General features: G+C 62.4%; 56 protein-coding genes and 1 pseudogene (1 of these 57 cut by a window edge). 37 read left to right on the top strand and 20 right to left on the bottom strand.

The features are described from left to right. Positions 1-170 precede the first annotated feature (170 nt). Entirely contained in the window at positions 171-617 is a 447-nt protein-coding gene (locus NKH93_RS19775) for an Lrp/AsnC family transcriptional regulator (RefSeq protein WP_352971510.1), read from the bottom strand. Positions 618-736: 119 nt separating this feature from the next. On the opposite strand from NKH93_RS19775, the gene rocF reads away from it, so the two are divergent. Both rocF and ocd read left to right on the top strand, forming a co-directional pair. Then, positions 737-1,657: an arginase gene (gene rocF / locus NKH93_RS19780; protein ID WP_352473047.1), complete on the top strand. Its 921-nt coding sequence runs from the start codon at positions 737-739 to the stop codon at positions 1,655-1,657. Between the two features lie 3 nt (positions 1,658-1,660). Next, positions 1,661-2,728, top strand: coding sequence for an ornithine cyclodeaminase (gene ocd / locus NKH93_RS19785; RefSeq protein ID WP_352971512.1), 1,068 nt, complete (start codon positions 1,661-1,663; stop codon positions 2,726-2,728). Between the two features lie 16 nt (positions 2,729-2,744). Here ocd and NKH93_RS19790 read toward each other — a convergent pair whose 3' ends face one another. Further along, a complete protein-coding gene (locus NKH93_RS19790) occupies positions 2,745-2,906 on the bottom strand; it encodes a hypothetical protein (RefSeq protein ID WP_292655465.1) in 162 nt (53 codons plus the stop codon). A 270-nt stretch (positions 2,907-3,176) separates the two neighbouring features. On the opposite strand from NKH93_RS19790, the gene NKH93_RS19795 reads away from it, so the two are divergent. The 4 genes from NKH93_RS19795 to NKH93_RS19810 all read left to right on the top strand — a co-directional run bounded on the left by NKH93_RS19795 (position 3,177) and on the right by NKH93_RS19810 (position 8,600). Next, positions 3,177-5,126, top strand: coding sequence for a PrkA family serine protein kinase (locus NKH93_RS19795; RefSeq protein ID WP_352449545.1), 1,950 nt, complete (start codon positions 3,177-3,179; stop codon positions 5,124-5,126). 19 nt (positions 5,127-5,145) lie between these two features. Beyond that, complete coding sequence (locus tag NKH93_RS19800) at positions 5,146-6,468, top strand: YeaH/YhbH family protein (RefSeq protein ID WP_352971514.1); 1,323 nt, start codon at positions 5,146-5,148, stop codon at positions 6,466-6,468. After that, a complete protein-coding gene (locus NKH93_RS19805) occupies positions 6,468-8,006 on the top strand; it encodes a SpoVR family protein (RefSeq protein WP_352971516.1) in 1,539 nt (512 codons plus the stop codon). Before NKH93_RS19800 ends, NKH93_RS19805 begins: the two co-directional genes overlap by 1 nt. Positions 8,007-8,108: 102 nt before the next feature. Continuing rightward, positions 8,109-8,600 carry a DUF1772 domain-containing protein gene (locus NKH93_RS19810; protein WP_352971518.1) on the top strand — a complete coding sequence of 164 codons (492 nt, stop codon included), beginning with the start codon at positions 8,109-8,111 and terminating at the stop codon, positions 8,598-8,600. A 117-nt stretch (positions 8,601-8,717) separates the two neighbouring features. On the opposite strand, the gene NKH93_RS19815 is transcribed toward NKH93_RS19810, so the two are convergent. After that, positions 8,718-8,963 carry a hypothetical protein gene (locus NKH93_RS19815; RefSeq protein WP_023720508.1) on the bottom strand — a complete coding sequence of 82 codons (246 nt, stop codon included), beginning with the start codon at positions 8,961-8,963 and terminating at the stop codon, positions 8,718-8,720. Between the two features lie 48 nt (positions 8,964-9,011). Further along, positions 9,012-11,012: a protein-L-isoaspartate(D-aspartate) O-methyltransferase gene (locus tag NKH93_RS19820; protein ID WP_352971520.1), complete on the bottom strand. Its 2,001-nt coding sequence runs from the start codon at positions 11,010-11,012 to the stop codon at positions 9,012-9,014. Positions 11,013-11,313: 301 nt separating this feature from the next. On the opposite strand from NKH93_RS19820, the gene NKH93_RS19825 reads away from it, so the two are divergent. Then, complete coding sequence (locus tag NKH93_RS19825) at positions 11,314-13,725, top strand: phosphoketolase family protein (protein ID WP_352539871.1); 2,412 nt, start codon at positions 11,314-11,316, stop codon at positions 13,723-13,725. Then, positions 13,725-14,906 carry an acetate/propionate family kinase gene (locus NKH93_RS19830; protein WP_352971523.1) on the top strand — a complete coding sequence of 394 codons (1,182 nt, stop codon included), beginning with the start codon at positions 13,725-13,727 and terminating at the stop codon, positions 14,904-14,906. Before NKH93_RS19825 ends, NKH93_RS19830 begins: the two co-directional genes overlap by 1 nt. A gap of 16 nt (positions 14,907-14,922) precedes the next feature. Here the strand turns inward: NKH93_RS19830 and NKH93_RS19835 are convergent, their stop codons facing one another. Beyond that, positions 14,923-15,138 carry a KTSC domain-containing protein gene (locus NKH93_RS19835; RefSeq protein ID WP_352473055.1) on the bottom strand — a complete coding sequence of 72 codons (216 nt, stop codon included), beginning with the start codon at positions 15,136-15,138 and terminating at the stop codon, positions 14,923-14,925. A gap of 111 nt (positions 15,139-15,249) precedes the next feature. Here NKH93_RS19835 and NKH93_RS19840 point away from each other — a divergent pair, with 111 nt between their 5' ends. Beyond that, complete coding sequence (locus NKH93_RS19840) at positions 15,250-15,852, top strand: alpha-ketoglutarate-dependent dioxygenase AlkB (protein ID WP_352971526.1); 603 nt, start codon at positions 15,250-15,252, stop codon at positions 15,850-15,852. Positions 15,853-15,906: 54 nt separating this feature from the next. On the opposite strand, the gene NKH93_RS19845 is transcribed toward NKH93_RS19840, so the two are convergent. Continuing rightward, entirely contained in the window at positions 15,907-16,371 is a 465-nt protein-coding gene (locus NKH93_RS19845; RefSeq protein ID WP_352971528.1) for an NUDIX hydrolase, read from the bottom strand. 119 nt (positions 16,372-16,490) lie between these two features. Here NKH93_RS19845 and ku point away from each other — a divergent pair, with 119 nt between their 5' ends. The 4 genes from ku (at position 16,491) to NKH93_RS19865 (ending at position 19,810) form a co-directional block, all read left to right on the top strand. Beyond that, complete coding sequence (gene ku / locus NKH93_RS19850; RefSeq protein ID WP_352971530.1) at positions 16,491-17,324, top strand: non-homologous end joining protein Ku; 834 nt, start codon at positions 16,491-16,493, stop codon at positions 17,322-17,324. Between the two features lie 150 nt (positions 17,325-17,474). Continuing rightward, the gene (locus NKH93_RS19855) at positions 17,475-18,818 is read left to right on the top strand and encodes a PAS domain-containing HWE histidine kinase family protein (RefSeq protein WP_352971707.1); all 1,344 of its coding nucleotides are present in this window, start codon (positions 17,475-17,477) and stop codon (positions 18,816-18,818) included. A 75-nt stretch (positions 18,819-18,893) separates the two neighbouring features. Beyond that, the gene (locus tag NKH93_RS19860) at positions 18,894-19,265 is read left to right on the top strand and encodes an avidin/streptavidin family protein (protein ID WP_352684395.1); all 372 of its coding nucleotides are present in this window, start codon (positions 18,894-18,896) and stop codon (positions 19,263-19,265) included. 128 nt (positions 19,266-19,393) lie between these two features. Next, positions 19,394-19,810, top strand: a complete 417-nt coding sequence (locus tag NKH93_RS19865; protein ID WP_352971531.1) for an HD domain-containing protein — start codon at positions 19,394-19,396, stop codon at positions 19,808-19,810. Positions 19,811-19,841: 31 nt separating this feature from the next. Here NKH93_RS19865 and NKH93_RS19870 read toward each other — a convergent pair whose 3' ends face one another. Continuing rightward, the gene (locus NKH93_RS19870; protein ID WP_352997830.1) at positions 19,842-20,252 is read right to left on the bottom strand and encodes a DUF427 domain-containing protein; all 411 of its coding nucleotides are present in this window, start codon (positions 20,250-20,252) and stop codon (positions 19,842-19,844) included. A gap of 182 nt (positions 20,253-20,434) precedes the next feature. Here NKH93_RS19870 and NKH93_RS19875 point away from each other — a divergent pair, with 182 nt between their 5' ends. The 3 genes from NKH93_RS19875 (at position 20,435) to NKH93_RS19885 (ending at position 23,469) form a co-directional block, all read left to right on the top strand. Then, positions 20,435-21,250, top strand: coding sequence for an endonuclease/exonuclease/phosphatase family protein (locus NKH93_RS19875; RefSeq protein ID WP_302893445.1), 816 nt, complete (start codon positions 20,435-20,437; stop codon positions 21,248-21,250). Between the two features lie 63 nt (positions 21,251-21,313). Next, on the top strand, positions 21,314-22,714 hold the full coding sequence (locus tag NKH93_RS19880) for a phospholipase D family protein (protein ID WP_352971535.1): 1,401 nt from the start codon (positions 21,314-21,316) through the stop codon (positions 22,712-22,714). Positions 22,715-23,181: 467 nt separating this feature from the next. Next, entirely contained in the window at positions 23,182-23,469 is a 288-nt protein-coding gene (locus NKH93_RS19885) for a hypothetical protein (RefSeq protein ID WP_352449563.1), read from the top strand. A 59-nt stretch (positions 23,470-23,528) separates the two neighbouring features. Here NKH93_RS19885 and NKH93_RS19890 read toward each other — a convergent pair. After that, positions 23,529-23,978: pseudogene (locus NKH93_RS19890) on the bottom strand (cytochrome c3 family protein); the annotation flags it as partial. Positions 23,979-24,180: 202 nt separating this feature from the next. Between NKH93_RS19890 and NKH93_RS19895 the strand changes: the two are divergent. The 6 genes from NKH93_RS19895 (at position 24,181) to NKH93_RS19920 (ending at position 29,095) form a co-directional block, all read left to right on the top strand. Continuing rightward, positions 24,181-24,522 (top strand): hypothetical protein, encoded by a 342-nt coding sequence (locus NKH93_RS19895; RefSeq protein ID WP_352971538.1) that lies wholly within the window; start codon positions 24,181-24,183, stop codon positions 24,520-24,522. Further along, complete coding sequence (locus tag NKH93_RS19900; protein WP_352473073.1) at positions 24,519-25,616, top strand: FAD-dependent oxidoreductase; 1,098 nt, start codon at positions 24,519-24,521, stop codon at positions 25,614-25,616. The genes NKH93_RS19895 and NKH93_RS19900 overlap by 4 nt, the downstream gene beginning before the upstream one ends. A 62-nt stretch (positions 25,617-25,678) precedes the next feature. Continuing rightward, entirely contained in the window at positions 25,679-26,650 is a 972-nt protein-coding gene (locus tag NKH93_RS19905) for an SDR family oxidoreductase (RefSeq protein ID WP_352473074.1), read from the top strand. 4 nt (positions 26,651-26,654) lie between these two features. Beyond that, positions 26,655-28,370 carry an HAD family hydrolase gene (locus NKH93_RS19910; protein ID WP_352971541.1) on the top strand — a complete coding sequence of 572 codons (1,716 nt, stop codon included), beginning with the start codon at positions 26,655-26,657 and terminating at the stop codon, positions 28,368-28,370. Positions 28,371-28,475: 105 nt separating this feature from the next. Next, entirely contained in the window at positions 28,476-28,628 is a 153-nt protein-coding gene (locus tag NKH93_RS19915) for a peptide ABC transporter permease (RefSeq protein WP_352473077.1), read from the top strand. Between the two features lie 23 nt (positions 28,629-28,651). Next, entirely contained in the window at positions 28,652-29,095 is a 444-nt protein-coding gene (locus NKH93_RS19920) for a PPC domain-containing DNA-binding protein (RefSeq protein WP_023677099.1), read from the top strand. Positions 29,096-29,105: 10 nt separating this feature from the next. On the opposite strand, the gene NKH93_RS19925 is transcribed toward NKH93_RS19920, so the two are convergent. Beyond that, positions 29,106-30,368: a DUF763 domain-containing protein gene (locus NKH93_RS19925; RefSeq protein ID WP_352769225.1), complete on the bottom strand. Its 1,263-nt coding sequence runs from the start codon at positions 30,366-30,368 to the stop codon at positions 29,106-29,108. A gap of 201 nt (positions 30,369-30,569) precedes the next feature. Next, positions 30,570-31,274, bottom strand: coding sequence for an MgtC/SapB family protein (locus NKH93_RS19930; protein ID WP_352473102.1), 705 nt, complete (start codon positions 31,272-31,274; stop codon positions 30,570-30,572). A gap of 226 nt (positions 31,275-31,500) precedes the next feature. Here NKH93_RS19930 and NKH93_RS19935 point away from each other — a divergent pair, with 226 nt between their 5' ends. Both NKH93_RS19935 and NKH93_RS19940 read left to right on the top strand, forming a co-directional pair. Continuing rightward, positions 31,501-31,668 (top strand): hypothetical protein, encoded by a 168-nt coding sequence (locus NKH93_RS19935; protein WP_352614260.1) that lies wholly within the window; start codon positions 31,501-31,503, stop codon positions 31,666-31,668. 30 nt (positions 31,669-31,698) lie between these two features. Continuing rightward, entirely contained in the window at positions 31,699-32,691 is a 993-nt protein-coding gene (locus tag NKH93_RS19940) for an ATP-dependent DNA ligase (RefSeq protein WP_352971544.1), read from the top strand. Between the two features lie 131 nt (positions 32,692-32,822). Here the strand turns inward: NKH93_RS19940 and NKH93_RS19945 are convergent, their stop codons facing one another. After that, entirely contained in the window at positions 32,823-33,350 is a 528-nt protein-coding gene (locus tag NKH93_RS19945; protein WP_352614258.1) for a YciE/YciF ferroxidase family protein, read from the bottom strand. A gap of 169 nt (positions 33,351-33,519) precedes the next feature. Beyond that, entirely contained in the window at positions 33,520-34,251 is a 732-nt protein-coding gene (locus NKH93_RS19950; RefSeq protein ID WP_352473082.1) for a Crp/Fnr family transcriptional regulator, read from the bottom strand. Positions 34,252-34,752: 501 nt separating this feature from the next. Here NKH93_RS19950 and NKH93_RS19955 point away from each other — a divergent pair. Beyond that, a complete protein-coding gene (locus NKH93_RS19955; protein ID WP_352449586.1) occupies positions 34,753-34,950 on the top strand; it encodes a hypothetical protein in 198 nt (65 codons plus the stop codon). A 267-nt stretch (positions 34,951-35,217) separates the two neighbouring features. On the opposite strand, the gene NKH93_RS19960 is transcribed toward NKH93_RS19955, so the two are convergent. Continuing rightward, on the bottom strand, positions 35,218-35,382 hold the full coding sequence (locus tag NKH93_RS19960; protein WP_352539854.1) for a DUF3309 family protein: 165 nt from the start codon (positions 35,380-35,382) through the stop codon (positions 35,218-35,220). 183 nt (positions 35,383-35,565) lie between these two features. Here NKH93_RS19960 and NKH93_RS19965 point away from each other — a divergent pair, with 183 nt between their 5' ends. Then, positions 35,566-36,003 (top strand): hypothetical protein, encoded by a 438-nt coding sequence (locus NKH93_RS19965; protein ID WP_352971547.1) that lies wholly within the window; start codon positions 35,566-35,568, stop codon positions 36,001-36,003. Positions 36,004-36,081: 78 nt separating this feature from the next. Here the strand turns inward: NKH93_RS19965 and NKH93_RS19970 are convergent, their stop codons facing one another. Next, positions 36,082-36,312 (bottom strand): hypothetical protein, encoded by a 231-nt coding sequence (locus NKH93_RS19970; RefSeq protein ID WP_352473085.1) that lies wholly within the window; start codon positions 36,310-36,312, stop codon positions 36,082-36,084. Positions 36,313-36,548: 236 nt separating this feature from the next. On the opposite strand from NKH93_RS19970, the gene NKH93_RS19975 reads away from it, so the two are divergent. Next, positions 36,549-37,103: a DUF4142 domain-containing protein gene (locus NKH93_RS19975; RefSeq protein WP_352473087.1), complete on the top strand. Its 555-nt coding sequence runs from the start codon at positions 36,549-36,551 to the stop codon at positions 37,101-37,103. A gap of 247 nt (positions 37,104-37,350) precedes the next feature. Further along, on the top strand, positions 37,351-37,593 hold the full coding sequence (locus tag NKH93_RS19980; protein WP_352971549.1) for a polymerase: 243 nt from the start codon (positions 37,351-37,353) through the stop codon (positions 37,591-37,593). Between the two features lie 105 nt (positions 37,594-37,698). On the opposite strand, the gene NKH93_RS19985 is transcribed toward NKH93_RS19980, so the two are convergent. Continuing rightward, the gene (locus NKH93_RS19985; protein WP_352971551.1) at positions 37,699-38,484 is read right to left on the bottom strand and encodes a DUF1236 domain-containing protein; all 786 of its coding nucleotides are present in this window, start codon (positions 38,482-38,484) and stop codon (positions 37,699-37,701) included. Between the two features lie 204 nt (positions 38,485-38,688). Here NKH93_RS19985 and NKH93_RS19990 point away from each other — a divergent pair, with 204 nt between their 5' ends. The 4 genes from NKH93_RS19990 (at position 38,689) to NKH93_RS20005 (ending at position 41,991) form a co-directional block, all read left to right on the top strand. Next, positions 38,689-38,988: a DUF1236 domain-containing protein gene (locus tag NKH93_RS19990; protein ID WP_352473090.1), complete on the top strand. Its 300-nt coding sequence runs from the start codon at positions 38,689-38,691 to the stop codon at positions 38,986-38,988. Between the two features lie 319 nt (positions 38,989-39,307). Further along, the gene (locus NKH93_RS19995) at positions 39,308-40,156 is read left to right on the top strand and encodes a MetQ/NlpA family lipoprotein (RefSeq protein ID WP_352473092.1); all 849 of its coding nucleotides are present in this window, start codon (positions 39,308-39,310) and stop codon (positions 40,154-40,156) included. Positions 40,157-40,289: 133 nt separating this feature from the next. Continuing rightward, entirely contained in the window at positions 40,290-41,354 is a 1,065-nt protein-coding gene (locus NKH93_RS20000) for a methionine ABC transporter ATP-binding protein (RefSeq protein WP_352971710.1), read from the top strand. Then, positions 41,335-41,991, top strand: coding sequence for a methionine ABC transporter permease (locus NKH93_RS20005; RefSeq protein ID WP_352820853.1), 657 nt, complete (start codon positions 41,335-41,337; stop codon positions 41,989-41,991). Before NKH93_RS20000 ends, NKH93_RS20005 begins: the two co-directional genes overlap by 20 nt. 27 nt (positions 41,992-42,018) lie before the next feature. Here NKH93_RS20005 and NKH93_RS20010 read toward each other — a convergent pair whose 3' ends face one another. The 3 genes from NKH93_RS20010 to NKH93_RS20020 are packed head-to-tail and all read right to left on the bottom strand — an operon-like array spanning position 42,019 to position 46,535. Continuing rightward, positions 42,019-42,762, bottom strand: coding sequence for a hypothetical protein (locus NKH93_RS20010; RefSeq protein WP_352971554.1), 744 nt, complete (start codon positions 42,760-42,762; stop codon positions 42,019-42,021). After that, positions 42,734-44,449 (bottom strand): hydantoinase B/oxoprolinase family protein, encoded by a 1,716-nt coding sequence (locus tag NKH93_RS20015; RefSeq protein ID WP_352971556.1) that lies wholly within the window; start codon positions 44,447-44,449, stop codon positions 42,734-42,736. Before NKH93_RS20015 ends, NKH93_RS20010 begins: the two co-directional genes overlap by 29 nt. A gap of 1 nt (position 44,450) precedes the next feature. Then, positions 44,451-46,535: a hydantoinase/oxoprolinase family protein gene (locus NKH93_RS20020; RefSeq protein WP_352971558.1), complete on the bottom strand. Its 2,085-nt coding sequence runs from the start codon at positions 46,533-46,535 to the stop codon at positions 44,451-44,453. A 218-nt stretch (positions 46,536-46,753) separates the two neighbouring features. On the opposite strand from NKH93_RS20020, the gene NKH93_RS20025 reads away from it, so the two are divergent. From NKH93_RS20025 to NKH93_RS20045, 5 genes are all read left to right on the top strand, one after another. Then, positions 46,754-47,581, top strand: a complete 828-nt coding sequence (locus NKH93_RS20025; RefSeq protein ID WP_352971560.1) for a ferredoxin--NADP reductase — start codon at positions 46,754-46,756, stop codon at positions 47,579-47,581. A 162-nt stretch (positions 47,582-47,743) separates the two neighbouring features. After that, positions 47,744-48,793, top strand: a complete 1,050-nt coding sequence (deoC, locus tag NKH93_RS20030; protein WP_352473098.1) for a deoxyribose-phosphate aldolase — start codon at positions 47,744-47,746, stop codon at positions 48,791-48,793. A gap of 13 nt (positions 48,794-48,806) precedes the next feature. Next, the gene (locus NKH93_RS20035) at positions 48,807-51,179 is read left to right on the top strand and encodes an aldehyde dehydrogenase family protein (RefSeq protein ID WP_352971562.1); all 2,373 of its coding nucleotides are present in this window, start codon (positions 48,807-48,809) and stop codon (positions 51,177-51,179) included. A gap of 178 nt (positions 51,180-51,357) precedes the next feature. Then, entirely contained in the window at positions 51,358-52,089 is a 732-nt protein-coding gene (locus NKH93_RS20040) for an SDR family oxidoreductase (RefSeq protein WP_254815741.1), read from the top strand. A gap of 166 nt (positions 52,090-52,255) precedes the next feature. Next, positions 52,256-53,101: a fumarylacetoacetate hydrolase family protein gene (locus NKH93_RS20045; RefSeq protein ID WP_023677125.1), complete on the top strand. Its 846-nt coding sequence runs from the start codon at positions 52,256-52,258 to the stop codon at positions 53,099-53,101. Positions 53,102-53,312: 211 nt separating this feature from the next. Here the strand turns inward: NKH93_RS20045 and NKH93_RS20050 are convergent, their stop codons facing one another. Both NKH93_RS20050 and NKH93_RS20055 read right to left on the bottom strand, forming a co-directional pair. Next, entirely contained in the window at positions 53,313-54,311 is a 999-nt protein-coding gene (locus tag NKH93_RS20050) for an ABC transporter ATP-binding protein (RefSeq protein WP_352971564.1), read from the bottom strand. 15 nt (positions 54,312-54,326) lie between these two features. Next, positions 54,327-55,120: the 3' portion of a Gfo/Idh/MocA family protein gene (locus NKH93_RS20055; protein ID WP_352971567.1), read on the bottom strand. It continues 268 nt past the right edge of the window; 794 of the gene's 1,062 nt are visible here — the last part of the coding sequence; its start codon lies beyond the right edge, outside the window; it ends in the stop codon at positions 54,327-54,329.

Here is a 55,120-nt window from a genome sequence, read left to right on the forward strand (position 1 = left end):
GCCATCACAGCCATCATGCGAAAGCTCATCATCCTCGCAAACGCACTACTCAGGGACAATCGGACCTGGACACCATCTCTCCCTTGACCAACACGGATACTCTAACCGCGGCGGCAATTGAAGGTTCCCTGGCTTGGGATTTCATTGCCGCTGGAGGTCAAGGGCGAAGATCACAGCCGCGCCTTGGTGGTGCGCGGCGTTGCCAGGAGCAGGCTTGTTTCGCTGCCGGTAATTCCGGGAATCAGCCGGATACGTCTCAGCACCGCATCGAACTCGCTCAGCGTCTGGGTTCCGAGTTCTATCACCAGGTCCCACCGGCCATTGGTGGTGTGGATGGTCGAGACCTCGGAGAAGCCGCCCAGCGCCCGGATGACGCGATCGGCGGCATGGCCCTCGATCTCGATCATCATGATGCCACGCACCCGCTGATCGACCGCGTCGGCGCGTAGAATGACCGTGTAGCCGACGATGACGCCGTCTCTTTCAAGTCGCTCGATCCGGGACCTTACCGTTGCCCGGGAGACACCCAGGCTAACGGCAAGGTCGGAAATGCTGCGCCGGGCGTCGTGCCGCAAAGAGGTGATGATCTGCTCATCGAGACGGTCATGTTTGCTCACAACGGAAGTAGATGCTGCCGCTATGGTAAGGCACTTCGACAAATTTGCCAATTTGACATGTTCATTCTGCCAGCGATGCCGGCTTCAATAAAGCCATCGTAATTGGCGGGGTATGACAAATGCATTGCACGATCGTTGGGGCGCCGATCCAGGCCGGCTCAGGCCGCATGGGCTGCGAGATGGGGCCGAGCGCGCTTCGCACGGCAGGTCTGGCCGGCGCGCTGACCGAGCTTGGCCATACGCTGACCGACCTCGGAACGATTGTCCCTGCCGATATGCGCCCTGTCGTACACGGCAACGCGGCGGTGAAGGCGCTGCCGGAAATCGCCGCCTGGACGGCAGCGATCAGCGAAACTGCCTATGCCGCAAGCGCCGATGCGATGCCGATCTTTCTCGGCGGCGACCACAGCATTTCGGCCGGCACGCTCGCCGGCATAGCCCGCCGCGCGGCGAATGCCGGTCGGCCGCTCTTCGTGCTGTGGCTCGACGCCCACCCCGATTTTCATACGCTCGACACGACGACCAGCGGCAATCTGCATGGCGTGCCGCTGGCCTATGCCAGCGGGCAGCCCGGCTTCGAGGGCTATTTCCCCCGGCTTGCAGCACAGGTGGAGCCGGCTTGCATATGCGCGCTGGGGATCCGCAGCGTGGACCTGGCGGAACGGGATGCATTGCGCAGAGCCGGCGTGACGGTCCACGACATGCGTTCGATCGACGAGCACGGCATAGCGCAACTGCTTCGCGCCTTTCTCGAACGGGTGAGCGCCGCCAATGGCATGCTCCATGTCAGCCTCGACGTCGATTTTCTCGACCCGTCGATCGCCCCGGCGGTGGGCACCACCGTTCCCGGCGGCGCCACCTTCCGCGAGGCGCATCTGGCGATGGAAATGCTACATGACAGCGGCCTCGTCACCAGTCTCGACCTGGTCGAGCTCAACCCATTTCTTGACGAGCGCGGCCGCACCGCCACGCTTTTGGTTGACCTGACCGCAAGCCTGATGGGCCGGCGGATCATGGACCGCCCGACGAGGGGGTTCTGAGCCATGACCGTCAATTTGAACATCGTCCCGTTCGTCAGCGTCGACCGCATGATGAAGCTGGTGCTTGCCATCGGCATCGAGCGCTTTCTGGTCGAGCTTGCCGCCTATATCGAAGAGGATTTCAGGCGCTGGGAGCTGTTCGACAAGACGCCGCGCGTCGCCTCGCACAGCATTGACGGCGTCATCGAGCTGATGCCGACCAGCGACGGGCAGCTTTACGGCTTCAAATACGTCAACGGGCATCCGAAGAACACGCGTGACGGCCGCCAGACCGTGACCGCTTTCGGCGTGCTTGCCGATGTCGGCAACGGCTATCCGATGCTGCTTTCGGAAATGACCATCCTGACGGCGCTCAGAACCGCCGCAAGCTCGGCCGTCGCGGCGAAATACCTCGCTCCAGAGGCCGCCAGTTGCATGGCGATCATCGGCAATGGCGCGCAATCGGAATTCCAGGCCATTGCCTTCAAGGCGCTGCTTGGCGTCGACAGGCTGCGTCTCTACGATATCGACCCGGCGGCCTCGACCAAATGCATGAAGAACCTTGCCGGCCTGGGCTTCGACATCAAGCTCTGCGCGTCGGCGCAGGAGGCCGTTGAGGGTGCAGAGATCATCACCACGGTTACCGCCGACAAGCGGTCGGCAACAATCCTGACCGACAACATGGTGGGATCCGGCGTGCACATCAATGCGGTAGGCGGCGATTGCCCGGGCAAGACCGAGCTGCATCGCGACATTCTGCTGCGCTCGGATATTTTCGTCGAATACCCGCCGCAGACGCGCATCGAAGGCGAGAGCCAGCAGCTCGATGCGGATCATCCGGTCACCGAATTGTGGCAGGTGATGACAGGAAAGGCAGCAGGCCGGACGGACGCCCGACAGATCACATTGTTTGATTCCGTCGGCTTTGCGATCGAGGATTTTTCCGCGTTGCGTTACGTTCGCGATCAGCTTCAGCGGACCGGCCTTTACGAGGAACTAGACCTTCTGGCCGATCCCGATGAGCCGCGTGACCTGTTTGGCATGCTGCTGCGCGCCGAAAAAGCGACCGGGCTGGCGGCCGCCGGCAGCTGAGCTGCGATCCTGTCGGTCAGTCCTTCTTTTCCTGATACAGGCGCTCGGTGGCGCGCTCGCTTTCCCTGCGCTCCGCCGGGCCGCGACGGCGCTGCGTGAGCAGGGCGTAGGCGATCAGGATTGCCAGCAGCAGTGGACCGCCTGCAACAACGAGCAACCACAAACTATTCCCAGACATCGACCGTCTCCTTTCCCTCACAACCGGGAAGGACCCGAACCGTTCCTCCGTCTTGTTGGGAGTCGTCAGCGGGGCGCGGTGCAATTCAGGATTTTATGCCTCGGTCAGGACGTTGCACGCCTTGTCTGCACTCAGGATGTCCTTATCTAGACTCTTATCCTTCGATCACATGCACTCTCTGCGAAGTGAAGGGAACCACAAGGGCTTTCTGACATTTGGTTGTTCAAGAGACAAACGTGCAGCCACACCGGCTCCGGGGCTAGGAATACCATGCGTGAGAATCAATCCGACGTCTTCGATCTGTTTTCCGAGGTTTACAAGAATGCGGCTCAGGAGGAGATAAGCCTCCAGCAATATCTGCTTGCCTGCCGCGAGGACAAGTCGATGTACGCCTCGGCACCCGAGCGGATGGTCGAGGCGATCGGCGAGCCGACCTTTGTCGATACCAGCAAGGACGAGCGGCTCGGTCGTATTTTTTCGAACCGGACGATCAAGATCTATCCAACCTTCGCCGACTTTTACGGCATGGAGGATACGATCGAGCGTATCGCCGGTTATTTCCGCTATGCCTCGCAAGGGCTCGAGGAACGCAAGCAGATCCTCTATCTGCTTGGCCCGGTCGGCGGCGGCAAGTCCTCGCTTGCGGAGCAGCTGAAAAGGCTGATGGAGCAGCGTCCGATCTATACGCTGAAGGTCGGCGGCCAGGTCAGCCCGGTCTTCGAATCGCCGCTCGGGCTGTTCGACCCCGACCGCATGGGCGACCTTTTGGAGGACAAATACGGCATCGCCCGACGGCGACTGAACGGCCTGATCTCGCCCTGGGCGGCCAAGCGCCTCGACGAATTGTCCGGCGACATCTCCAAATTCAGCGTCGTCAAGCTGATGCCGTCCAGGCTGCGCCAGATCGGCATTGCCAAGACCGAGCCGGGCGACGAGAACAACCAGGACGTTTCGGCCCTGGTCGGCAAGGTCGACATCAGGCAGCTGGAAAACTTCAGCCAGTCCGATCCGGACGCCTACTCCTATAGCGGCGGGCTGAACCGGACGACGCAAGGGCTGCTCGAATTCGTCGAGATGTTCAAGGCGCCAATCAAGGTGCTGCATCCGCTGCTGACCGCCACCCAGGAAGGCAGCTACAACGGCACCGAGAATTTCGGCGCTTTCCCCTATCAGGGCATCATCGTTGCCCATTCCAACGAATCGGAATGGCTGCAGTTCAAGAACAACAAGAACAACGAGGCGTTCCTCGACCGCATCCTGGTGGTCAAGGTGCCGTATTGCCTGCGCGTCACCGAAGAGCGGCAGATCTACGAGAAGCTGTTGCGCGAAAGCGAATTGGCTAACAGCCCCTGCGCTCCGGAAGTGCTCGATATCCTCAGCCGGTTCACCGTCTCGACCCGCCTGGCCGAACACGACAATTCGCCGCTCTACACCAAGATGCGCGTCTATGACGGCGAGAACCTCAAGGAAACCGATCCCAAGGCGAAGTCGGTCCAGGAATACCGAAACGCCGCCGGCGTCGACGAAGGCATGACCGGCGTCAGCACCCGCTTCGCCTTCAAGATCCTGTCGCAGACCTTCAATTACGACACCGAAGAGGTGGCGGCCGATCCGGTGCATCTGATGTACATCCTTGAAGAGGCGATCAAGCGCGAGCAGTTCCCGAAGGAGACCGAGGCGGACTATCTCGATTTCATAAAGTCGGAGCTGGCCACCCGTTATGCCGAGTTCATCGGCCACGAGATCCAGAAGGCCTATCTGGAATCCTACAGCGAATACGGCCAGAACCTGTTCGACCGCTATATCGCCTACGCCGATGCCTGGATCGAGGATCAGGACTACAAGGATACCGATACCGGCCAGATCCTCAATCGCGAGGTCTTGGACAACGAATTGTCGCAGGTCGAAAAGCCGGCCGGCATCGCCAATCCCAAGGACTTCCGCAACGAAGTGGTGAAGTTCACGCTGCGCGCGCGGGCCAGAAACCATGGCCGCAACCCGTCATGGACAAGCTATGAGAAGCTGCGCGAAGTCATCGAGAAGCGGATGTTCGGGCAGGTCGAGGACCTGCTGCCAGTGATCAGCTTCGGCTCCAAGCAGGACAGCGTGACGGAGAAGCGGCATACCGAATTCGTGCAGCGGATGATCCAGCGCGGCTACACCGAGCGCCAGGTCCGCCGGCTGGTGGACTGGTACATGCGGGTGAACAAGGCGGGTTGAAGCCAGCCCGGGGTAACATATGCCGATCTTCATTGATCGCCGACTGAACCCGAAGGACAAAAGCCTCGGCAATCGGCAGCGTTTCCTGCGGCGGGCGCGCGAAGAGTTGAAGCGCACCATCCGCGATCAGATCCGCGCCGGCAAGATCGCCGACGTGGACGCCGAGCATGCCGTTTCGATGCCGGTGCGGGGTACCGGCGAGCCGAGCTTCAACGATGCCAGGAACAGCGGCAGCCGCCAGCACGTCCTGCCCGGCAACAAGCATTTCACCCCAGGCGACCGGCTGCCCAAGCCCGGCCAGGGCGGCGGCATGGGATCAGCCCCGGGAAGAACCGAATCGGAGGACGATTTCCGTTTCGTGCTGTCGCGCGAAGAGGTTCTCGACCTCTTTTTCGAAGACCTCGAACTGCCGGACATGGTCAAGCTCAACCTCAAGGAGATCCTCGCTTTCAAGCCGCGCCGGGCCGGCTTCGCCGCGACCGGCTCGCCGACCAACATCAATGTCGGGCGCACGATGCGCAACAGCCATGGCCGCCGCATAGCACTCCGGCGCCCCAAGCAGGAGGAACTCGACGCAATCGCGCAGGAGATCACGTCGCTGGAGGCGAAGCCGCAGAACGCCGAGATGCGCCAGCGCATCGTGGCGCTGCAGGAAGAGCTTGAGCGACTGGAGCGCCGCCGCAAGCGAATCGCCTATGTCGACCCGGTCGACATCCGCTTCAACCGCTTCGACGCCCAGCCGGTGCCGAATGCCAATGCGGTGATGTTCTGCCTGATGGACGTGTCCGGCTCGATGGGCGAACGCGAGAAGGATCTGGCCAAGCGCTTCTTCGTGCTGCTGCACCTGTTCCTGAAACGGCGCTACGACCGGACCGAGGTGGTCTTCATCCGCCACACGCACGAGGCGCAGGAGGTGGACGAGGAGACCTTTTTCTACAACACCCAGAGCGGCGGCACGGTGGTTTCCACGGCGCTCGAGGAGATGCACCGCATCGTCGAGCAGCGCTATCCCAGCCGCGAATGGAACATCTATGTCGCCCAGGCCTCGGACGGCGACAATTTCGTCACCGATTCGGAGCGCTGCATCACCCTGCTCGACGAACAGATCATGCGGCTTTGCCAGTATTTTGCCTATGTCGAGATCCTCGACGAGCGCGAGAGCCACATCTTCGGCGCCACCGACAACGGCACGTCGCTGTGGCGTGCCTACAGTGCGGTCAAGCTGAGGTGGTCGAACTTCCAGATGAGCCGCATCGCCACGGCGGCCGACATCTACCCGGTTTTCCGCCAGCTCTTCGCCAGACAGCAGGGTTATCAAAAGAGCGGTGAAAGAGGGGGCTGATGGCGAGCAGATCCGGGTTGTTGTTTTCCGGTTCCGAATGGGATTTTAGGACGCTGTCGCGCGCTTACGAGACCATCGAGGCGATCGCCACCGAAGAGCTCCACCTCGACGTCTATCCGGTACAGATGGAGATAATCTCGTCCGAACAGATGCTCGACGCCTATTCCTCGGTCGGCATGCCGCTGATGTACCGGCACTGGTCCTTCGGCAAGCACTACCTCTACCAGGAATTGCTCTATCGCAAAGGCGGACGGGGGCTTGCCTATGAACTCGTCATCAATTCCAATCCCTGCATCGTCTATCTGATGGAAGAAAACACCATGGCCTTGCAGGCCCTGGTGACGGCGCACGCGGCACTCGGCCATAACCATTTCTTCAAGAACAATTATCTGTTCCAGCAGTGGACGGACGCCAGCGCCATCCTCAGTTATCTCGACTTCGCCAAGGGTTACATTGCCCGCTGCGAGGAGCGGCATGGCGTCGATGCGGTGGAAGAGATCCTCGATGCCGCACATGCGCTGATGGAGCAGGGCGTGTTCAGATATCACCGGCCGCCGAAGCTGTCGTCGGAAAAGCAGCGCGAGGGCGTTCGCGAGCGCCTGGAATACGAGGAGCGTTCCTACAACGACCTATGGCGCACGCTGCCGCCTTCGAAGGACGGCGCCAAGCCCCGCGAGACGGACATCATGGCGGAGCGCAAGAAATCGCTCAAGCTGCCCGAGGAAAACCTGCTTTATTTCCTGGAGAAGAACAGCCTGATCCTGGAACCCTGGCAGCGTGAGGTCATCCGGATTGTCCGCGTCATCGCGCAGTATTTCTATCCGCAGCGCCAAACGCAGGTGATGAACGAGGGCTGCGCCACCTTCGTGCATTACACGCTGATGAACCTTTTGTTCGACCGCGGCCTGATCGGCGAAGGTGCCATGCTGGAGATCCTGCGCAACCATTCGAATGTGATCTTCCAGCCGGGCTTCGACGATCCGCGCTTTTCCGGTATCAACCCTTACGCGCTGGGCCTCGACATGATGCAGGACATCCAGCGCATCTCGACCGCGCCGACCGCCGAGGACCGCGACTGGTTTCCCGATATCGCCGGCAATGGCGACTGGCGCCAGACCCTGCTGGACGCCTGGGCCAACCATCGCGACGAGTCCTTCATCCGCCAGTATCTGAGCCCTACCCTGATCCGGAAATGGCGGTTCTTTGTGCTTGCCGATGCGGCCAACGATCCGCACTACGAAGTCGCCTCGATACACAATGAGCGCGGCTACGAGAGCATCCGCGCCGCACTCGCCCACAGCTACGATATCGGCGCCAGCCGGCCGGACATCCAGGTGGTGGACGTGGACCTGCTCGGCGACCGGTATCTGCGCCTGCAGCATAAGGTCAAGGACGGCATAGTGCTGGAAGGCGGCAGCCGCGACGCCACACTGCGGCATATCCGCAAGCTCTGGGGCTACGAGGTCAGCATGGTCGCGGTCGACGCGCAGACCGGCGCCACAGTCCACGAACGGTCGACCAGCCAGATCGGGGAATGACCGAACCGGACTTGCCGGCGAAGTCGGGTGTCGTTGCCTTTACCGGATCACCAACCACCCTATCTACGCGCGCACCACGAGGGCATGGTCGGGAGCAGGAACATGCGCGCATTGACGATCGCCACGCTTCTGCTGGTCGCCGTCTCGATGGCGCTCTCGCTCGCGCACGCTCTGGAATTGCCCGGCAAGTTGCGCCTCAAGGAGGCCACCTACAGATCAGTGCAGGCGATCTACTATCCCGGCTTCACGATCGGCGGGTTCGCCGAGATCGGCGGCATCATTGCACTCGCCGTCCTGCTTTACCTGACGCCCTATCCAAGCGCACGATTCTGGTGGACCTTGGCGGCGTTTGTCTCGTTGCTGGCGGAGCACGCGACCTATTGGTTGGTCACGCACCCCGTCAATAATTTCTGGGTGCAAGACACTGCCCTGCCGAAATCCGCCGCGACGTTCTTTTCAATGTTATCTCGAAAGCAGACCGGCGACTGGAGAGATTTGCGCAACGTCTGGGAGGCTTCGCATGTCGCCAGGGCAGGCCTGGCGATACTGAGCCTCGTCTCAATTGCTGTCGCCGCGACATTTTTTGCCGAGTAGCCCCAGGGATCAAGACGGCGCCCTCGTCCGCCAATTTTGCGGCCACGAACGCTGCATCCGTCAGATCAGGGAACGGAGCCGGCGCCGTATTGTCTTAACGTCAAGCGATCCGGCCGTTCAGCGGTCGGCGCGATGCTTGTTGTGGGCGCTTTCCTGGTGCTCGCCGCGGATGATGTTGCGATCGTCGGGATCGGCAATATCCTTCGGGTCCGATCTGAGCTCGGCACCGCGCCGGAACGCCTCGCGCTCTTGCCTGGTCTTTTTCAAATCCGCTTCCGCGTCGAAATCCTTGCCGGCGTTTTTGGTGTTCTCGCGCTCTTCGATGATGCGCAATTGCTGCTCATGAGTCTTTTTTCCGGCCATCGGTGACCTCCTTCTTTTGATTTTCCGCTTTCCCAGGGTCCAAATTCACTACAGCCCGAAAGGATAGGTCTCGGGAAGGCCTGTCCCCGCATGTTCCGGCCCAAGCGGCGTCACGGCACTGGTTTCATCGAACCAGACGAAAGCATCGAACTGGCGGGCGAGCGAGGCGTCCGCATAATGGCTGTGGAGCTCGGTTTCGGGCCGGTAGATGACGCCGATAAAGCGTTCCAGCCGGCGCTCCAGAAGCCGTTCGCGCAGCGTGTCGTCGCGCTCGAAGTCGAGCAGGAAAGGCGAGACGCCGCTGTCGTGGCAAAGCCGCTCATAGCTGTCGTTGTGGGAGGGCCGAACCGGTTTCACTTCCATGTCGCCGTCCCAGTCGGTGGCGGCGGCCACCGTCCCGGAATGCGTACTGAGCCCGATCAAGGCAACCTCGTCGCCAAAACGCTGGCGGCAGAGCTGGCCGATATTCAGTTCGTCCCTGACGATCCCCATTTCGGTATAGCGGGCATCGCCGATATGGGAATTATGTGCCCACACCACCGCCTTGGCATTCGGGCCGCGGGCCTGCAGCAGGTGCTCCAGCGTTTCGAACATGTGGGTGTCGCGCAGGTTCCAGGATTGCGCGCCGCCATAATACATGGTGCGGTAATAGCGCTCGGCGGAGGCGACCAGGCGGGCGTTCTGGGTGGCGTCGAGGAAATCGATACCGTCCTGCTGCGCATAGTCGAGCTCTCTGGAAAGCAATTCCCGGCATTGCTCGAGCACGGCCTTCTCGCATTTCTGGTAACCGGAGGTGAGTGCGACACGGCCATAGGTGGCCGGGTCGTTCTGCCACGGCGTCAGGCAGCCATAGCGTTCGCGCGCGATCCTCGCCGCCTGCGGATCGACCCGGTCGAGATATTGCAGGACCGCCGCAATCGATCCGCCCATATTGTAGATGTCTAGGCCATAGAATCCGGCCCGCCGGGAGGATTTGCTGATCCGCTCATTACGCACTCGCATCCAGTCGACGAACGCCGCGACGTCGGTGTTGCGCCACATCCAGGTGGGAAAGCGCTGGAAGGGCGGCGCGGCGCCTGGCCGCGGCGGCCGATGGCGGACGTAACGGTCGATCGCCGCGGCATCGGGCCAGTCGGCCTCGACCGCGACGATGGTGAAGCCATGCTTCTCGATCAGCCTGCGAGTGATCGCGGCGCGCGCGCGGTAGAACTCCGACGTGCCGTGGCTGGCTTCGCCGAGCAAGACGACGCGGCGGTCGGCAAACCGGTCGAACAGCGCACCGAAGGCCGGATCGTCGAAATCCGGAAGCGGCTCGGCGGCGGCCGCGATCATCTGCGGCAGGCTGCTCCTGCGCTGATGCCGGTGCGGAAGCGCGGCCGCTATCTGGCTGTCGCTGCCTGGCTCGCCCCAGCCTTGCTCGCCGATCAGCGGAACAAACCGCACGCCGCCGAAATCCTCCTCGGTGTAAGTTGCTGCGCCGGTCCGGGTGACCTTGAGCAGACGCTGCGAGTCGAATTCGTCGCCGACCGGGATGACAAGCCGGCCGGCGACGTCGAGCTGTTCCTGCAGAGCGAGAGGTGCGCCGGGTCCGGCGGCCGCAACCAGGATCGCATCGAAGGGTGCCGCCTCGGGCCAGCCCTTGGTGCCGTCGCCGGTGCGGACTTCGATATTGTCGTAGCCAAGCTTCTTGAACCGCTGCCTTGCCGTTTCAGCCAACGCGGCGTGGCGCTCGATCGTGTAGACGCGTTCGACGATCCGGCTCATCACGGCAGCCGCATAGCCTGATCCGGTGCCGACCTCGAGGACGTGGTCACCGGCTCCGATCTCCGCCATTTCGATCATGAGTGCAACGATATAGGGCTGCGATATCGTCTGACCTTCGGCGATCGGCAGCGGCCCGTCCTCATAGGCGAATTCTTCGAAACCAGGCTCGACGAAAGCCTCGCGCGGGACCTCGCGCATCGCTAGAAGGACATTGCGGTCGCGAATGCCACGGCGGCTCAGGTGGATATCGACCATTTGGTTGCGGGCATGGGAGAGATCGAGCATCTTTCTGCTCCTCCTAGGGCTTCCGCTGCAATCGCCCAACCTGCTCAACGGCACTTCGGCCGGCTCATATCTCAGGGCCTCGGCGGTCCCCTTGGATTCAAGCAATGCGGTGCATCTTCCTAACCGTTGGCAAGCCCCGAGGTTCCCCAAAAGACCGACCCGCTTTTGTCTGGCGAGGCGCGTTGCAGGATCGACAAGCGGGCGCCGGCCGCGCCGCCCAAACTTATTTCGAGGCAAATCCTTTCTCCGACGCGACGCCACTCCAGATAACGACGGACGAGGGTATTCCGGAGGCATTTCCATGAACGACGAGGCCCGCACCGCTGCGCACACGACCGGCCTTGACCAGATCGATCTGATGGACCGCTACTGGCGCGCCGCGAACTACATCTCGGTTGGCCAGATCTATCTGCTCGACAATCCGCTCTTGCGCGAGCCCTTGCGGCCCGAGCACATCAAGCCGCGGCTGCTCGGCCATTGGGGCACGACGCCCGGCCTCAATTTCATCTATGTGCATCTGAACCGGATCATCCGTGAACGTGGTCTCGATGTCCTGTTCATCTGCGGTCCGGGTCACGGCGGCCCGGCAATGGTCGCGAACACCTGGCTCGAGGGCACCTACAGCGAAATCTATCCCGAGGTCGGCGGGGACGAAGACGGCCTGCGAAAGCTGTTCCGGCAGTTCTCGTTTCCCGGCGGAGTGCCGAGCCACGCCGCTCCGGAGACGCCCGGCTCGATCCACGAAGGCGGAGAACTCGGCTATGCGCTGGTCCATGCCTTCGGCGCCGCCTTCGACAATCCGAACCTTGTCGTTGCCTGCGTCGTCGGCGACGGCGAAGCCGAGACCGGCCCGCTCGCCGCGGCCTGGCATTCCAACAAGTTCCTGAACCCGGCATCCGATGGTGCCGTCCTGCCGATCCTGCATCTCAACGGCTACAAGATCGCCAACCCGACGATCCTCGGCCGCATGGAAGACGAGGCGTTGCGCAGCCTGTTCCTCGGCTATGGCTACGAAACCTTTTTTGTCGAAGGTCATGAACCTGCCGCGATGCATCGCGAGATGGCCCGCACGCTCGATACGGTGCTCGACCGGGTCCACTCCATCCAGGAGCCGGCACGAGCCGCGGGCTGGAAGGGAGACCGGCCGCTGTGGCCGATGATCGTGCTGCGCAGCCCAAAGGGCTGGACCGGGCCGAAAGAGGTCGACGGCAGACGAGTCGAGGATTTCTGGCGTTCGCACCAAGTGCCGGTGTCGAATGCACGCGGCGATGCGGCGCACCGCCAGATCCTGGAAGACTGGATGCGCAGTTACGAGCCGGAAAAACTGTTCGACAAAGGCGGCCATCTCCTGGCGGAGCTCGCGGCGCTAGCGCCGACAGGACCAAGACGAATGGGCGCAATCCCCTACGCCAATGGCGGCCTGCTGAAACAAGACCTGGTGCTGCCCGAGTGGAGAGGCCTGGCGCTCGACGTACAGCGTCCCGGCGGCGCTGTCGGAGAGGCGACGCGGACCGTGGGAAGCTATCTTCGCGACGTGATCCGCTTGAACGCCGATGCCAGGAATTTCCGGCTGATGGGACCGGACGAGACGTCCTCCAACCGCCTCGACGACGTGTTCGAGGTTACGGACCGGGTCTGGATGGAGCGGATCGAGCCCTACGACGTCCATCTTTCCCGTGACGGTCGCGTCATGGAAGTGCTCAGCGAGCATCTTTGCCAAGGCTGGCTGGAGGGCTATCTGCTGACCGGCCGCCATGGCCTGTTCTCGTGCTATGAGGCGTTCGTCCACATCGTCGATTCCATGGTCAACCAACATGCCAAATGGCTGAAGACCTCCGGCGAGCTTGCCTGGCGCAAGCCGATCGCCTCACTCAACTACCTGCTGACCTCGCATGTCTGGCGGCAGGATCATAACGGCTTCAGCCATCAGGACCCGGGCTTTGCCGATTTCGTCGCCAACAAGAAGGCCGACACGGTCAGGCTCTATTTCCCGCCCGACGCCAACACGCTGCTGTGGATCACCGACCATTGCCTGAAAACCTACAACCGCATCAACGTCATCGTCGCCGGCAAGCAGCCGGCGCCGCAATGGCTGTCGGCCGAGGACGCGGAAGCGCACTGCCAGGCCGGCGCCGGCATCTGGGAATGGGCCGGGACGGTTGCCAAGGGCGAAGAACCGGATGTGGTCCTGGCTTGCGCTGGCGACGTGCCGACACTGGAGGCGCTTGCCGCAGCCGACATCCTGCGCTCGGGCATTCCGGACCTGAAGATCCGCGTCGTCAATGTCGTCGACCTGATGATCTTGCAGTCGAATTCCGAGCATCCGCATGGCTTTGCCGACGACAGATTCGACGCACTGTTCACCAGGGCCAAGCCGGTCATCTTCGCCTATCACGGCTACCCCTATCTCATTCACCGTCTGACCTACCGGCGCGCCAATCACGACAACATGCATGTGCACGGCTTTCGCGAGGAAGGCACGACGACGACGCCGTTCGACATGGTCGTGCTCAACCAGCTCGACCGCTATCATCTGGCGCTCGCTGCGATCGCGCGCGTGCCGGGGCTGGCCGAGCGGGCGAAGGAGCTTGCCGCGGCGCTGCATGGGAAATTGGCTGAGCATACGGCCTATGTCCGCGAACATGGCGAGGACATGCCCGAGATCCAGAAATGGTCCTGGCCGCAGGACGGCGCGACGAGGGCCGGCGATTGATGCGACGATCGATCCTTGCGTTGAATGCCGGCTCGTCCAGCATCAAGTTCGGACTTTACGACCTTGCAGCGTCCGCCGAGCCGGATCTTGCCTCGCGCGGTTCGCTGGATCTGGGCGATGCGCCAAGGCTGACCGCGAAAGCCGCCGATGGGGAGCTGCAGTGCGATCGGCCACTTACCGCGGACGCATCACGCGACATGGGCCTCGGCCAGATGCTGCAGTGGATCGAGAACGAACTTGGCGGAAGGAAGTTGATCGCCGCCGGCCATCGCATCGTCCATGGCGGACGCGAGTTCGTCGAACCTGTCCGCCTGACGCCGACAGTTATCGAGGCTCTCGACAGGCTGACCCCGCTTGCGCCATTGCACCAGCCACGCAGCCTCGCACCAATCCGGGCGCTTGCCGCGCTGCGGCCCGACCTGCCGCAGGTCGGATGCTTCGACACGGCCTTCCATCGGACCATCGAGCCTCTGGTCAGCCGTTTTGCGCTGCCGCGCCGCTACGAGGCGGACGGCATCCACCGCTACGGCTTTCACGGGCTTTCCTACGAATATGTTGCCGGCCGGCTCAAGCAGATATCGCCCGATCTGGCGGCGAAAAGAACCATCGTCGCCCATCTCGGCAACGGGGCGAGCCTGTGCGCCATGCGCGACGGGCGAAGCGTCGATACGACGATGGGCTTTTCGGCGCTTGATGGCCTGGTCATGGGCACACGCTGCGGCGCCATCGATCCGGGCGTGCTTTTGTACCTGCTGCTGGAAAGAGGCGTTTCCGGAGAGGCGCTGCAAGACATGCTCTACGAGGAATCCGGCCTGCTCGGCGTGTCCGGCATTTCCGGCGACATGCGCACGCTGGAGGCCAGCGACGACCGCCGGGCCCGCGAAGCGGTGGAGCTTTTCGCCTTCCGCGCCGCCAGGGAAGTTGCCGCCCTCGCCAACACGCTGGGCGGGCTGGAATGCCTGGTGTTCACCGGCGGCATCGGCGAGCACTCGGCCACGGCCCGTAAAGCGATTTGCGACAGGCTTGACTGGCTCGGCGTGGCGATCGACGAGGCCGCCAACAGCTCTCATGCCGCGCTGATGAGCCAGGCGGAGAGCAAAGTGGAAGTCCGCGTCGTGGCGACCGACGAGGAAGGTGTGATCGCCCGCCACACGCGCAAGGTGATGGAGGGGCCCGGCTGAGGCGGATGGCCTCGGCTCAGCTCGAATGGCTCTGCTCGACCAGATGGTATTTGTACCGGTCGCGAATATGCGCGTTGAAGAACCGGCCCTTCGACGAGGCTTTGCGGAATGCCGCGTGGACCTGCGGCGGCACGTCCTCGTAATCATAGCGGTTTCCGCTCGGGACGAACCATACGGAGAGTACCCTCGTCGCCGGCTGGTAATCGATGCTTCTGATCGCAGTTGAAGGCATTCTCAACAGGTCCAATCCACGCCGTCGTGTGAATAACCCTGCACGGAGAGCGAGGTTCCTTCCTGCCGAAGTAGCCTTGCCGCTACGGGCCGGCTTCACCAAATACGGTTGATGCCACCGCTCAAGACATCGGCTGCAACCCGCCAGGGCGATCTCTTTGCCGCCGCCGACGACCTGCCGGAAGGATTCCGCTACCAGCCCGAACTGATCACGCCGGACGAGGAGGCAGCGTTGGCGAGCCAGCTCGCAACCCTGCCTTTTCAGCCCTTCGACTTCTATGGCCATCTGGCAAACCGGCGGGTGGTCGGTTTTGGGCAGCGTTATGATTACGACCGGGGCGAAGTCGTCGAGGCACCGCCGATACCCGGCTTTCTGCTGCCGCTCAGGGAAAAGGTTGCAGCCTTTGCCCGCTTGCCCGCCGAAACCTTCGTGCAGGTGCTGATCAACGAGTACCGGCCGGGCGCCGGTATCGGCTGGCACCGCGACAAGCCTCATTTCAAGGCGGTCGCCGGCGTTTCGCTGCTGGCCGCCTGCAGCTTCCGCCTGCGCCGGAAAAACGGCACGCGATGGGACCGCAAGACGGTCACCGTCGATCCAAGATCGGCCTATCTGATGACGGGTGCTGCGCGCAACGAATGGGAGCACAGCATTCCGCCGGTTGCCGAGCACCGCTATTCGATCACGTTGCGCACGCTGCGGCCGCAACGCGCTTAAAGCAGAGCGGGAGCAAGCCCGAGCACTGCCCTTAAGAACTGGGCTGAAACAAATTCATCCGTCGCCATGCCGACCGGCAAACTCCGCCAGCATGGCGCGCTGGCCTTTCAGGATCTTGAGGTTGGCTTCAGGCAGGGAGAACCAGCCCGCTCTGTCGACTTCGGTAAATTCCTTCATCGAGCCGGACCTTGGCGGCCATTCCATGACGAAGGTGTTGCTGTTGATGGCGTCGCTGTCGAAATCCGCCTCGACGCACCATGCGATGACGAGCTTGCCGCCCGGCTGCCTGTAGCTGCCAAGGTGTTCGAAAACGCCATCGATGGCGACGCCTAGCTCCTCTTCGGCCTCGCGTTTTGCTGCCGCCAGGTCGTCCTCGTTCTCGTCGACCAAGCCCTTCGGGATCGACCATGCGCCGTCGTCCTTCTTCGCCCAGAATGGTCCGCCCGGATGCACCAGCAAGACCTGGAGATGTCCTTCCCTTCGGCGAAAGATGAGCAATCCTGCGCTGCGTTGGGCCATCCCGCTATTCCCCTGACGAAACTGAAACGAACGTCCGGGCCGGCATATGGAACAGCCTGCCATGGCGGAACGATTTCGGCTCGCAGCCGTTCCGTCCGTTCGACAAATGAGTGATCGACATGGCGACGCCGCGAGCTGCCTGGAAGGGCTTTATGAAAGTCGGATCGGTTTCCTGTGGCGTCAAGATCATCGGCGCCGTCAGCGAGGCCGAGAAAGTGCATTTCAGGATCCTGAACCGCAAGGACGGTCTCCCGGTCAAGAGCGCTTATATCGACGAGGAGACCGGCGACACGGTCGAGGCGGCGGAGCAGGTAAAAGGCTATGAGGTCGAAAAGGGCGAGTTCATCCATATAGAGCCGGACGAAATCAAGAAACTGAAGATGGTATCGCAGCATACGCTCGAGATCGGCGAGTTCGTGCCCGCCGCCGAAATCGACGCACGCTACCTCGAAAAACCCTATTATCTGGTTCCGGCCGACGCGCCCTCCACGGAGGCTTTCGCGGTGATCCGGGACGCCATGGCCAGGAAGAAAGTGGCAGCCCGCTCCTGCGTCGTGCTGTACCAGCGTGGCCGAGAGGTGCTGATCCAGCCGCTTGGCAAGGGCATGGTAATGACGGAACTACGCAACCACAATGAAGTGGTCGCGGCGGACGCGGTGTTCGAAGGGCTGAAGGCTCGCAAGGTCGATCCCGAGATGCTGGAAATCGCGCAACTGCTGATCGACAAGAAGCCGGCCAAATTCGACCCGTCGAAGTTCGAAGATACTTATGAAAAGGCGCTGGTTGCAATGATCGAGGCCAAGCGCAAGGGCAAGAAACCGCCCAAGCCGGCACCTGAGCCCAAGACGAACGTCATCAATCTCGCCGATGTTCTGCGCAAAAGCCTGGCGCAGGAAGGGGGCAAGGCTCCCAGCAAAAAGCCGAGAGCGGCCCCGAAACGCAAATCAGCCTGAATGTCCGAAAGCGGATCGAACGGAACCGAAAACGCTCGCGCGCATTTAGATGACGTAGCAATCCGTCGGCAAGCCAAGCGGAGCGGGGGACTGGTGGACGTCGTTGAACTAAGGACTGGCGGAATCCCGCAAGTTTCCTCCGCCGATCTGATGCAGGCGTTGCCTGTGGCCGTCTACACTACCGACAAACAAGGCTACATCACCTTCTTCAACGAAGCCGCTGCCGATCTCTGGGGACATCGTCCGATGCTTGGCCAGGACCGCTGGTGCGGTTCATGGAAGCTTCGCCACCTTGATGGGCGACCGATGGCGCATGACGAATGTCCGATGGCCGTTGCCTTGCTGGAGGAGCGGGACGTTCGTGGGGGCCGGGCGATCGCCGAGCGGCCGGACGGCCAACTCATCCCGTTCAGTGCGCATCCGGTCCTGCTTCGCAATGAAGCCGGCGAGGTTGTCGGCGCCATCAACACCCTGCTCGACCTGCGCGTGCAGACGCTGGCCGACGACGCCGGCATAAGGCTCGCCGCCATCGTCGAATCCTCGATGGACGCCATCGTGTCCAAAGACCTGAACGGCATTATCACCAGCTGGAACGACGCGGCACAACGCCTGTTCGGCTATACGCCCGCCGAGGCGATCGGGCGCCCGGTGACGATCCTCATCCCGCCCGACCACCTGGATGAGGAAGCCATGATCATCAGCCGCATTCGCGCCGGCGAACGGATTCCTTCATACGAGACTATTCGGCAGCGCAAGGACGGCACCTTGGTTCCGGTTTCGCTCACCATCTCGCCGATACGCGACGGCATCGGGCGTATCATCGGCGCCTCCAAGATCGCGCGCGACATCAGCCCCCACAAGGAAAGCGAACGGCGCATCCGCACACTCATGCGCGAAGTCAACCATCGCGTTAAAAACCAGTATTCGGTGATCGTCTCGATGATCCGCGAGACCAGCAAGCTGGCGGGTACGCCAGAGGCCTTCCTTTCACGGGTCCGGGAACGCATCATGGCGCTTTCGGAATCGCACGACCTCCTGGTCGATGCGGAATGGCGTGGCGCGACCATCGGCGAATTGATCCATGCCCAGACCAAGGCCTTCGCGACACAGGCCCGGCTGTCGATGAGCGGGCCGATGATCATGCTGCAGCCGAACGCCGTGCAATATCTCGGCATTGCCTTTCACGAGCTGGCCACCAATTCGGTAAAGCACGGAGCGCTGTCGCACCATGACGGACGGGTCGAAGTCGAATGGACCGTGACGCCAGCCGCCGATGGCAGCGACGGCTTCCGCCTTGTCTGGCGGGAACTGGACGGGCCATTGGTGGATGAAAACACGCGACGCGGTTTCGGAACGGTTGTGCTCAAACGCGTCACGCCGCAGGCGCTCAGCGGCACCGGCCGCCTGGAATTCGCCAGGCACGGCATCACCTGGACGCTGGAAGCGCCGCTGCGCTTCGTTCAGATGTCGATGGCTGGCATCGCGGCTGATTGAAGGCCGCTACACCGGCCGCGGCTTGGCGGCCGTGTGGCAACGCAATCCCTTTGGTAGCAATCAGGAGGAGCAGCGATGAGTTGGCTGGGCACTTGGCGGAATCAGTACGGGTCGGTGGTCGAACTGACCACCGAAGAGGGCGGACGGATCAGCGGAACCTTCAGGACGGCGCTAGAGGACAGCGCCTTCTTCGGCATGACCGTGCCGCTGTTCGGAGCCTGCCATGGAGACGTCATCGGATTCACCTGCGCGGCCGAAGGGCGGGTCGGAGCCGCGGCGGTGAGCTATACCGGCATCCGCAGGAACGGGAAGCTGGAGATGCTGTGGCACACCGTTGCGGATGCTGCTTTGTCGGCGGAAAAGGAAGGTGCCCCGGCCCGAGCCAGGAAACTCCCCGCCTGGCGCGCCTTTGGAACCAGCCTCGACAGTTTTGAACGCGTCTCCTGACGTGTCGGGCCCGCCGCCGCGGCATTCAGCTCGCAAGTGAGGCAGCAGGGTTCCCGCGGTGCATCGGAACTCGCGCTGACGATGGCGCGTTAGCCAGGACATGCGCTGTTCGTTACGGGGTCGACCCAATGAGCGTGCTTTATCGCGCAGCGAAAATCGCCGAACAGGCTCATGCCGGGCAGACGGACAAGACAGGGCGGCCTTATATCGAACATTGCCGCCGGGTCGTCGATGCCGTCGAAACGCTCGACCAGAAAGCCATCGCCTATCTTCACGACGTCATCGAAAAAGGCGACGGCTGGAACCGCGACCGGCTTGAGGCGGCCGGGTTCGGGCCATCCATCGTATCGGCCGTCGCTGCCATGACGCGGCGGCCGAACGAGGGCGATCCCGCGTTCGTTCGCAGGGCTGCGGCCAACCCGCTGGCATTGCCGGTCAAGCGCGCCGATCTCGCCGACAATCTATGGCAGGCACGGCAGATCGGTGCCTCGACAGCGAAATACGAAGACGGCCTGCGCATTCTCAGGGAAGAGTTCGCGAGTTGACGGACAGCTGGCGGCTGTCGCCGATGTAGGTCTACTCGGTGACGTGCGGCGTGTGCCGCTTGTCTTCCGCGGGATCGGCGTCGATCCGCGCCCTGCCGGGATCGAACGCACCGTGGCGGGCGATCGCCAATGCCGGGGTGTCGGGCGTCTCGTAGGCCCACATGAAGTCTTCTGCCGACGAACCGACCGCATGAACCCGCCAATAGCTTGCCGTGCCCTTCAGCGGGCTGTGGCTCGTCGTGTTCGTCTTCTCCAAGAGGTCGAAATAGATGTCCTCGAAGGGTACGTAGAAAACAGGATCATGGCCGTCTTCATAGAGCAGCTTTGCCCGCTCGCTCGACGCAATAATGGCATCGGAGAACCGGACGGTCACGGTTCCATCGAACGGGACAATCCTGAGCGGGCCTGGGCGGGGGGCGGAATCTGCGGCTAAGGACTGCATTCGACTTCTCCGTTGACTGCGCTGCCTTTCCGAAACGTGTTGTTGCCCGTCAGGGTTCCAGACCGCCGGCGCGCCGAGCCCGGATGGTGGAACGGTTCTGCAAGGTCGTCGTTGTTTCAGACCTCCGCACGCGCCATAATCGCAATGGCCGCCACTCACCGACTCAACAGCAAATGGATAACATGCTGGATCGATCGCCTACCCTTCCAAGGTCGCTTGGCGCTGCGCTGCGAAGGGAAGTGCCGCGGTTTACGGCACCCGGCAATGAAATTTCGTGCACCACGGTCGCATCCTACAACGTGCACAAATGCGTCGGCACCGACGGCAGGTTCGATCCGGAGCGGGTCGCGGCCGTGGTTAAGGAACTCGACGCCGACATCATTGCTTTGCAGGAGGCCGACGAAAGAACCGGAAGCAGGCAGGGTTTGCTGGATCTCGCAGCGCTCGAGCGGGACAGCGACCTCGTCCCCACCCATGTCCCGGAAAACCGCCGCAGCCATGGCTGGCACGGAAATCTGATCCTGGCACGCCGCGGCGTGGTCGAAAGCGTGAACCAGATCCGGCTGCCCGGCCTCGAGCCGCGCGGTGCGGTTATCGCGGACCTGGAACTGAAGGGCGTCTCCCTCCGGATCATAGCCGCACATTTCGGCTTGCTGCGGCGGTCGCGCTCGCAGCAGGCCAACGCGCTGGTCGAAGCCACGCACCCGGTTCTGCGGCCAACAATCCTGCTCGGCGACCTCAACGAATGGCGCGTCCGCAACAGGTCTTCGCTGCTGGCCCTGCTGCCGCATTTCGGTCCGATCGATGCGGTTCTGCCGAGCTTTCCGTCGCGCTTTCCGCTGTTTGCGCTCGACCGCATCCTGGCCAGGCCGCCGCACCTGATTTCCAGCATCGAGGTGCACAAGACGCCGCTGGCGCAGCGGGCTTCCGATCATCTGCCGATCAAGGCCCGGCTGAACCTGGACGCGATACGGCAGCCGCGGCTGCAACCAGAATGAACCTGAAGGGTTGTTAGTCAGATTTCAGACGGTTTGCTTCGCTGATGTTTATCGGTGCACTTCATGGATACAGCCATCTCGCGGTTTGCCCGGGACAAGATCGCTGCCGGCAATAGCGGGCTGCTGCTGATCGCCGACAATTATGACGCGTTTGCCGCGCGAATCCTTGCTGCGCGCAGTGCCACAAGCAGCCTCGACCTGATGTACTATCTCTGGCACGACGACCATAGCGGCCGGCTGCTGATGCAGGAGGTCGTCAAGGCGGCGGAGCGCGGTGTCCGCGTCCGCATGCTGCTGGACGATATCAATCCGCGCAACAGCGACGCTGCTTACCTGGCGCTCAACAGCTACAAGAACATCGAGCTGAGGCTGTTCAACCCCAGCGGCATGAGGAACGGCAGCATCTTTCGCTCGCTGGAGATGGTCGCCCGGCTGTTTGCGATGACCCGCCGCATGCACAACAAGGCCTGGATCGCCGATGAGGGCTTGGCCATCGTCGGCGGAAGAAATATCGGCGATGCCTATTTCGACGCTGCGGAGACGAATTTTCGCGATCTCGACCTGTTGCTTCTCGGTCCTGCCGTAGGGCAGACGATGCAGATATTCGAGGCGTTCTGGAATTGCGAGGCGGCAAAGCCGATCCAGCTGCTCAACCCGGCTGCGGTGGGCTCGCGCGCCGATTTCCTCGACAATCTCGACGCGACCGCGGACGGCCAGCTTTTGAACAGCCTCAGTGCCTGGCGCACGATCACGGAGTTCATTGCAGCGCACAGCGACGTCTGCTGGACCAAAGGCGTTCGTGTCATTTCCGATCCGCCGGAAAAGGTGCGCGGCAAAAGGCGCAGGAACTGGCTGACGAAAGAGCTGCTTCCCGCTATCGCGGCGACCAGGCAGCGCCTCGAAATTGTCTCGCCCTATTTCATCCCCAGCCGCACCGGGTTGGCCATCCTGTCGAAGCTGGTGGATCGTGGCGCCGAGGTTGCAATCCTGACCAACTCGCTCGCCGCGACGGACGTCGCCGCCGTGCACGGCGCCTATGCCAAATGCCGCCGCAAGCTGCTTAAAAAAGGTATCCAGCTTTTCGAATTGCAGCCCTTCGACCGCCAGGCCAACATTTCCGTTTTCGGTTCAAAGGGAGCCAGCCTCCACACCAAGGCCTTCACGGTCGACGATAGGCTCGGGTTTGTCGGCTCCTTCAATTTCGATCCGCGTTCGGTGTCGTTGAATGCGGAAATGGGCGTGCTTTTCCATGATGCCAATCTGGTGATGGAGTTGCGCCGGCTGTTCGAGCACGAAAAGTCACCGCAGACGAGCTATCAGCTGGTCTTGGACAAAGGCGCCTTGCGGTGGCTCGGCATGGCGGATGGCGAGATGCGGCAATATTCGCGTGAACCGGAGGCCAGTCTCTATCGGCGCATCGTTGCAGCGCTGGTTGGGTGCCTGCCGATCGAATCGCAATTGTAGAAGCGACGGATTTGTCGGAACGGAACTCTTTGTCGGAACGGAACTCGGGGATCACGAGTTGTAACCCGTGTCCGGAGCATGCCGATGAAGACCACGATATACAGTTTTCTTGCTGAGCTCTTGCCGTTCTGGATGGCGCATAAACGCAAAATGCGCGCCGACCGCGCCGCCGAGTGGCCGGCACGACCGGCTGCTGCGGATGACGATGTTCGGCCGTCAGGCGATCCTAATCGAGCAGCACCGGCGCGGCGGCGCAATACGTCCTAAGGGCAGAATGATCCCGCTCCGACTGTCTGGCTAGCCGCATTTCCGCGACGCCGATAATCCCATTTGGCTGCAGAAGCTCTAGCCCTTAGGGCGATCACGCTATCGTCAAGTATCGCTATTCGAAATCCGGCGTTGCCAAGCATCCATTTTGCAGCACGTACGTTAATGTGCACTACAGGTTGCCGCTATAGGTGAGCGCCATGAGTGATAGTGCGATAGAATTCTTGCAGGACTGGATCCACGAAAACGTTCATGTGCCGCCGCCTCCGATCAAGCTTGAAAGGGAGGCGGAAATCCTCGCCAGGGAATGCAAGGAAGAGGCTGCCGATGCCGGCGTACCCATCGAAGACATCGAGGAAGAGGTCGGCGACCTCAAGGACCTGCTCGTCGCCAAGCTTGAAGACGCAGCCGAGGACGAGGCCCGGCAACTCAACGGCCACGGCCAAAAGATTTCTACGCTGGCGGCCGGGCAAAAGCGGGCCGTATGAGGCCGGTCCGAGCGCAGGCAAGGCATCACGAGGTGCGCCGCTTCGGCCTATTGTCCGATCATGTCGTCGACCTCGCCATGGCACGTCTCGCAGGCGACGCCTTTAGCGATATGGATCGAATGATTGAAATAGACGAAGTCGGGGACACTGTTCGCCCGCTGCCACTGCAATGGCTGCCCGGAAGCAAGGCTTGCCCGTATCGGCGCCAGCATGTCCGCGTTGGTGAACAGCTGCGAATGGCAGGTCATGCACACCTCGGTCGCCGGCAGACCCGCCGATGACGAAGTCTCGACGCCGCTATGGCAATAACGGCAATCGACGCCAAGCTCGCCGACATGGTGCCTGTGGCTGAACGGCACTGGTTGCGCCAACGGCCGGCCAACGCCGGTGACGAAGTCCGAACGCAGGATGGCGGTGCCGCCGAGAGCCGCAAAGATCGCCATGAAACACGCGCCCCACAGAGCGAAGCGTGAAATGCCGTTGGCGCTCCTTGAAAAGACCTGCGGCATTCCCTCGCCGATTTCGCATCCAGCAAACCGTATTCACCCCCCAAAACCCCTAACTACGGCTGCGTGGGTAAGTTCCGGCTGGGGCAGCGGAGATCACAGAATGGTTACCCCGCCCTGGCCCATCTGGTCGGGCTGATCGGAAACCATCGAACCCTCCATACGTTCGGATGAGGTCACGTTCTGTTTCACCCGGATAAGCATCATGATCATGACCATCCCCCACCCCCATCCCATTCGCCGGTCCGGCGTTGCCTTCTGGTGGACGATGTTCGTCGGCGCGCTGCTGACGATCCTCGGCCTGCTGATCGGAGGGGGCGGTGCCTGGCTGATCGCGCTGGGCGGATCCTGGTATTACCTGCCCGCCGGGATCGCCCTGCTGGCCGCCGGCAGCCTGCTGCTTGCCGGCAATGCCGCCGGTGTATGGCTTTACGTCCTGACCTGGCTGGCGACCCTTGCACCCGGCAGCCACCATTTCATGGAGAGACCAGGATCGGCGACGCCATCATTGCCTACGCACTGCCAAAAAGCTGACGCCCGACGATGACGGCTTCGCGGGACGCTTCCATCCTGATCGTCGGCGCCGGCCCGACCGGGCTGACGGCGGCAGTCGAACTGGCAAGGCGCGGCATTGCACCTCGCGTCATCGACCGCAAGGAAGGCCCTACGCCGCTCGCCAAGGCGGTCGGCATCAGTTCGCATAGCCTGGACGTCCTTGAACCGTCCAAAGTCGCTGCCCGGTTGCTCGCCGAGGGATTGAAAATTCGTCGAGCCCGTTTCTACTTCGAAGGACGAGCACTCGGCGAGATCGATTTCTCGATCCTGCCGCACCGCCATAATTTTCTGCTGTCATTGCCGCAGCGCGACACCGAATCGCTGATGACCGACACGCTCAAGGGATTCGGCGTCGACGTCGAATGGCGAAGCACATTTGTCAGGATGGCCGAGCACAAAGGCCGGGCCGAGGTGCGGATCGAGGCGCCAGACGGCCGTGACGAGGCAAGTTTCGACCTTGTCTTCGGAGCCGACGGTGCGCAAAGCACGGTGCGTGATGCCATCGGCATCGGCTTCGATGGCTACACGCATCGGCGGCAATGGAGCATTGCCGACGCCGACATCGACGATTGGCCCTATGAGCCGATGGCCGCCCACGCATTTCTTCACAGGAACGGCGACGTCGGTTTTATCATCCCGATCGGCGAGAAGCGCTATCGCGCGGTTTCAAACAGCGAGGATGCGTTGGCGCGCATCCCCGGCAATTACCGGATCACGCGGTTGTTGCGGGCCGACCGCTTCCATATTCCGGTACGACAGGCGCCGCGCTATCAAACCGCATGCGTCTTCCTGGGAGGCGATGCCGCGCATGTGCATTCGCCGTTGGGGGCGCGCGGCATGAATCTCGGCATCGAGGACGCCGCGTCATTCGCCAGGCGTTTCGTCGACGGCACGCTTGCCGGCTACACAAGCGAACGCCACCCGGTGGGGCAACGGTGGATCACGCTCAGCGAGCGCATCCTCTCGGTGGCCCAATCGGACAACGGCATCATGCAAGGCGTCAGAAACGCGGCCTTCAGCGTCGTCGGCCATCTGCCGCTGCTGCAACGGCCGCTGCTGGAGCGTGTCGCCGGGCTCAAGGAATGACGTGGTCGCATAAACCTTTTCGCCGGACATGCGTTGTTGGGTTTCAAGCCAGGGAGATGACCATGCAGATGAAATCGGAAGTCGCCGGCGAGGCCGCCAAGCAACGGCACATCCAGCGCCGGATCGACGAGAAGGACAAGTCCAAATCCAATGGCAGGCAAAAAGGCGCCATGCAGGCCGGTGCCCGCAAATATCCCGAGCCGCCCTTCCCCGAGCAGCACCAGCCGAAGCCGGGGCATGAATGGGCGATCGAGCCGGCGCCGCTTTACGATGCGCCGTACTATATCGGATCGAAAAAGCTCGACGGCAAAGTGGCCGTCATTACCGGCGGCGATTCAGGCATCGGCCGTGCGGTGGCCGTGCTCTATGCGCGTGAAGGCGCCGATGTGGCGATCGTCTATCTCTCGGAGGATAGGGACGCCAGAGATACCAAAAGGGCCGTCGAAGCGGAAGGCCGGCGCTGCATCCTGATCAAGGCGGACGTCAGCGAACGCAACCACTGCCACAACGCGGTGGCTGAGATCGTGCAGGAGTTTGGGCGGATCGACGTGCTGGTCAACAACGCCGCTTTCCAGATCCACTCCAGCGATTTCAGCGAGCTGACCGAGGAGCATTTCGACACGACGCTGAAGACCAACCTCTACGGCTATTTCCACATGGCGCAGGAGGCCGTGCCGCACATGAAACCCGGTTCGGCGATCATCAATACCGGTTCAGTGACCGGCATCGAGGGCTCGAAGCAACTGGTCGATTACTCCATGACCAAGGGCGGCATTCATGCCTTCACCCGCGCGCTCTCGGGCAACCTTGTCGAGAAGGGCATAAGGGTCAACGCCGTGGCGCCAGGCCCGGTTTGGACGCCGCTCAACCCCTCGGACAAGGAAGCCGGCGATGTTTCGAAATTTGGCGCTGACACGCCGATGAAACGGCCGGCCCAGCCGGAGGAGATCGCGCCGGCCTACGTGTTCCTCGCCTCGCCGCACTGCTCGAGCTACATCACCGGCGAGATATTGCCGATCGTGGGCGGCTATTGACGGCATGTATTTCATTGCCCTGGCCACTGACTATGACGGCACGCTGGCGCATGAAGGGATCGTTGCCGAGAAGACGCTTGCGGCGCTTGAACGGTTCAAGAAGAGCGGCCGCAAACTCATTCTCGTCACCGGGCGCGAGCTGCCCGACCTCAAGCGCGTCTTTCCCGAAGTCGCGATTTTCGACAAGGTGGTCGCCGAAAACGGCGCGCTGATCTACACGCCGGCCAGCGAGGAGGAGCGGACGATATCTCCGCCGCCCGCCCCCGAGTTCATCGCCAAACTCAGGAAACGCGGTGTCAAACCGCTTTCGGTCGGACGCTCGATCATCGCAACCTGGGAACCGCATCAGGCTACCGCGCTCGAGGTCATCAAGAAATTGGGGCTGGAGCTGGAAATCATCTTCAACAAGGGCGCGGTGATGATCCTGCCCAGCGGCATCAACAAGGCGACCGGGCTGACAGCTGCGCTTCAGGACCTCAGATTGTCGCCGCACAACGTCGTCGGTGTCGGCGACGCCGAAAACGACCACGCCTTCCTGCGCGCCTGCGGCTTCAGCGTGGCCGTCGACAACGCACTGCCGGCAGTCAAGGATACGGCGGATCTCGTGACACGCGGCGCGCGCGGAAAAGGCGTCGAGGAACTGATCGCCAAGGTGGTCGAGCGCGATCGCGAGCTTGTGCCGAGCCGCGACGGCATTGTGCTTGGCTCGGAGAATGGCAAGGAGGTGTATCTGTCGCCAACCGATACGGTGCTGATCGCCGGCAGCTCCGGCATCGGCAAATCGACCCTGGCGACCGCACTGACGGAGCGCTTCGTCGAGAGAAAGTTCCAGTTCTGCATCTTCGATCCGGAAGGCGACTACGATGGCCTCGAAGGCGCCGTCCGGCTGGGCGACGGCTCGAACGCGCCGACGAAGACTCAACTGCTCGATCTCCTGGGGAAGCCGGACAACAATCTGGTCGTCAATGGCCTGGCGCTGCGCGTCAACGAGCGGCCGGACTTCTTTGCCGACCTGCTGCCGGGCCTTGGCGGTGTTCGCTTCCGCACGGCACGACCACACTGGCTGATCATCGACGAGGCGCATCACCTCTTGCCGAAGCGGCGCGACGACACGCCAATGGTGCTGGCCATGGAATTGCCGGGCACGATCCTGATCACGGTTCATCCGGACGCGATCTCAACCGAGGCATTGCGGCTGGTCACCGCCGTCATCGCACTCGGCCCCAAGGCGAAAAAGGTCATCAAGACGTTCTGTCGCGAGACCGGCACCGAACCGCCAAAGGACAAGGACCTGAACTCTCCAAAAGACGAGCGCGTGCTGTTCTGGCGGCCGCAGGCGCGCAAGAAACCTGCCATGGTCGAGCCGATCGAACCGCGGCAGTCGCTCAAGCGCCACAGCCGCAAATATGCCGAGGGCCAGCTGGACGAGAAGGGCAGCTTCTATTTCCGCGGCCCCGACAATGCGATGAACCTCCGCGCCCACAATCTGATGATTTTCGCCCAGATCGCCGAGGGCATCGACGACAGGACCTGGGAACATCATCTGCGCGCCGGCGACTATTCCGAATGGTTTCGCCACCAGATCAGGGACAAGGAACTGGCGCGCGAAACCGCCGAAGCGGAGAAAGACGGCACACTTTCGGCGCAGGAGAGCCGCAACCACATCCTGGACGCAGTGCGCCGCCGCTATACCGCGCCCGCCACCGCGCCAAAGGAATAGCTGCAACGGCGCCCCGCCGTGGAACCTCATCCGCCAAACGAGATTGTGTTCTATCGGGCGCCAGATCCATTCAATGCCGAATAATGCCCCGGAAGGAGACGATGGATGAGCAGCGACCGGGACAAGAATGGTCCTGTCTTTTCGGCGGAGCAGGCGCGGCAGGGCGAGATCATCCTGCGGACGCGGGCGCGCCGGATCATTTTCATCGCCGGCCTAGTGGGTCTCGTCTTGCTGGCATTGCTGGTGTGGTGGATTTGAATTCCTGACGCTGGAGCGAAATCATGAAATCACAGCTTGTTGCCGAAAGCGCCGGACAGAGAACGTTCGTCGTTGTGCTTGATCCCGGCGAAGAGGCGTTTGCGCAGCTGACGTCATTTGCGGTCGACCGTGGCGTCGGCGGCGCGTCGCTGACCGCGCTCGGCGCTTTCGAAAGTGCAACCGTCGGCTGGTTCGACCCTGGAGAAAGGACCTACCGGAAAATCCCCGTCCGGGAACAGTGTGAAGTGCTGAGCGCGATCGGCGATGTTGCCATCGGCGACGACGGCAGGCCCAGCTTGCACGTCCACGCAGTCCTTGGATTGAGTGACGGCACCACGAGGGGCGGTCATCTGCTGGACGGCATCGTGCGGCCGACGCTCGAGGTCACATTGGTGGAGACGCCTGGCCATCTGCGCCGCAGGCACCGTCCCGAACTCGGCGTCGCCCTGATCGACTTGGAGGCTTGATCCGAGCCGATCACTTCGTTGATTTGACTGCGGCCGTTTCGGGTACGACCTCCCAACCGAAGACGCTGCGGCCGCCGAGCAGATGCGATTGCTCGAACTCCCCGGCGACGATTTCCTTCAGGCTTGGGCCGGTGACATAGCGCTCGACCTGCCTCGACTGGTCGTCCAGCCGCCGCAACGCGCCGATCTCTTCATCACGGCCGAGCCTGGCCTTCTGGACAGCCGACTTCAGCACGCCGATCGTCTCGTCATAGACCTTCAGCGGCACCGGAAACGGGTGCCTGTCCTTGCCGCCATGCGCCAGCGAGAAGCGGCCGGGATCGGAAAATCGGCACGGCGCGCCATGCACCACTTCGGCGACCAGCGCCAGCGCCCGCACTGTGCGCGCGCCGACATTGGGCACCAGGAGAAGCCCGGCGAAATCTGTCGGGCCGCGCTCGGCCGCCGCGGCGATGTTGCCGTGCAGGCGGCGCATGACGACATCGCTTTCGCGTACATCGTGGTGCGCCGGCATCACCAGATGCGGCAGCAGCTTTTGTGCCGGCTCCGGCGCTGGCGCCGAACCCCGCTCCAAAGCGGCAAGCTCCCTCACGATGCGATCCGGTCCAAGGCCGTGCAGAAGGTCCAGTTGTCCCTGGCGCGACGCTTCGGCGCGGCGGTCGGTCAGGTTGACGATCTCGCCCTGATTGGCGCCCTCGATGGCAGCATGCGGTTGGTCGACAAAGCTCTTCAGGCCCTCGGACAGCCAGTGATAGCGGCGCGCCACCTTGCTGTCGCCGTTCATGCCTTGCTGCACCACCACCCAGTTGCCGTCATCGGTGACGATGAAGCCGTGCAGATAGAGATCGAAACCGTCCTGGACCGCGGCGCTGTCCACCTTGGCGACAAGCCGGCTGGCAGTCGCGAGGCCTTGCCCGTCGAGGCCGACACGCTCGCCGATCAGGGCAAGCTCGTGCGGGGTCTTGCGCGAATGCGCGCCGCGGCCGCCGCAAACGTGGATGCCGAGTTCGCCGGAAAGCGGCGACAGACCGCGCTTCAACGCTCCGACGACGCTGGTGGTGATGCCGGAGGAATGCCAGTCCATCCCCATCACGGCGCCAAAAGACTGGAACCAGAACGGATGCGCCAGCCGGCGCAGCAATTCATCGCGGCCGTAATGGTGGATGATCGCCTCGCACATGACCGCGCCAAGCCGCGTCATGCGGTCGCCGAGCCATTTCGGTACGCGCCCGCCGTGAAGTGGGAGATCAGCACTTCCCGATCGCTGTGCCACGGTCTTTTGCTTGCTCCTTGAGTCCTGCCTCGACAGATAGGTATCGAAAGGGGTGTGGAGAAGCTATGGCCTGATTCAGGCCGCGATCGTTGCGAGCCGCTAGAGCAATTCCAGGAAAAGTGTGAAACGGTTTTCCGTCCGGGATTGCGCAGAAACAAAGAGATAGAGCGTTTCGGCGTTTCCGTGAAACGATGAACCGCTCTAGCGGGCAGGTTCGCTGAGGAGATCAAACTTCTGGATCTCGCAATGCTCGCCCACCGATTCCAGCAGATCCATTGGCGGTGCCCCAGTGTCCGGCCGCCTCCAACTGATCTCGAACGAGAAAACAGGGTCTTTGAGATCCGGGCGCCTCTCTATCGCGACGAGGCGTGCCCGGTAGCCAAGCGGCCCGATCATCGTATCGAGTTCCTGTCGGGCTGCGGCCTTCCAGGTCAGTGCCAACTGGGCATGGTGTTCGCGCGACATTCGAAGGTCCACCCATTTCAGGACCAGCAACGTGGCCAGCGTCAGCGCCGTGCCGGCCGCGCCCAAGCCGTATTGGCCACCACCGAAAGCCAATCCGATCGCCGTCATCACCCACAACGTGGCCGCCGTGGTGACGCCGCTGACAAGATTGCCGCGGCGAAGAATGGCGCCACCGCCGATAAAGCCGACGCCGGTCAACACGCCCAGCGGAAAGCGCAAGACGTCCATCGATGCAAACGAATCCGGGTGCTTGCCAACGGTCTCGAGCAGAATACTGGCCTGGATCATTGTGATGGCGGCGGCCAATCCGACCAGCACGGTGGTGCGTAGCCCCGCCGCGTGCCCGCGCGCCTCGCGGTTGAGGCCTATCAACAGGCCGGCGAGCGCGGTCAGAAGCAGTCGTGCCGCGATGTCCTGCCAGACCGGAACAACGAGGAGCATCCCGTTCACCCGTCAGGCCAAGCGCTGCTGGCCAGGAATAGCGCCAAGGTCAAAGCGAACAAGGGCAAGAGCGTCTTCATCGCAAATTCTTTTCGTCGATAAGCAACAAACGATGCGCTTGGATTTTGGTTGCGCCGCCGACGATTCACCCCGGCGATGGGCAGCGGCGGAACAAAACCTTCGGCCTGCGGGTTGGTGGGTTCACGCCAACGAAGGATTTGCAGTCATGGTCCGCTTGCTGCTTGCCGGAGCCGTCGCTTATCTGGCCTATCGCATCACCAAGGAGATCGGCGGGACCGACGAGGTTGATCCGCTGTCGCCTTCGCCCGAGCAAACCGGCCGCAAGGCGCCGAGGCGGCAGAGCGGGGCACAGAGGAATGGCCGACGGCGGTAGCGAATGCCGTAGCGGCGGCGCGGACCAGCCATGACCGCATTTCCGTTGCCGCTCGACCTTCGTCCGATGGAAGCCAAAGCCGCCGATGCAATCCCTGGCGGCGACGGGCTTTGGCAATACGAGCCGAAATGGGACGGGTTTCGCTGCCTCGTGTTCAAGGGCGACGATGCCGTCGATCTGCGTGCAAAATCGGGCAAGCCGCTTGGCCGCTATTTTCCCGAACTGGTCGCGGTGCTGCGCGATGTGAGCTCGCGACGGTTTGTTGCCGACGGCGAGATTGTCATCGACGGATCGTCCTCGTTCGAGGCCCTGCAAATGCGCCTTCATCCCGCCGAAAGCAGGATCCGCAAGTTGAGCCTCGAGACGCCCGCCATGCTGATCCTGTTCGATATGCTGGCCGAGCCCGGTGGCAGGATCATCATCGAAGAGCCTCTCACCACCAGGAGGCAGGCGATTGGGGCCTTTGTCGCGTCGGCGGCACGGCCCCAACTGCACCTGTCCAAATATACGCACGACGCCGCCACCGCCGAGCGCTGGCTGCAAGGCGCCGGCCATGGCTCGACCGACGGTGTCGTTGCAAAACTGATCGCCGGGCCATACCGGCCCGGCGAGCGCGCCATGGTCAAGGTCAAGCGGCTGCGCACTGCGGATTGTGTGGTCGGCGGCTTTCGCTATCTCGCCGGCAGCAACGAAGTCGGATCTCTGCTGCTTGGCCTCTACAATAACGAAGGCAGGCTGGATCATGTCGGATTCACCTCGACCATCGGCAAGGACGACAGGGCGGCGCTGACCAGGCGGCTGGAAAAACTGCGGGCCAAACCGGGTTTCACCGGCAAGGCGCCGGGCGGGCCAAGCCGCTGGAGCACGGAGCGCAGCGGACAATGGGAGCCGATAAAGCCTGAACTGGTGGTCGAGGTTCGTTTCGACCATGTGACAGGCGACCGGTTCCGGCACGGAACCAAGCTGTTGCGCTGGCGGCCGGACAAAGAGCCGCGGCAATGCACGTTCGAGCAGATCGAGTAAGTCCGATCCGAGACACCGCTTCAAGGCGCTTGCTGCCCGCTCTACCGTTCATGACGGACCAATGCATCATTTCACCGGTTCGCCGCGGCCAACCGAGCCTTGGCAACCAAGGCTCGGTTGCGGTTTTGAAATCAGGCAGCTTCCTGCATGGCGCGTTCGTTGACGCCGCTTTCGCCGAGCTTGGAAAGCGCTTCGTCGGTCGCGACCTCTTCCTTGAGAGTTGCCCTGAGCAGCTCGACAACGTCGCTCTTGCCGAGTTCTTCCGCCCACGCGATCAAAGTGCCGTAGCGAGCGATCTCGTAATGCTCGACGGCTTGCGCCGCACCGACAAGCCCGGCGTCGAGCGCGGGAGCACCACTATACTCCTCGAGCATTTCCGAGCCCTCTTCGATGATGCCGTCAATCGCCGGACAGGTTTTGCCGCGGGCCGGCTTGCCGAATTTGTCGAACACCTCCTCGAGGCGGTCGACATGTCCTTCGGTTTCCATGCGGTGTTTCTCGAAAGCGGCGGTCACTTCTTCCGACTCCGCGCCCTTGGCCATTTTGGGCAGCGCTTTCAGTATCTTCTTCTCGGCGTAGTAGAGGTCTTTGAGCCCGTCGAGGAACAGATCCTCAAGGCCCTTGCTTGCCGCCTTCGCGGCCTTTTTCGTAGTCGCCATGATCCTCTCCCGAATGGTTGGTGCCGCCTCGCAAAGTGGAGGCGTCCGATAACCCTCCGACAGGAAACAAGTTCCCTGACGGTCCGGCAGCTTTGCAAATTTTTCCGACCTGCCGTGTGGTGTCGCAGGGGCCTTCGACCTGCGGCAGCAATCGGCCAGAAAAGCGCCGTCAGCGCTCGCCGATATGCTCGACCAGGCGGGTATATTCGGCCTCGGCCAGGCCGTAGCCGCCATCCGCCAGTGCGACGAGACCATCGCGATCGCGGATGATAATTTCGCCGCGGCGGGACCGGATGAGCCCTCGCCCCTCGAGCAGCTGCAGCGCGACCGTTACACCCGGGCGCCTTACGCCAAGCATGATCGACAGGAATTCGTGCGTGATCGTCAGCCGGCCGCCGTCCACCCGATCGTCACACATGAGAAGCCAGCGCGCCAGCCGGTCTTCAAGTTTCGATCGCGCGTTGACCAGCGCGGTATAGCCAGTCTGGACATGCAGATATTGCACGTAGCGCAGCAAGAACAGCCGCAGCGTCGGGCTTTGCGTCAGCGCCGCCTTGAACGGCTCGGCGTCGATCCTGGCGGCTTCTCCCGCCAGCTGCACATAGCAATCATGGACCGTACGGTCGTCGCCCATTATCAGGGCCGAGCCGGTCATACCTTCCAAGCCGACAAGGCCAACTTCCGCATCGCTGCCGTTCGGCATTTTCGCAACCACCGAACCGATGCCGTCCTCGAGGAAATAAATGGCCTCGATCGGCGATCCGGACACTTCGAGCGATTGCCGTAACTCCAGCGAACAGCGCTCGATGTGCGGCTCGAGAGATGCGAAATCGCCGGCGCTCATTCGGCGCAACAGCTTGTTTTTGTACGGATTTTTATTGGAATTTGCTGGATCAGACATAGCTGGGCCCAAAACAGGGCAAGAGCCTTTTTATCTCCCAGCCGTCCGCGCCCGGTATAACCTGCGGACGATAACGCTTATATAAGCACTGAAAGGTATGGAGCCTACTAAATAAAAAAATGAATCGATGCACGGCAGTTTCTCCTGCCGCTTGCCTACGAAAACATCCGACTGAAAGTTAGAGTTGGAAACGTACCAAAGTCGGTTTGGTACGAAAACGACAATTGAGATCGCCGGGCTCGAAAAGAGCCCGTCGCGAGGGATGCAACGGGCTCCATTCGGGCGTCGTGGGCTACGCCCAGTGATCCAAATGAGGGGTGGGTTGGATCGCAGCAACAATGCAGGTGCAAGGCAGTCGTTCCCAAACTGTCTGCTTGGTAATTTCCGTACATTGAGTTTGGACGAGAGCGGCGCTAATTGAATTGGAGTCGTCCACACAGGCACGGCGAGTGGACGCTTGAAAGACGCTTCGCGCTTTCGCCCTTTTCAAGGGAGGATGGCATGCCGATGCAAGGTGCAGCAACTCCAGCCGAACTGAGCGTGCTGAGAAAAGCGCTCGACGACTGCTGCCGCGAGTTGGGTGTTGCGGACGACAGTCCTGTCCGCGAGCGGTTGGCAGCCCGTATCATGTCGCTGTTCAACGAGGGTGTGCTCAACGCCGATCTGAAAGAAGCGCTGGCCGCCGATCGCCAACAATAAGCTGCTGCTGTGGTGGCGTCCTCGGCGCCGAAAGGTTCGGCACCGAGTCGCCCTTTCTAGCCAGGGTCCCGGTTTGCCAAGGATCTTGGAAATCTAGTCTTTTCACGACAAAACGCCCGGCGCTAATTACCAAGCGGCAGGCGTTTTTTGTCGCGAGCGTGACACTAACGCGTGTCGCGTTTGGCCGGCCTCATGCGACGCGCTTTAGCTTCCTGTTTTATGCATGTCGTTATCACAAAACCGCTGCACACTTTTGCACGACATGCATCAAATGCGCCCAAGCAGGACCAGGACAATGACGATAAGCAGCACCAAGCCGAGGCCGCCACCACCGTAATAGCCGGTGCCATAGAACGGTCCGCCGCCCAAGCCGCTGAAGCCGCCAAGCAAGGCAAGGACCAAGATGATGATGAGAATGGTTCCAAGGCCCATGATGTCTGCTCTCCTTGTTTGCGCTGCCGCCATTCGCATCAGCGCGTCGCATTGTACAAAGGTATGAACTCACAAGGAGCATTCCTGTTCCGGCGGGACGGTAAGGCGTACGCTCATGCGGCGAGCAAAATACCGGGCCGGGCCGTCAGAAAAGTCCACAGATGCATGCCCGCGGAGAATGGCATGGCGGTCGCCTTGAACACCCAAGAACATGCTGAAATTAATGGGGAATTTGTCGGAACCTTCGCCCGCCCGAACGGTTGTTTTCGTAGTCGCAACGCGACGACCCTCGTAAAAAGGAGAAGCATCATGCTCACGAAAATTCTCGCAGCTTCGGCGCTTACGATCGGTCTGGCCACGTCAGCGATGGCCCAGAACGTCGGCGATCCCTCCGGAGCCGCTGCCGACGGCAGCGGGCGGACGATAGTAGTCCCGGATAATGGCGGCCCTGACACCGGCACGGATTCGACCATCACCAACAGCATTCGCGATTTCTCAACGACGAATTCGAATGCCGACCGGAATTGCCCACCAGGCCCGCAGGGGGCTCTGCCCGACGCGACCGGCAAGTCTCCGGGCACGATGGCGCCGACGGTGAACGACAACCACTGCGGCAAGTAAGCGCCCGGTTTATCATAGTCTGTGATGAGGCTGCGGAGCGTACGCTCCGCGGCCTCATTGGTGATGAAAATCGGCCGTCTAACGGCAGCGGTGGTCGAAGCTGACCGCGATCTCCCGACCGTCCAGCGCCCGAACGATGAAGCCAACCAGTTCCTCGTCGGTTTGCCGGAACCAGGGAAAGCGTTTGCGCAAATCGGCTATGACGACAGTGGTCGAGAGAATGTCGCCCGAATTGTAGTCGGCCATGACGATATGAACGGCTTTGTCGGTATCAATACCGATTCCAAGCGGCGACTTGATCTGCCCCACGGAAGCCTCCACCCATCTGTCCCGGCAGACGATAGCAAGACTGCGGCAAAGCGAAAGAGCTTGTACGATTCCGTACGGTCCTACGGGTTGCGTTGCACTTTGCAGGACCCAGCCGGCGTGTTTTATTTAAATCATTTGCTTGGCTCGCGGCGGCTGTGGCCACTGCGACCAGGCAACCTCGTCGCAGCTTCCGCGTTGAGCCATCGGAGGGATGACATCAGCCTCGGAGAACCCCCATGAAAACGCTTCTATCCATCACTGCGGCAGCGATGATGGCCGGCGCGCCTTTGGCTGTTTTTGCCCAATCGGCGACGCTGACGCCGCTGACGACCGACACCATGAGCAAGGTTGACACCGCGACATTCGTCAAGACCGTGCCCATCGCCAATACATTTGAAATCGAATCGAGCCGACTTGCGCAGACGCAGGCGACGGCTGACGATGTGAAGGCCTTCGCGGCGCAGATGGTCACGGACCATACCAAGGCCGGCGAGGACTTCAAGGCGGCGCTCAGCAAGGGGCAGACGACTTCGGCCACCGCGCCGGCCGGCCCGTCGCTGGACACCAAGCACCAAGCGCTGCTCGACCAACTCAAGGAGGCCAGCGGGGACAGTTTCCAATCAAAATATATCGACATGCAGACCCAGGCGCATAAGGAAGCGGTGGCGCTGTTTTCCGCTTACGCGAATTCCGGCGACGATCCCGCGATGAAGGAGTTTGCCAAGAAGACGCTGCCGGTGCTGCAAATGCACGAACGTCACGTCAAGGACCTCGCTGCCGCACATCAATGAGAGCGAAGAGTGCCTTTTGCAAACGAAAGGCCGCCCCACACACGGCCTGTGTGACGCGGCTGTCGTCCGGCCACACGGCCGGGAACAAAGCACCGAGAGTGCCGTTATTTACCCGGCTTGTTCGGGGAGGATCCAATGGAAGGCGGCGTTCGCGGGGCGTCAAGGATAGTAGCGCCGGCTTTCGGCGCCGTCCTGGTCGCCGCTGTCACAGGCTGAAATCGCTTTCCGAACGGGACAGGCTGCCTTCATGCGCTACGGCGAGATATTTGCAAATGTTACGGCACTCATGTTGCTGGCCTTGATGATTGGCGGCGTCTTCGTCCTGTTTGGAGAGCCGCTGTGGCCGCGGCACTACGCGAGAATGGTGCTGGTTACGGATATCGATGCCATGACCACCGCGTCAGTCCGAACAAGCTGCCTGCCCAGTCCCTGCCTGCCCGACACCATCAATCATACCGTGCTCACTCCTCGCCCCGAGGACGGACCTTGATTTGCGATTTGCAGACGCTGGAGCTGGGTACGGAAAAGCCCGCCGCCCGAGCTGCGCGGCGGGCTTTTTTGGTGAATCAACCCACGGTAGACCGTCTGGCCACGACTAGGTCAGGATAATCACGATCTTGTAGGTATTCGGGTCGACGATGACGATCCGGCCGTCGGCGAGCACGAAATACTCATAGCCTTCGTAAGCCGGAACGATCTTGACGATGCGCGCCGGCAGACGATGCAGCCGGACCTTCTTTCGCGGGACCTCGACACCGACGGAGATGTCGAAATCGACGTTGGAAACGGGTTGGACGTTCGTCTCCTTGATGACCTGAGTGATCTCTGTCTTCTGCTCAACGGTCACATTGCTGATGGAAGCGGTCGAACTCTGGTCCTGCTGGGTAGAAGTATTGCTCTGAGCCTGGTTTGTGGTCGTGGTCCCAGCCTTACCCTGAGCCTGCTGTTCGGTCTGCATCTTGGAGCTGCCCTGAGCCTCCTCGGTGGTGGTGGTTCCAGCCTTGCCCTGGGCTTGCTCCTCGGTCTTCATCTTCGTGTTGCCCGTGGCCTGCTGGTCAGTCGTGGCGCCAGCCTTGCCTTGGGCCTGCTCTTCAGTCTTCATCTTCGTGTTGCCCGTGGCCTGCTGCTCAGTCGTAGCGCCAGCCTTGCCCTGAGCCTGCTCGCCGGTCTTCAGCTTCGGTTTGCCCTGCGCCTGTTGATCAGTGGTGGCGCCGGCCTTGCCCTGAGCCTGCTCGCCCATCTTGGCGCCGTTCTGGCAATTGGCAGTGCCGGCTGCACAATTGGCGCCGGACTGATCGTCGGTCGACTGCTGCGTCTGGGCAAGTGCGGCCCCGCAGCTGACGCTGATTGCTAACATGCTGGTGATCAGAACGCCTTTCATGAGAGATCTCCTTGGAAAACGCGTCCCTTCACCCCGCAAAACTGCGTCTAAAAAACTTTGTTCCAAACTAATGGAGGGAAACGGCAAGCGATCCGAGTGGCGGAACAAGCTCCACCTGATGACGTTACCGGCCTATAGCGACCCCGCTGCGAACAGCATGACGCGGCGCAGCGCAGAGGTGGCTCACGAGGAAAGGAGACAATCATGAGAATGCATCTTTCGGCGGCCGCGGCTGGGTTTTTGCTGCTTGCGGGTGTCGGCGCCGCTGCCGCTCAGGACGTGGTCATCGAACCGCAGCAGGAGACGATCGTACGCGAGTATGTGAAAAAGCAGCCTCTGGCGTCCGTCCAGCTTCCCGGCGTGGAGCTCAATGTCGGCTCGACCCTGCCCGATACCGTCGAGCTTCATGAGGTTCCCGACGTCAAATACCGCTATGTCGTCGTCGACAATCGGACCGTCCTGGTCGATCCTGGCACGCGCAGGATTGTAAAGGTCATCGAGTGAGCAAGCGCGTCGCTTTGAAGGGACATGCGGCGCGTCCAGCATTGTCGACATCCCGACGCAGAAAGGCCCGCCGTTTCGAAGCACGGCGGGCCTCATAGCGGAGACGAGGTCCGGACAATTTCTGAACCAGCATTGGCTTAGAACGCATGATCCCAGCACGCCCTGTGCTCGCCAGGCCCGAAACTTTGAGAGAATATTCCTGGCTTCGCATCTCGCGGGAAATACGGTGCTTTGATCCGACGGTCAGCATTCCCGATGATGCCGACAAGGCTTGGCACTCCGCCTGGCCGCAACGACTTCAGAACCGACGGGATAGATCATGTCTGGGAACACCAACACTTTGCACTCATTTTTCTCCGCAAGTATAAACCGGCGCGCCGGTCTCGCTGTACTTCTCGCATCAGCGGTTGCGATTGTCAGCCTTGCTGCGCCGTCGCTCGCCGAGGACAAGACGGCGGTCAAGGTCGGCATCATGAGCGGCGAGGACGAGGACGTCTGGCGCGTCGTCACCGCCCAGGCGGCGGATAGGGGCCTGACAATCGAGACCGTGGTGTTCAATGACTATACCCAGCCGAATGAAGCGCTCGAGCGTGGCGAAATCGACGCCAACGCCTTCCAGCACAAGCCCTATCTCGACAACCAGATCAAGACGCAGGGCTATCACATCGTCCCGGTCGGCTATACCGGGGTCTGGCCGATCGGCCTTTATTCCAAGAAGTACGCGAAGATTGCCGACCTGCCAGAAGGCGCGGTCATTGGCGTGCCGAACGACCCGTCCAATGAGGGCCGCGCACTGCGCGTCCTGCAGAGCGAACATCTGATCAAGCTCAGGGAAGGCACCGGCATTCTGGCGACGACCACCGACATCGCCGAAAACCCGAAGCACTTGGTCATCAAGGAGCTGGACGCAGGCATCGTCGGGCGCTCGGTGGAAGACCTCGACGCGGCCGTAGTCAACACGGATTGGGCGCTTAAAAGCGGCCTCACACCGGAGAATCGCATCGCCCAGGAGGCGGTGGCCGACAATCCCTACCGCAATTTCATCGCGGTCAAGGCCGGCAATGAAAACCAGCCCTGGGTAAAGACATTGGTCGCCTCCTATCAGAACGAAAAGGTGAAGGCCGAATTCGATCGGGTCTACAAGGGAACCGGCATCAGCGCCTATTGATGCCGAGCTCGACTGGGCGCCGAAGCCCGGCATGGTAAAGCGGTCCGCGCTTCAACGCGGACCGCGATCGCGTTTGCGGGACACCAATACAGGAACTTTCATGAACCAGCATTTCGCCTCGGTCACCGAAGTCATGCGTCCCGTCGGCGGCCGCTCCGCCGGACCGAACGATGTCGTGCGCCTCATCGAGCTGAAACGCCGCTTCGGCGCGACAGCGGCGCTGGACGGCGTGTCGCTCAGCGTGCGCCAGGGCGAGATCCTCGGCATCATCGGCCGCAGCGGCGCCGGCAAGTCGACGCTGATACGCTGCCTGAACGGCCTGGAGCGGCCGGATTCAGGACAGGTCTACATCGAAGGCCGCGACATCAGCCGGCTCGGCGAGCGCGAATTGCAGCCGCTGCGCCGGCGCATCGGCATGATCTTCCAGCATTTCAACCTGCTGTCCGCCAAGACGGTCGAAGACAACGTAGCGCTGCCGCTCAAGATCGAAGGCCGGCCCAGGGCCGAACGCCTGGCGCGCGCCGCCGAGCTGCTCGAGCTCGTCGGGCTGTCGGAGAAGGCGAAAGCCTATCCGGCGTCGCTGTCGGGCGGGCAGAAGCAGCGTGTCGGCATTGCCCGGGCGCTTGCGGCGCGCCCGGCGCTACTTTTGTCCGACGAAGCGACCTCGGCGCTCGACCCGGAGACGACGCGCTCCATCCTTGCCTTGCTGAGGGACATCAACCGGCAGCTTGGCCTGACCATCCTGCTGATCACGCATGAGATGGAGGTGATCCGCTCGATCGCCGACCGGGTCGCGGTGATCGACGCTGGGCGGATCGTCGAGCAAGGGCCGGTGTGGTCGGTCTTTGCCGACCCGAAATCGGCGATCACACAAAGCCTGCTCGGCGGCATCCGGCCGCAATTGCCGGCGGAGATCGCAAGCCGGCTAACGCAGAACGCCGGCGTGGAGGCGATCCTCAGGATCGACGTGGCCGGTGAGGCCGCCCGAAGCCCGCTTTTGTCCGATCTTGCCTCGGCAGTTCCCGGCTCGTTCCGCCTCGTGCATGGCGGCATCGATCACGTCCAGCAGCAGCCTGTCGGGACACTGTTCGTGGCGGTCGCCGGCAGCAATGAAGCTCACCTGGCAGAGGTGATCGCGTTCTTGAAAGCCCGCCAAGCGCGGGTGGAGGTGCTTGGCCATGTCGCCGGTTCTGTTTGAGCTTCTCGTCCGTTCAATCTGGGAAACGATCCTGATGACGGCCGCCTCCGGCCTCGTCTCGCTGGTTTTCGGGCTGCCGCTCGGCCTGGCGCTGGTCGCCACCGACCGCGGCGGCATCGCCGAAAACCTGTGGGTGAACCGCGCGCTTGGCGCTGTCATCAACGGCTTCCGCTCGGTGCCTTTCATCATCCTGCTGGTTGCGCTGATCCCGGTGACGCGGCTGATCGTCGGCACCTCGATCGGCACCTGGGCAGCGATCGTGCCGCTGTCGATCGCGGCGACGCCTTACTATGCCCGGATCGCCGAAGTGTCGCTGCGCGAGGTCGACCATGGGCTGATCGAGGCAGCACGCGCCATGGGCGGCAACCGCTGGACGATCATTCGCGAGGTGCTGGTGCCGGAAGCGTTGCCCGGCATCGTCGCCGGCTTCACGGTGACGCTGGTGACGCTGATCGGCGCCTCGGCCATGGCCGGTGCCATCGGCGCCGGCGGTCTCGGCGACCTCGCCATCCGCTACGGCTACCAGCGCTTCGAGACATCCGTCATGATCGCCGTGGTCATCGTCCTGATCGTCCTGGTCTGCGGCATCCAGTGGGCCGGCGACCGGCTGGTCGCGAGGCTGGACCACAGAGCGTGACCGGCGAACCGCGGCCAATCAACGCCTTTAATTTCCGGGAAAGTTCAGATTGTTCTCGATGGTCTCGCTGGCCCAAGCGAGCTTTTCGCGATCGTCGGGGCGCAAGGGAGCCTCGACCGCGACGGTGAACAAGTGCCAGGCGAGACTGTCGGATAGAAGCCATGTGGTGACCTGTTCGCTGAAGATCACGTGCCCCTTATCGAGTGTCTTGATGTTGCCGGTAATCAAGTCCGCACAGTGCAACATGGCCTCCGGGTAAGGGCTATCACGCCATGCCGCTAATGCAGCTGCTACATCCATTCCGGCAAGCACTATGCCCTCCAGCCAGGGAACCGCGTTCCCTTCATCGGGATGCATGGTCATCGCTTTTCGCCAGGCAGCCTGAAACAGCACCTCGACAGCCTGCTGTTCTTCCAACGGCCAATCACGCCAGGAGGTCCTTTCGAGCTTTGCGGCAATCACGTTGGCGTCGAACCCCATCGAAGGTTCGCCTTGGATGGCAAGTTCAAGCACTCTCGGCAGAAAGTGCCGGTAGTCATCGACGTCGCCGACCGTCCATATGGCCGATCCGGCATAGGCGCCGAGGTTTTCACCACTGAGCTCCCGAAGCGGACCACTGGATACTCCTCGAAAGATCGATTCCAAATCCTTGTACGGCGAGCCATGCAGGTGGCGGGGCGATGGATAAGACGCGAAAGCGGCATAGACGCGTTCGACTGCGTGGGCCAGTTCAGACGAGAGATCAGCCTCCAGGGGATTTGGGTTGCTCATCCGCTACGACTCCGAACAGGTCCCTGGCTTGCTCGGCGGTATAGTACCCTAGCTTGACATCCCGAGCGACCAATTGCGGATCGCGCTGCAACGGATCGCCGTAGCCGCCGCCGCCCGGTGTGCCGACGCGCACGCGGTCGCCTGCCTTCAACGCGATGTCCTGTTCCTTGGAGAGGTGCGGCGGCACATGTTCCTCGCCGTTGCGGAACACGGTGACCGTGTTGACCGCGCCGTCCTTGCCGCCGAGCGCGCCTTGCGGGCCGAAGCGGCCGTGATCCATGACGAAAGAGGCGCGGGCGTCGCCGCGCAGGATCTCTACCTCATAGGCGAGCCCAAACCCGCCGCGGTGCTTGCCGGCGCCGCCCGAGCCTTCGCGCAGCGCATAATGCCGGTAGAGCACCGGGAAGGCCTGCTCCATGATCTCGACCGGCGGCGACTTGGAGATGCCGATGGTAGAGCAGCCATTGGTCAGGCCGTCGTGACCGGCATTGCCGCCATAGCCGCCGCCGGAGATCTGGTACATGACATAATCGCGGCCACGGACCGGATCGTTGCCGCCGAGCGCGAAATTGCCGCTGGAGCCAGCCGGAGCCGCCGTCACCCTGTCCGGCAAGGCCTGCACCATCGCCGCGAACACCGCCTCGGCGATGCGCTGCGAAACCTCGGCCGCGCAGCCCGACACAGGGCGCGGATATTTGGCGTCGAGGAAGGTGCCTTCCGGCCGCTTGACGATCAGCGGTTCGAAGGCGCCGGCGCTGATCGGCACGTCCGGGAAAATATGGCGCATGGCGAGATACACCGAGGACAAGGTCGTCGCCAGAACGCTGTTCATCGGCCCGGCGCAGGGCTGTGATGAGCCCGAGAAGTCGAAGCTGAGCGTGTCGCCTTGTTTCTCGACTGCCAGCGCGATGATCAGCAGCTCGTTTACCACGCCGTCTGAATCGACGAAGGCCTGCGAGCGATAGATTCCGTCGGGAATGGCCGATATGTTGACGCGCATCTGTTCAGCGGCGCGGCGGCGCAATTCGGCGATCGCTTCGACAACCGTTTCATCTCCGTAACGATCCAGGATTCCGTTAAGCCTGTCCTGGCCGATCAGCAGTGCCGCCGCCTGCGCGCGGATATCGCCAATGCGCTGGTCGGCGACACGGATGTTGGAGCAGATGATGGCGTAGATCTCCGGGTCGAGCACGCCCTTCTTGAACAGTTTCACCGGCGGCAACCGCAAGCCTTCCTGCTCGACCGCCGTTGCCGAGGCGGAGAATCCGCCCGGCACCGAACCGCCAATGTCGGGCCAATGGCCGGTGTTCGACAGCCAGCAGAAGATCTTCCCGTCGCGGTAGACCGGCATGGCGAAGCGCACATCCATGAGATGGGTGCCGCCGAGATAGGGATCGTTGACGATGTAGATATCGCCCGGCTCGGGCGGCAGGCAGCGTCCGTCGGCGATCATCTCGATCACCGCTTTGGTCGAATACTGCATGACGCCGACGAACACGGGCAGGCCCTGGCTGCCTTGCGCGATCAGCGAACCATCGAGCGCCGAATAGATGCCATCCGAACGGTCATTGGCCTCGGCGATAACAGGCGAGAACGCGGCGCGCGAAAACGTCAGGTCCATTTCGTCGCAGACTTGCTGCAGGGCCGCCTGGAGGACCGAAAGCGTAATGGTGTCGAGCTGCGCCATCTCAGGCCTCACCGATGTCGATGATGATGTTGCCGTCGGCATCCGATCGCGCCCGGTCGCCGGGCTCCAGCACAGTCGTCGCGTCCATCTGTTCGAGGATCGCCGGCCCCATGATGACTGCGCCGAGCGGCAGCTTTTCCCTGCTGTAGACCGGCGTATCGTACCAGCGCCCGCCATACCAGACCGGCCGGATTTCGCGCCGCGCCTCTTCGAGCGTTTTGGCGCGCCCAGCCGGATCGATCAGCCGGGACAGATCGATGGTCGGCCGCACGCCAGTGACCGACGTGTTGAGGTTGACCAGATTGGCGCGGATCTCGGGTAGCTCGACCTTGAAGCGGGCGAAATAGGCACTCTCGAACAGTTGCTGCAGTCCCTCGCGTGTCACCGCAGACGACGGCAGCGGCACGTTGATGATATGCGTCTGGCCGACGAACTGCATGTCGGCGGAATGCGTGATACGGATTGCTTCCGGCTTCACCGCTTCCTTGCCGATCAGCTCCTCGCCTTCGTTTCGGTGCCGTTCCAATGTCTCGTGGAGTTGGGTTTCATCGAGACTGGCCACCGGCTGGTTGACCGTGTTGACGAAATCATGGCGCAGATCGGCGACGACGCAGCCGAGAGCATTGGTGATGCCCGGCCGCGCCGGCACCAGCACTTTCGGCAGACCTAGTTCGCGCGCCAATGCCGTCGCATGCAGCGGCCCGGCGCCGCCGAAGGCGAACAACGCGAAATCGCGCGGGTCGTGGCCGCGCGACACCGAGACCATGCGGATGGCGCCAGCCATTTTCACGTTGCCGAGCCGCAGCACCGCACCCGCCGCCTCGACGCCGGACAAGCCTGTGGCGCGGCCGATCCTGTCCTCGAATATACCGGTGACCCGCTCGACGGTGACCGGGTTTTCCACCGCGAGCAGCTTCTTCGGCGCCAGCCTGCCGAGCACCAGATTGGCGTCGGTGATGGTCGGCTCCAAGCCGCCGCGTCCGTAGCAGATTGGCCCGGGATTGGCGCCGGCGCTTTCCGGGCCGATCTGGATCAGGCCGGCCGCATCGACGCGGGCGATCGAGCCGCCGCCGGCGCCGACCGTATGCACCGCCACCATTGGCACGTGGATCGGCATCGCATATTCGATCTCGATCTCGTTCGACACCGCCGGCTCGGCGTTGCGGATCAGCGCCACGTCGGTCGAGGTGCCGCCCATGTCGTAGGTGACCAGATTTTCGAAGCCGGCGCGTTTTCCGGTATAGGCGGCAGCGATGACGCCGGAAGCGGGGCCGGACATGACGGTCTTGGCCGACTCACGTGTGACAAAGCGGGCCGAGATCATGCCGCCATTGCCGTTCATGATCAGGAAGTCGCGGGCGTAGCCTTTTGACGCCAGCTCCTTGCGCAGCCGCTCGACATAGCGTTCGAGGATCGGTTGCACCGAAGCGTTGACCGAAGCGGTCACCCCGCGCTCGAATTCGCGCGCCTCCGAAAGCAGCGCATGGCCTGTCGTGATGTAGCCGTTCGGCCAAAGCTCGGCCGCGATCTCGGCGGCACGCCGCTCATGCCTCGGGTTGGCGTAGGAATGCAGGAAATGGATGACGAGGGATTCGCAGCCGGCCGCGATCAGTTGTGAAATCGCTGCCCGCATCTCGGCCTCATCGAGCGGTATGCGCACCGCGCCCGAGGCCTCGACCCGCTCCGACACTTCGAGCCGCAGATTGCGCGGAATGATCGGCACGAATGTGCCTGTCATGCCATAGGCTTGCGGCCGTGTCCGCCGGCCAAGCTCGATGACGTCGCGAAAGCCGCGCGTGGTGATCATGCCGGTCTTGGCCAGCCGGCGCTCCAGGACCGCGTTGGTGGTGGTCGTCGTGCCGTGCACGATGAGGTCGATGCCGTCGACCGGAAATCCGGTGGCGCCAAGTGCCGAAACGACGCCGAACGCCTGGTTGTCGACTGTCGTCGGGGTCTTGGCGATGTGCACCCGGCCACCGTCACGGCCGTCGATCAGAAGCAGGTCGGTAAAAGTTCCGCCGACATCGATGCCGGCGACGACGCCGCCAGTTGAATCCAGCGCTTGCGCCGAAAAATTCTGTCCCATTGTCGAAACCCGAAATGCCCGAACTGCCTAGATGCCTTAGTTTGGAAAGCTGTTTTACGGTGGCGTCTTGACGCAAATATCGTTTGTATACTAATAAATTCCGGACACAAGAGCTTACCGCTTCGGAGTGTGCAAACGGCACGCTGGAACCTGACCGGTTCGGGCGCGCAGGTGGAGATTTGGCGCCGGCGCTGAGCCGGCCCAGAAGGTTAGGTTTGATGAACACCACATCCGCGTTCAACACAGCCGGCGCCCGGCCGCTGCAGTTCCCGATACCGGCCAATGTCTATGCCGAAACCGTGGTCTCGGTGAAGCATTATACCGACCGGCTGTTTTCGTTCCGCATCACCCGGCCGCAGTCGCTGCGCTTCCGCTCCGGCGAATTCGTCATGATCGGCCTGCCCAATGCCGAGAAGCCAGTGTTCCGCGCCTATTCGATCGCCAGCCCGTCCTGGGACGACGAACTCGAATTCTTCTCGATCAAGGTGCCGGACGGCCCGCTTACCTCGGAGCTGCAGAAAATCGGGATCGGCGATACAGTCATCATGCGGCAGAAGTCGACCGGCACGCTGGTGGTCGACGCGCTGACGCCGGCCAAGCGCCTGTTCATGATCTCGACCGGCACCGGCATTGCTCCCTTCGCCAGCCTGCTGCGCGATCCCGACACCTATGAGAAGTTCGAGCAGGTGGTGCTGACCCATACCTGCCGCGACAATGCCGAGCTCACCTACGGCCAGGAGCTGGTGACAGCGCTTGAGAAGGACCCGCTGATCGGCGAACTGACCGGCGGCCGCGTCACGCTGTATAATTCGACGACGCGCGAGACCTCCGTGCGCATGGGCCGCATCACCGCGCTGATCGGCTCGGGCAAATTCTACAGCGATCTCGGCATCGACAGGCTCGATCCCGAGACCGACCGCATCATGATCTGCGGCTCGATGCATATGCTCAAGGACGTCAAGGAACTGGCCGAAAGCCTCGGCTTCCAGGAAGGCTCGCTGCACCATCCGGCAAGCTTCGTCGTCGAGCGCGCCTTCGTCGGCTGAGACGCGGCAATTCAGCGTCCACTGGTTTGCGACCTGATTTTGATCATGCGGTCAAAAATCGGCTGCCTTGACTGCCTTTTTCCGCTATGACTGCTTGAAGGACTCGTGAAGCGCTGCTTCACGGTCTATCTTCGGCATAAGTCGCTGAACAAGGGGCAGGAGATGAGCAGCACAATCCGCGAAACCGATCTTGGCACGTCCAAGATCACGCCGCTGCCGGCGCGCGCCGCCGCCAATGCGCCGATGCCGCAAGCCCATGGCATTGCTCGCAATCCCGGCATGAGGCTCGATCTCGGCTTCATGGAATCGATGCGCGGCGTCAACCGCTCGGCGCTGGAACGCCGCGTCGCCAGCCTGACCAAAAGACGCTCGATCAAGGCCGATAACCAGGCGGCCTGGCTGCTGCGCGCCGTCGCCTGCATGGACCTGACGACGCTGAACTCGAACGACACGGAAGAGCGTGTGCGCAGGCTCTGTGCCAAGGCGGTCAACCCGTTCCGTCGCGACATCGTCGAGGGGCTGGGCATTACTGGTGAAAAGATCCGCCCGGCGGCGGTCTGCGTCTATCATCCCTTCGTCGCCACCGCCGTAGAAGCGCTGCGCGGCAGCGGCGTCCATGTCGCCGCCGTTTCGACCGCCTTCCCGCATGGCCTTGCACCGCTTTCGACGCGCCTGCAAGAGATCGAAGCATCGGTCCGCGACGGCGCCGACGAGATCGACGTCGTCATCCCGCGCGGCCTGGTATTCGCGGCGAAATGGCAGGAGCTCTATAACGAGATCGTCTCGATGCGCGCCGCTTGCGGCGAGGCGCATCTGAAGGTGATCCTCGGTACCGGCGACCTCGCCACGCTGCGCAACGTCATGCTCGCCTCGATGGTGGCGATGATGGCGGGTGCAGATTTCATCAAGACCTCGACCGGCAAGGAAAGCGTCAACGCGACGCTGCCGGTCGGCCTTGCCATGGTGCGCGCTATCCGCGCCTATTTCGAGGAAACCGGCTATCTCATCGGCTTCAAGCCGGCCGGTGGCATTTCCACGGCAAAAGCCTCGCTCGATTGGCTGGTGCTGATGAAAGAAGAACTGGGCCGGCCGTGGCTGGAGCCGGAGCTGTTCCGTTTCGGAGCATCGAGCCTTTTGACCGATATCGAGCGCCAGCTCGAGCATCATCTGACCGGCCACTACTCGGCCAATCATCGCCACGCGATGGCGTGATTCGGAGCACTTCATGAACATCCTCGAACGCTATCACGCCATGGAATACGGCCCGGCGCCGGAGGCGCGCAACGAGGCCGATGCGTGGCTTGCCGCGCGGGATTTCGGCAAAGCGCTGTTCATCGGCGGCGACTGGAAGGCAGCCAGCGGAGGCAAAACCTTCGACACCAGCGATCCGTCCTCGGGAAAGCTGCTGGCCAAGGTGTCGGATGCCGGTGCCGCCGATATCGACGCGGCGGTTGCGGCGGCCACAAAAGCGCTGCCGAAATGGAGCGCCAGCACCGGATATCAACGCGCCAAAGTGCTCTACGCCATCGGCCGCGCCATGCAGCGCCACCAACGGCTGTTCGCGGTGCTGGAATCGATCGACAATGGCAAGCCTATCCGCGAAAGCCGCGACATCGACGTGCCGCTGGCGATCCGCCACTTCATCCATCATGCCGGCTGGGCGCAGGCGCTGGACAGGGATTTTCCCTACCACAAGGGCGTCGGCGTCGTCGGCCAGATCATCCCGTGGAACTTCCCGCTCTTGATGCTCGCCTGGAAGATCGCGCCGGCGCTCGCTGCGGGCTGCACCGTGGTGCTCAAACCCGCGGAATTCACGCCGCTCACCGCGATCCTGTTTGCCGAGATCTGCGGACGCGCCGGCGTGCCGAAGGGCGTCGTCAACATCGTCCAGGGCGGGCCGGAGGCGGGCGCGACCATCGTCAACCATCCCGGCGTCCAGAAGATTGCCTTCACCGGTTCGTCCGAGGTCGGCAAGATCATCCGCAAGGCCACTGCCGGCTCGGGCAAAAAACTCTCGCTGGAGCTTGGCGGCAAGTCGGCATTCGTCGTTTTCGAGGATGCCGACCTCGACAGCGCCGTCGAGGGTCTGGTCGACGGCATCTGGTTCAACCAGGGCCAGGTGTGCTGTGCCGGCTCGCGCCTTCTGGTGCAAGAAGGCATCGCCGACGCCTTCGTCGCCAAGGTCAAGACGCGGATGAGCCGGCTGCGCGTCGGCAGTCCGCTCGACAAGAACACCGATATCGGCCCGCTGGTCGATTTGACTCAGCTCGATCGCGTCAAGGGCCTGATCGCCGAAGGCGCCAAGCAGGGCGCGATCTGCTGGCAGCCGGACTCGGCACTGCCCGCCGCGGGCTATTACCATCTGCCAACGCTGGCGACAGGTGTTTCGCCGGCTAACATCCTGGCACAGGAAGAGGTGTTCGGGCCGGTGCTCGCCACCATGACCTTCCGCAACACCGAGGAAGCGATCGAGCTCGCCAACAACACACGCTATGGCCTGGCCGCTTCGGTGTGGAGTGAGAACATCAATCTTGCCCTGCACGTCGCGCCGCAATTGAAGGCCGGCGTCGTCTGGGTCAACGGCACCAATATGTTCGACGCCTCCTGCGGCTTCGGCGGCTACCGCGAGAGCGGCTTTGGCCGTGAAGGCGGGCGCGAGGGCATGTTCGAATATCTCTCGGCAAAACTGCCGCTCGGCCCGATCATCAAACCGGCAACGTCTTCGGCCCAACCTGTCGAGCAGGCGGAAGGTGGCGCCATCGACCGCACGGCAAAGCTGTTCATCGGCGGCAAGCAGGTCCGGCCGGACGGCAATTATTCCTTCGCCATCGCCAGCGCCAAGGGCAAGCTTGCCGGCGAGATCGGTCTCGGCAACCGCAAGGATATCCGTGACGCCGTCGCGGCCGCGCGCGCCTGCAAGGCCTGGCCGGAGGCGACCGCCTACAACCGCAGCCAGGTGCTCTATTACCTGGGCGAAAACCTTTCCGGCCGCGCAGACGAGTTTGCCGCCCGTTTGACCCAGCTCACCGGCGCGACCGCCAAGGCGGCGCGTGACGAGGTCGAACTGTCGATCGAGCGCCTTTTCCTCTATGCCGGCTTGGCCGACAAATTCGAGGCCCGCGTCCACCAGCCGCCGGCCCGCGCCGTCACATTGGCGCTGCACGAGCCAGTCGGCGTCGTCGGCATCATCGCGCCGGACAATGCGCCTCTGCTTGGCCTGATCTCGCTGGTGGCGCCGGCGCTTGCCATGGGCAACACCGTAGTCGCAGTGCCATCCGAAAAATACCCGCTGCTTGCCACCGACCTCTACCAGGTCATCGAATATTCCGACGTTCCCGCAGGCGCCATCAATATCGTTACCGGCCGTAGCGCCGAGCTTGCCGGCGTATTGGCCAAGCATGACGATGTCGACGGGCTCTGGGTGTTCGCCGATGCCGAGACTTGCGCCAAGGCCGAGGCCGAGTCCATCGGCAATCTCAAACGCGTCTGGACCGGCAACGGCCACAGCCTCGACTGGCCCTCGAACGAAGCAGCCGGCGATGCCTTGCTGCGCCGTGCGATCGAGGTCAAGAACGTCTGGGTGCCCTACGGCGACTGAGTGTCCCGGAGGGACGTCCGGGCTTGACGGGCCAACAAATGTTCTTTACCGAGAAAAAACATTTGGTTGGCAGGGCGAATATCGAAACAGGCGGGATGGTACTGCCCGGCTGGCACATTGCGCCCCGGCCTTGTGCCGGTAAAAAGCCGAACGATCACAGACGGGCGAGGAGAGAAGCATGGCGGATCTGACAGGCAAGATCGTTGTCGTCACGGCGGCGGCGCAAGGCATCGGCCGGGCAAGTGCGCTGGCTTTCGCCAAGGCCGGCGCCGTCGTCCATGCCACCGACATTAACGAGGTGGTGCTCGCCGACCTCGGCAAGACGCCCGGTATCAAGACCCGCAAGCTCGACGTGCTGAACGACGAGGCGGTGAACGCCGCGTTTGCCGAGATCGGCGCCGTCGACGTGCTGTTCAACTGCGCCGGCTTCGTCCATTCCGGCTCGATCCTCGAGATGAAGGACGGCGACCTCGACTTTGCCTATGATCTCAATGTCCGCTCAATGATCCGCACCATCCGCGCCGTGCTGCCCGGCATGCTGGAGCGCGGCGACGGCTCGATCATCAACATGGCGTCGCTGGCCAGTTCGACCAAGGGCGTGCCGAACCGCTTCGTCTATGGCCTAACCAAGGCAGCCGTCATCGGCCTGACCAAGTCGGTCGCCGCCGACTATGTCGGCAAGGGCATACGCTGCAATGCGATCTGTCCGGGCACGGTCGAAAGCCCGTCGCTGCAGGACCGCATGCATGCGCAGGGCGACTACGAAGCAGCTCGCGCCGCCTTCATCGCGCGCCAGCCGATGGGCCGCCTCGGCACGCCCGAGGAAATCGCAGATCTCGCCGTCTATCTGGCCGGCGCCACCTATACGTCGGGGCAGGCTTATAATATCGACGGTGGCTGGTCGATCTAAGAGGCCATTTGAAAACCCTACTCCGCCGGGCGCCTGACGCGGCTTTCTGCGCTTCCGGTGCTCACGTACTTTAAGTACGCTCCGCTCCGGTTCTCGAAACCCACGCCATTCGCCGCAGCGGAGCGAGTTTGCAAACGGCCTCTGGTCGCAACTGGGAGAAAACTGCATGAAACTGCTGCGCTATGGCGAGGCGGGGAGCGAACGCCCCGGCCTGCTCGATGCGGATGGAACGATCCGCGACCTCTCCGCCCATGTCACCGACATTGCCGGCAAGACGCTCGATCCGGCATCGCTCGAGACATTGTCGAAGCTCGATCCGAAAACGCTACCGGCGGTTTCCGGCAAGCCACGCATCGGCGCCTGCGTCGCCGGCACCGGCAAATTCATCTGCATCGGTCTCAACTATTCCGACCATGCTGCCGAAACCGGCGCCACCGTGCCGCCGGAGCCGATCATCTTCATGAAGGCAAGCTCGGCTATTGTCGGGCCGAACGACGACGTGCTGATCCCGCGCGGCTCGGTGAAGACCGACTGGGAGGTCGAGCTCGGCGTGGTGATCGGCAAGACTGCGAAGTATGTCACCGAGGCCGAGGCGCTGGATTATGTCGCCGGCTATTGCGTCGCGCACGACGTCTCCGAGCGCGCCTTCCAGGCCGAGCGCCAGGGCCAGTGGACCAAGGGCAAGTCCTGCGACACGTTCGGGCCGATCGGCCCGTGGCTGGTGACCAAGGACGAGATCAAGGACCCGCAGAACATCCCGATGTGGCTGACGGTCAACGGCAAGACCATGCAGAACGGCTCGACCAAGACCATGGTCTTCGGCGTCGCTTATCTCGTCTCCTATCTCAGCCAGTTCATGTCGCTGCACCCGGGCGACATCATCTCTACCGGCACGCCGCCCGGCGTCGGCCTCGGCATGAAGCCGCCGGTCTTCCTGAAGCCCGGCGACGTGGTCGAGCTCGGTATCGAAGGGCTGGGCATCCAGAAGCAGACGTTCAAGGCGGATTTGTAGGCGCTCTTCCTTCTCCCCTTGGGGGAGAAGGTGGATCGGCGCGCAGCGCCGAGACGGATGAGGGGTGCTGCAAGAAAACGAGGCGTGAAAACATCAGGGGATTTTAGGCACTTACGCCTTCAGCGTAGCGATCCGTCCAACACCCCTCATCCGACCGAGCTTCGCTCGGCCACCTTCTCCCACAAGGGGAGAAGGGGAGTCGGCACCTGCGCTATTTCAGCACCTTCCCATCGGCCCCAAACCGGTATGTCTTTGCCGGATCCGGCGTCGCGTAGAGCGTGGCACCCGGTTCGGCGTTATAGACGCCGAAGATGCGCACTGTGATCAAACCGGCCTTCTGGCAGTCGAGATAGAGATTGGTGTCGGCGCCAAGATGCTCGGCATGGACAACCGTGCCTTTCCAGGCACCGGATTTGGGATCGACGGTCAGGTGCTCGGGACGGACACCGATGGTCTTGGCCGTCTCGCCAAGCCTGGCGCCGTCGACGAAGTTCATCTTCGGTGAGCCGATGAAGCCGGCGACGAATTCATTTGCCGGCGAATTGTAAAGCTCCATCGGTCCGCCGATCTGCTCGATCTTTCCCGCGTTCAGCACGACGATCTTGTCGGCCAGTGTCATCGCCTCGACCTGGTCGTGGGTGACATAGATCATCGTGGCCTTCAGCCGGCGATGCAATTGCGCGATCTCCAGCCTGGTGTTGACGCGCAGTGCGGCGTCGAGGTTCGACAGCGGCTCGTCGAACAGAAAAAGCTTGGGCTCGCGCACCACGGCGCGGCCGATGGCGACGCGCTGGCGCTGACCGCCGGAAAGCTCGGCCGGCCGCCTCGAGAGGTAGGGCTCCAGCGACAGCATCGAGGAAGCGATGCCGATGCGGCGGTCGATCTCGGCCGCCGGCGTGCCCGCCTGCTTGAGGCCGAGGCCCATGTTGTTCTTCACCGTCAGATGCGGATAGAGCGCATAGGTCTGGAACACCATGGCGATACCGCGCTTGGCCGGCGGGGTGGCGGAGACGTCCGCACCGTCGATGACCACGCGGCCCGAGGTTGAGTCCTCCAGCCCGGCAATGACCCTGAGCAGCGTCGACTTTCCGCAGCCGGATGGACCGACGAAGACGACGAACTCGCCATCCGTCACCTCGAGGTTGATGCCCTTCAGCACCTCGACCGGCCCGAAGGCCTTTTTGACATTCTCGATATTCAGCGAGCCCACGGCGTCGTCCCTGTTCTAGAGTTTCACGGCGAGGCCGCTGCGCACGCTCTCGTCTGCGGCAAGGCAGACGGCGAGCGACTTCACCGCGTCGTCCATGTGACGGGTCAAGTCCAGATCCTCGCGGACCGCCTTCAGCACAAACGCCTGTTCCAGGTCGCAGAGGTCCTGATGGCCGGGCTCGCCTTGCATCGACAGCATTTCGTCCGGTTTGGCGAATTTGCCGTCGGCTCCGGTCGCCGCGCTGTGCAGGCGGATGGTCGAGGTCTTGGTGTGGGTGTCGATGTCGTCGGACCTGACACCCTCCTTCATGACGATCGACACGCAGCCATTGGGCGAGATCACGTCTTTCACGAAGAAAGCCGTCTCCGAAATCATCGGCCCCCAGCCGGCCTCGTACCAGCCGACCGAACCGTCGTCGAACAGCACCTGCAGATGACCGTAATTGTACATCGACGGCGCGATCTCGTCGCTCAGCCTCAGTCCCATGCCGCGCACCTCGACTGGTCTGGCGTCGGTGATCTGCAGCATCACGTCGAGATAATGCACGCCGCAATCGACGATCGGCGACGTCGTCTGCATCAGCTGCTTGTGCGTCTCCCAGGTATGTCCGGAGGATTGCTGGTTGAGGTTCATGCGGAACACGTAAGGGCCGCCGAGCTTGCGCGCCTCGGCAATCAGCCTGATCCAGGACGGATGGTGGCGCAGGATATAGCCGATCACCAGTTTTTTGCCGTTGGCCTTGGCGGCCGCGACGACGCGCTCTGCATCTGCGACGGTGGTTGCCAGCGGCTTTTCGAGGAAGACGTGGC

The sequence above is a fragment of the Mesorhizobium sp. M0954 genome (assembly GCF_040319155.1).
Taxonomy (GTDB): Bacteria; Pseudomonadota; Alphaproteobacteria; order Rhizobiales; family Rhizobiaceae; genus Mesorhizobium.

Bases quoted from the DNA above. Each gene is read 5' to 3' on its own strand.
- rocF (WP_352473047.1), top strand. From the start codon at position 737: ATGCATTGCACGATCGTTGGGGCGCCGATCCAGGCCGGCTCAGGCCGC.
- ocd (WP_352971512.1), top strand. From the start codon at position 1,661: ATGACCGTCAATTTGAACATCGTCCCGTTCGTCAGCGTCGACCGCATG.
- NKH93_RS19790 (WP_292655465.1), bottom strand. From the start codon at position 2,906: ATGTCTGGGAATAGTTTGTGGTTGCTCGTTGTTGCAGGCGGTCCACTG.
- NKH93_RS19795 (WP_352449545.1), top strand. From the start codon at position 3,177: ATGCGTGAGAATCAATCCGACGTCTTCGATCTGTTTTCCGAGGTTTAC.
- NKH93_RS19800 (WP_352971514.1), top strand. From the start codon at position 5,146: ATGCCGATCTTCATTGATCGCCGACTGAACCCGAAGGACAAAAGCCTC.
- NKH93_RS19805 (WP_352971516.1), top strand. From the start codon at position 6,468: ATGGCGAGCAGATCCGGGTTGTTGTTTTCCGGTTCCGAATGGGATTTT.
- NKH93_RS19810 (WP_352971518.1), top strand. From the start codon at position 8,109: ATGCGCGCATTGACGATCGCCACGCTTCTGCTGGTCGCCGTCTCGATG.
- NKH93_RS19815 (WP_023720508.1), bottom strand. From the start codon at position 8,963: ATGGCCGGAAAAAAGACTCATGAGCAGCAATTGCGCATCATCGAAGAG.
- NKH93_RS19820 (WP_352971520.1), bottom strand. From the start codon at position 11,012: ATGCTCGATCTCTCCCATGCCCGCAACCAAATGGTCGATATCCACCTG.
- NKH93_RS19825 (WP_352539871.1), top strand. From the start codon at position 11,314: ATGAACGACGAGGCCCGCACCGCTGCGCACACGACCGGCCTTGACCAG.
- NKH93_RS19830 (WP_352971523.1), top strand. From the start codon at position 13,725: ATGCGACGATCGATCCTTGCGTTGAATGCCGGCTCGTCCAGCATCAAG.
- NKH93_RS19835 (WP_352473055.1), bottom strand. From the start codon at position 15,138: ATGCCTTCAACTGCGATCAGAAGCATCGATTACCAGCCGGCGACGAGG.
- NKH93_RS19840 (WP_352971526.1), top strand. From the start codon at position 15,250: ATGCCACCGCTCAAGACATCGGCTGCAACCCGCCAGGGCGATCTCTTT.
- NKH93_RS19845 (WP_352971528.1), bottom strand. From the start codon at position 16,371: ATGGCCCAACGCAGCGCAGGATTGCTCATCTTTCGCCGAAGGGAAGGA.
- ku (WP_352971530.1), top strand. From the start codon at position 16,491: ATGGCGACGCCGCGAGCTGCCTGGAAGGGCTTTATGAAAGTCGGATCG.
- NKH93_RS19855 (WP_352971707.1), top strand. From the start codon at position 17,475: ATGCAGGCGTTGCCTGTGGCCGTCTACACTACCGACAAACAAGGCTAC.
- NKH93_RS19860 (WP_352684395.1), top strand. From the start codon at position 18,894: ATGAGTTGGCTGGGCACTTGGCGGAATCAGTACGGGTCGGTGGTCGAA.
- NKH93_RS19865 (WP_352971531.1), top strand. From the start codon at position 19,394: ATGAGCGTGCTTTATCGCGCAGCGAAAATCGCCGAACAGGCTCATGCC.
- NKH93_RS19870 (WP_352997830.1), bottom strand. From the start codon at position 20,252: ATGCAGTCCTTAGCCGCAGATTCCGCCCCCCGCCCAGGCCCGCTCAGG.
- NKH93_RS19875 (WP_302893445.1), top strand. From the start codon at position 20,435: ATGCTGGATCGATCGCCTACCCTTCCAAGGTCGCTTGGCGCTGCGCTG.
- NKH93_RS19880 (WP_352971535.1), top strand. From the start codon at position 21,314: ATGGATACAGCCATCTCGCGGTTTGCCCGGGACAAGATCGCTGCCGGC.
- NKH93_RS19885 (WP_352449563.1), top strand. From the start codon at position 23,182: ATGAGTGATAGTGCGATAGAATTCTTGCAGGACTGGATCCACGAAAAC.
- NKH93_RS19895 (WP_352971538.1), top strand. From the start codon at position 24,181: ATGATCATGACCATCCCCCACCCCCATCCCATTCGCCGGTCCGGCGTT.
- NKH93_RS19900 (WP_352473073.1), top strand. From the start codon at position 24,519: ATGACGGCTTCGCGGGACGCTTCCATCCTGATCGTCGGCGCCGGCCCG.
- NKH93_RS19905 (WP_352473074.1), top strand. From the start codon at position 25,679: ATGCAGATGAAATCGGAAGTCGCCGGCGAGGCCGCCAAGCAACGGCAC.
- NKH93_RS19910 (WP_352971541.1), top strand. From the start codon at position 26,655: ATGTATTTCATTGCCCTGGCCACTGACTATGACGGCACGCTGGCGCAT.
- NKH93_RS19915 (WP_352473077.1), top strand. From the start codon at position 28,476: ATGAGCAGCGACCGGGACAAGAATGGTCCTGTCTTTTCGGCGGAGCAG.
- NKH93_RS19920 (WP_023677099.1), top strand. From the start codon at position 28,652: ATGAAATCACAGCTTGTTGCCGAAAGCGCCGGACAGAGAACGTTCGTC.
- NKH93_RS19930 (WP_352473102.1), bottom strand. From the start codon at position 31,274: ATGCTCCTCGTTGTTCCGGTCTGGCAGGACATCGCGGCACGACTGCTT.
- NKH93_RS19935 (WP_352614260.1), top strand. From the start codon at position 31,501: ATGGTCCGCTTGCTGCTTGCCGGAGCCGTCGCTTATCTGGCCTATCGC.
- NKH93_RS19940 (WP_352971544.1), top strand. From the start codon at position 31,699: ATGACCGCATTTCCGTTGCCGCTCGACCTTCGTCCGATGGAAGCCAAA.
- NKH93_RS19945 (WP_352614258.1), bottom strand. From the start codon at position 33,350: ATGGCGACTACGAAAAAGGCCGCGAAGGCGGCAAGCAAGGGCCTTGAG.
- NKH93_RS19950 (WP_352473082.1), bottom strand. From the start codon at position 34,251: ATGTCTGATCCAGCAAATTCCAATAAAAATCCGTACAAAAACAAGCTG.
- NKH93_RS19955 (WP_352449586.1), top strand. From the start codon at position 34,753: ATGCCGATGCAAGGTGCAGCAACTCCAGCCGAACTGAGCGTGCTGAGA.
- NKH93_RS19960 (WP_352539854.1), bottom strand. From the start codon at position 35,382: ATGGGCCTTGGAACCATTCTCATCATCATCTTGGTCCTTGCCTTGCTT.
- NKH93_RS19965 (WP_352971547.1), top strand. From the start codon at position 35,566: ATGGCGGTCGCCTTGAACACCCAAGAACATGCTGAAATTAATGGGGAA.
- NKH93_RS19975 (WP_352473087.1), top strand. From the start codon at position 36,549: ATGAAAACGCTTCTATCCATCACTGCGGCAGCGATGATGGCCGGCGCG.
- NKH93_RS19980 (WP_352971549.1), top strand. From the start codon at position 37,351: ATGCGCTACGGCGAGATATTTGCAAATGTTACGGCACTCATGTTGCTG.
- NKH93_RS19985 (WP_352971551.1), bottom strand. From the start codon at position 38,484: ATGAAAGGCGTTCTGATCACCAGCATGTTAGCAATCAGCGTCAGCTGC.
- NKH93_RS19990 (WP_352473090.1), top strand. From the start codon at position 38,689: ATGAGAATGCATCTTTCGGCGGCCGCGGCTGGGTTTTTGCTGCTTGCG.
- NKH93_RS19995 (WP_352473092.1), top strand. From the start codon at position 39,308: ATGTCTGGGAACACCAACACTTTGCACTCATTTTTCTCCGCAAGTATA.
- NKH93_RS20000 (WP_352971710.1), top strand. From the start codon at position 40,290: ATGCGTCCCGTCGGCGGCCGCTCCGCCGGACCGAACGATGTCGTGCGC.
- NKH93_RS20005 (WP_352820853.1), top strand. From the start codon at position 41,335: ATGTCGCCGGTTCTGTTTGAGCTTCTCGTCCGTTCAATCTGGGAAACG.
- NKH93_RS20010 (WP_352971554.1), bottom strand. From the start codon at position 42,762: ATGAGCAACCCAAATCCCCTGGAGGCTGATCTCTCGTCTGAACTGGCC.
- NKH93_RS20015 (WP_352971556.1), bottom strand. From the start codon at position 44,449: ATGGCGCAGCTCGACACCATTACGCTTTCGGTCCTCCAGGCGGCCCTG.
- NKH93_RS20020 (WP_352971558.1), bottom strand. From the start codon at position 46,535: ATGGGACAGAATTTTTCGGCGCAAGCGCTGGATTCAACTGGCGGCGTC.
- NKH93_RS20025 (WP_352971560.1), top strand. From the start codon at position 46,754: ATGAACACCACATCCGCGTTCAACACAGCCGGCGCCCGGCCGCTGCAG.
- deoC (WP_352473098.1), top strand. From the start codon at position 47,744: ATGAGCAGCACAATCCGCGAAACCGATCTTGGCACGTCCAAGATCACG.
- NKH93_RS20035 (WP_352971562.1), top strand. From the start codon at position 48,807: ATGAACATCCTCGAACGCTATCACGCCATGGAATACGGCCCGGCGCCG.
- NKH93_RS20040 (WP_254815741.1), top strand. From the start codon at position 51,358: ATGGCGGATCTGACAGGCAAGATCGTTGTCGTCACGGCGGCGGCGCAA.
- NKH93_RS20045 (WP_023677125.1), top strand. From the start codon at position 52,256: ATGAAACTGCTGCGCTATGGCGAGGCGGGGAGCGAACGCCCCGGCCTG.